Source organism: Alistipes putredinis DSM 17216, assembly GCF_000154465.1.
GTDB lineage: Bacteria > Bacteroidota > Bacteroidia > Bacteroidales > Rikenellaceae > Alistipes > Alistipes putredinis.
The window spans coordinates 57,466-115,136 of record NZ_DS499580.1; the positions used below are offsets into that span (position 1 = coordinate 57,466).

The window sequence follows — 57,671 nt, forward strand, 5'->3', positions numbered from 1 at the left end:
GGTTCGTCACGGAATTCGGCGATATATCCTTCAACAGTGATGTCTGAAGTAAAATTTTCTACAGTGTATATACTCATTGTTTCAAAATCATTGTACCGCATAAGGAGTCGAAACGGATGTTTTCATTTTGGAAAAGTCTGTCAATGTATCCGCTTTTCTGCATTTCAGACGCGGTCAAGCAACTTAAATTCGGGGTATCTAACAATGCTATCGAATCGCACATGGACAACGCGATGTCAAGTTCATGTGTCGAGAACATGATACATTTTTTCTCGTCGTGGACAAGCCTACGAAGCAACGCCACAAGTTCGTAGCGATTAGGCATGTCAAGAAAGGAAGTCGGTTCATCAAGGAGAATGATAGGAGTATCCTGTGCCAATGCACGAGCAATCATCACACGCTGGCATTCGCCATCCGACATTTTATCCATCGTGCGGTTTGCATAAGCCTCCATTCCCACCGAAATGAGCGATTGCATGACTATCTCCTTATCTGTTTCTTGCATCCTACCTATCCAGTTGGTATAAGGAGCACGGCCTATGGCTACGACATCCTTGCACCGCAGGTTGGCGATGCGCGTGCGCTCGGTCGTGACGACAGCCAGCGTTTTTGCCATATCTTCGGTTTTCATGCAGGCGATGTCGTGCCCGTCGAGAATGATTTTTCCGGAATAACACCGGTTCAGACCGGCTATGGCGCGGAGCAACGTCGATTTTCCTGTCCCGTTTCTTCCGATAAGGGCTGTCAGTTGACCTTTTTTTATCGTGGCATTTACCTCGTGGAGCAACGAGTTTTCTTTGTAACCTATGGAAAAATGCTGTAATTCTATCATGCGGTGATGGATTTGTTGCGTAAAACCACCCATACGACGATTGGGATTCCCAATAGAGCTGTAATGGCGTTGATCGGCAAGGTGAATATTTTAGAAATGATGTCGCAAAGAAGCAATATCGATGCTCCCGAAAGAATTGTTCCGGGCAGAAGGACATGATGATCGCTATTTTGGAAAAGCATTCTTGTGACATGAGGCATAGCGAGACCTATGAAACCTATCGGACCGCAAAAAGCGGTTATCGTTCCGGCGAGCAGCGTTGTCGAGAGAAACAACAGGCTGCGTGAACGCCGAATATTCAGTCCCATTGTTACGGCATATTCCTCTCCGAACAGCAGGAGGTTAAGCGGTTTGATGGTCAGTACCGCCAACAGCAGTCCGGCAAACACCGATGGAACAAGAATCAGAAGTTGTCCGGAGGTGACGTCACCCAAAGCCCCCATCGTCCAAATGACAAAGGCTTTCAGCGATTCCTCTTTGCTGAGGTACTGCAATATCTACACGACAGCACCTACGCCCGATGAGAACATCATGCCCAGAATCAGGATTACCATGATGTCTTTTATTCGCTGTCCGACGGCAGTTATCACGAGCAACACGACAGCCGCACCCACCCACGCTGCTCCGGCAATGCCTATTGATGAACCGATCCCGGCAAGTACCACAAGTGCCACACCGAGACTTGCACCGGAACTGATGCCAAGGACATAGGGACCGGCAAGAGGATTACGGAAGAGGGTCTGCATCTGAAGACCGCTGACCGATAAGGCAGCCCCGGCCAACAGTGCCACTATAGCTTTTATGAGGCGTATGTTGAGTACGATTTTTTCCGTGGCACGGGAACAATTTCCCCCGGTCAGTGCTGCCCATACATCGCGGATCGGAATGTTGACAGCTCCCACGGCCAAGTCCAGTAAAAAAAGACCGACCGTGAGCGTAATCAATATGGAGAATAATATAGTCGAACGGGAACGCATCTATTTCAGTTGCTTGTAATACACACACTCTTCCTGCACCAGTTCAGGATGGAATATCTTCACGAGGTCGCGGAGCACGATGTCAGGATTCACGACGGCAGACTCGTAATAGTCGTTACCCCCGGCTGTGTTGGTACGGGCGTTGTTGTTATACACCTCTCCATTTTTGAAACATCGGGTATCGGTGAATTTCGGACATGATGCCTTCAAGTCGTCAAGGGAGTTCGCCATTCCCACGTTCAGCCACATGTCCGCATCCGACGCGAGCAGATATGCTTCTTCTAAGTCAATGGGGATAGAAGCGTTTCCCGTGTTCTTCTGGTAGATATAGCGGCCTCCCGCATCAGTAATCAAGCGGGCTACATAACTTTGGGTTGAAGGCATGAACCACGAGTCGCCATAGGGAACATTAAGCATAACCGAAGGAGTGCCGAGGGTACTGTCGGCCACTTTCTTTTTCAAGGCGTTGTATCTGACCGGGATTGCGGCAAAGGCTTTTTCACCCTTCTCACGTTTTCCTGTGACTTCTGAAAGCACTACCATCCATTCGGCCTTGCCGAGAGGCGACTCTTCAAGATAATCGCCGACATACATGAACGGTATGTCGAGTTCTTCGAGTTTGCTTTCCATTGCGCTTGCGCCGTTCACCCCATAGAGCAGAACGAGGTCGGGATCGAGCGAGAGCAGCAACTCGTAGTTGATGTTCCCTTCATAGCCGACATCGCCAATACTGTCGCGGCGGGCTTGGATGTCTGGGTTGGAAATGTAGTCGATTCCCGAAACGCCGGTTATACACCGGACTTCACCGATTGCGTCAAGCATGGCGATATGAGTGGAAGACATCGCCACGATGCGTTTGGCGTCTCCTTTGAGTACCTGTCCTGCAAACCCTTCGGGAACCTCTTCACCGTTGCGGACGATAAACAGCCATGTGGTTACACTGTCCGCTCCCTGCCAGGGATTCCTGACGGTTATCAGTACGCTTTCCTTCCCGCCCGCCCCTTTGATGTCGAAGCCGGAGGCATATTCGGGAGCATAAAGCAGCAGGTTGAAATCATTGATTTTTGAGCTTTTGTTGTGGGCAGCCTGTAAATGCCAGAGAAAGCAACAAAATCAGGCTTAAATTCTTTAATGCGTTCATATTGATGCAGATTATCGTTTACTATTTTTGTTTTTTCCGAACTTGGGTGTTATGCCGATGAATATCTCGAAATTGATGCCCGGCATGGGACGGGACAATACGGAAAGGTATTCTTCATCGAACAGGTTGTTGATGCTGCCCTTTAGCGACAGATCGGCCCATCGGAAAGAGAGCTGTTTTTCCAGTGTCACGTTATTCATGAAGTAAGGGGGCAGATAGCCCGTCAGGGTATAGTCATTACTCGACATGGTATAACGCTGGCTGTAATAACACCATTTGTAAAGCAGGCTCCATGTCCGCCATGACAGACGTCCGGTCACCGTTGCGGAAAACTCCGGCACGTATGGCAACTGTTTGCCGACGGATTGGTCTGCCGGACTCATCGGTTCGCTCTCGTTGATCGAGGGAGTCCACGAGAAAGTTCCGTTCATATCCAGTTTCCAGTCCTTTCCGAGCATTATATCAAGGTGGGCGTTGGTCTCTGCCCCGTAAGCATGTACCTTTTTGAGGTTTCTGGGGGAGAAGAATCCCTTGGTTGTGGGTAGCCAGATGATCCAGTCGTCGATGTGCGAATCGAACCAGTTGATACCACCGCTCAAAGCATATACATTTTCTTTCCCCACCGAGAACGACAACCCCACGTCGTATGTGAAGCCGTGCTCGCTTTTCAGGTCGGGATTACCGCCCGGCAGAAAATAGAGGTCGTTCAGCGTGGGAAAACGGTAGTTCCGGGAGATGGATGCTTTCGCCACGATATTGCCTTTTTTCGACAGTACCCCGTCGATGAAGAAAGCCGGGATAACCGGGGCCCATTCCGTACCGAACATATCCTCGCGAAGGACAAGCGAGGCGGCAAAACGATCGACAGGCCGCCATTTCGCAGAAACGGAACCGGAAAACTCGACACGTCCCTTGTCATACCCGACAACAGCCTTGTTACCTTCCTGCGAGATGATATTTTTGTCCGCGCTTTCCACCAAATGCTGGTGTACGGAAACACCGGCCGTGAACAGCCATTTCTCTGAAGGAGCATAATCCCCGTCCGCACTTCCGTAGAACGTGTTAATCTTACTGCGTGAGCGGGTCATCGAAGCCATTTCGCCGTTTCCCTTGTCCCGCTTGTAATCATAGGCCATCCATGTGTGTATATAGCCGCCTTTTACACCGACCTTCCATTTCTCCCGCACGCGATCCCACGAGAGGACGCCGCGAAACGTCTGCTCCCTTTGGCGGTTCTCGAAGTCCATGTCGTTCCCGTAATCCGTGCTGAGCATCGCCAGTTCCCGGTTGGAATTGATATACCAGGCGTTTAGCCCGAACTTGTCGCCTTCGCCCGTGTTATAATAAATTTCCTGCAAGACGTGCAGATCCTTATAAGCCCCGCTGCGGTTGCGTTCCGTCGGGTAATAGGAACCGATGATGTTCTTGTCCTCGTCATAGATGTTTTCCTTCTTGTCCCGGTTTCGGTATTTGTAGTCGTTGGGGGAAGAGGAATACACCACACGGGTGGAGGACTGCCAGTGTTTGTCACCGTAGGTCAGGCGGAGAAACTCGTCGAACGTGCTGAACGACCCCACTCCCTGCACGTACTGCAACCCGAACCCTTCATGGTTGGCCGGAGAAGTGGAGAGCCTGACCAGACCACCCAAGCCGCCGCCCGTTTCGTTTACCGATGACGTTCCGTGCAGCAGCGAGGCATCATCGATAAAGTAAGAAGGGATGGTGGAAAAATCCGTCATGCCCAGCATCGGGTTGTTAATGCGCATACCATTCCACGTCACTTGGGTATGCGAGGGAGAGGTACCCCGGAAAGCCACGGTGGATAACGTGGCGCGTCCGTAGTTCTTGACAAAAACGGATGAGTTGAATGTCAGCACATCGGCCATAGACAAGGCGATGTTCTCTTTCATGGCGATGGAATCGAAACGGGTTCGTTGCACGCCTATATCCTTCATAGGTCGTTTGCCCACCACCGTAACCTCCGGAATACGTAGTACCCTTTTGGTAATGCTGACGGAATTTTTCTGCTGGGCGGCAAGCAGAAAGGGCAGGCTTACCCCCACGAACAATAGAATAAGATGTCTTTTCATTTTTGTCCTCCTTCCTCGTTATTTCCAGCAGAAAGCTCCCGGAATGATTCCCACGTAAAATTCATCGATCAGCTTGCCTTGCGGCGAATAGCGATACACGATACCTTGTTGCTGGTAATCAATAGCGTCGGCCACATATACCTCCCCGTTGTTGGGATTGACCGTAAGGCCGTAGTATTTGGTGTCCCGAAACTCCAGAAAAGGCCGGACGGGAACACGGTCGGCTTCCACCGGCATTCGCCAAATATCGTTGTTGATCCAGTAAAGTATATCCCGTGTACCGTTGAGCTGGACTTCCGAAGGCCAGTCGCCCAGCTTAAACTTGAACTGTTTCTCTACGGTGAAAGTCTCGGCGTCTATACGATAGAGAGACGGTGCCTCGTAACCGTATGGGCTGCCCTCGTAACCGCCATCCGTGATGGTCCACATCTTGTTGTATTTGTCCATGACCAGCGAAGTAGGTTGTATGCCGATGGTCAGTTCGTCCACGACCTTGTCCGTCTCCGTGTCGATTTTCAGGATGCGGTTCTGGTACGACCAGCAGTTCACATAGACGTACTTGCCGTATTGTACCATTTGTTCGGTGGAACCCGATTCCATGTCCATGTCTGGACATTCGATATAGCCGGTAATCTCGTATGTCTTGGGGTTGATGATGAAGATACGGTAGTCCCATATCTGCGTCACATAGGCTTTCTCATCCGACAGAAAATGGATATACCGGGGTGAGGTGAAACCTGTGATACGGCCCACTTCCTTGAAAGTATTGATGTCGATGGCGAAAATCACATGCGAGTTGTTCACCACGATCCAGCCTATACCGTCCCGGATAACCATAGACTGGGCCACATCGCCCAACTTGAACCCGTTGGCACGGTAAAACACTTCATTCTCCACTTCGCACGTGGCGGGATCGTAGTAGGAAAGCGTGGCATTGCTGTACTGGAAATTCCCCTCGTTGGTAATGAAAAGACCAGAGGCCGATACAGAGAAATCTTCCATCTCTCCGTAATCCCATTTCATGCAACTGCCGAAAACTGGCAGGCAGAAAAGAAAAAGGCAAATCCGTTGTATTGTTCTGCTCATTGTCATTCGGATAAAAAAGAGTACCCGAATCATTACGGGTACTCTGGTTAAGGTATAAGGTTTAATCCTGCTGCGTATATTGTTTGTCCTTCATATTTTGGAAGGTTGGGTTATACCCACATTTCGTCACGCTCCAACTTTCCCCCGTAATCATTCCGTTTTCTATAAACTTGCCGAAGAAAGTGTAGTCGGTAAATTTCGTCAAGCCGTCAAAAACAACCCCATGCAAGGTCTCCAACTTCTCCATGGAAAGTGTTTCCTGAGAAAGAGAAGTCGCACTTTTTATCTGTAGCGTACCATCTATAGTCTGTAATTTATCACAAGTAATGCCTGTTGCTTTATTAACGAACAACCCTTCACCTCCTACGTGAAGCAATTCCGGAATATCCAGCGATTTACTTTGTAAAGATATTGCTAACGAACCCTCTCCCTCTTTATAATATACAGGAGAAGCTGAACAACAAACTTTGGATAGTAAGGGCAAGTTACAACTGGTAAAATTTCCAGATAAATAGAACTGTCCTCCCACTTCTTTCAAGACTGGCATTGTGATTGAAGCAAACATGGGTATTTGGATATATCCATATCCATCTATGATTTCCAAGTCGGGAAATTTGGCATTGCTTCGCATTTGGCCTGTCACATTTAGATTTCCATATACATGTTGAATTGTCGATATGGTATAATCGATATTGTTGGTGGTTGGCTTACAAGTGAAGTCTTTGATATTCTTGAACGTGATTTCAGGGAACTTATTATTCGTGAGACTGGTGATGACAAAATTTACATTTGACAAATCTTCGGCTGTTTCAATTTTGGAGAGCTGCACCTTGTTTATAATTTCAATCTGGGGCGCTGTTTCTCCGAAGGTTTCAAATCGGGCGTTCGGCAACAGCAGTGTTCCGCTCACATCTTCAAGATAATCCAGCGTGATGCTTCCAAGTGTGGTGATCTTGCTCCAGTCGGGAAGTTGTTTGAGTGCCGTGAAATTCTTTATCTTTATCTGTCCCTTTATCGTTGTCAGTTTGTCCATTCCACCGAAAGCCTGAAGCACGTCATTTCGTTGGGGAACAAAACTACCGGTAGGAGGAGCTTCCATATTGGCTTCCATAATAATACTTCCGTTTACTGTTTCGATTTCCGGAAGGTTGATGGTTTCCAACATCACGGGGACGGTATGGAAATCAAGGCCACCGGTCTCTTTCAGCTTAAGGAAGCTCATGGAAGTCAGCTTGGCAAGATTGTTTACGGACAAGCCCCCTCCGACACTTGTCAGTTCCGGTATTTCCAAAGACGCAATCGAACCGGCTGCTGTGTTCTCTTCATTGAGTCCTTGAAGATTCAGATCCTGACCTACAGTAGTCAGAACCGGAAACTCAAAACTCTGTAACGACGACGCATTGAACATCACGCTTCCTTCAATAGTTGCCAGTTTCTCGAATAGGACATACGTCACTTGGTCGTTATATACCGATATGTCTCCGGAGAGTGTTTCCAATGCTTTCATGGAAATCATGTGAAGTTCCGTAGCTTTCGAGGCGACATCGGCCGAACCTACCTGCAAACCTCCGGCCGAAACGATATTTTCCAACCCTGTCAAGTCTGCACCGTTGTAACTGTTACGAATGACAATGTTGCCAGTAACCTCTTTCAAAGATGCCAATGCTGATATGTCAGTGATTTTTTCTGCCTCTTCCGCATCAGAGCCGATAATCAGGTTCCCTTTGACAACGGTTGTTTTGGTTGCGGCAAAAGAAGCTACCTCCTCGGTGGTCTTCAACTCCACATCTCCGTCAGATTCTATTTCGCTTTTCACCACTTTATAGGCATATTCGCGGGCATCTCCGTTATAGGATGTCACCCGGAAGGTTCGTTCGTTATCCCAGTCCGTTACCGTTTCAGGATCAGGTATGATTGTTGCAGAAGTTGTGTACTTGAATTCCACTTCGGCATTGTTCAGCGATACCGTATAGGGAACGGTTATTGTTACTGTATTGTCCGCAATGTCGGCCGTGTACGATTTCCCGTCCACGGTCATTACAACTGACGTGATGAAATTCTCATCTGCATCTTCAGGTATAATTTCATCGTTTTTGTCACACGCACCCAAAAAGAACAAGGATAGGAGCATGGGAAGAAAATAATTTTTCATACTTGCAATTTTTATTATTTGGTTAAATCCTCAAAAGAAAATACTTCCGTTGAAACTTCGCCCAGCCAGCCGCTTTTGGCCAAGACACCGCATTGTACTTTGATAAAGTCAATATATTGCAGATTGGCTTCCGTTCCATCGGCATGGATGGCATTGGAAATTTTGAAACCGTTCCTTTGACCGCTTCCATCCACCGTACTGCCGCCTTCTATCTGGTCGTTTCCGAAATTATCCACGTACCCCCAGTCATAACTCTGATTATCCCAATAACCGGTTTGTGAATCTTGGGTGTTGCGGGCGGCCAGACAAGTGCCTGTCAGGGTGTAACTGTTTTCCGAAATCCAAGCCGGATAATAATAGTCCTGCGTATGATAAGCGGACAGATAGTCTACCCAACCGTTTCTACCATCGGAACTGATCCATTGGACATCCATTTTTTTGCCTTCCGGACGGTAATAAGTCACTTCAAAGTTCTGTATTGTTTCTTCCTTGCCTGCTTCAGATCCTTTCAGTTCGTACCACTCGTCATCCGGCAATCCGTTTCCGTTTATATCTTGCATGACCCATACGATACCCGGTTCGGAACTGCCGTCAAAGGCGTTCCCCTGAACACAGAAATCATATTGGTTACCCGAATTGGGAATACTGTGGTCGAAGCCGACGATGATATAACCCCCGAAAGAACCTAAAGAGACGTGCAGTTTGTCTTTCAAACGCTGTGTTGCCCATGCGACAGCCGCTTCAGGGGATGTTTCGTTGCCGGTCATACCACCTATCGTGCTCGTCTCGTTGATAAATTGGCCGGGAGCTGGGGTATATTCATAGACTTTATTCCAGAGCTTGGAACTTCCCGAAGCCCGGAAGCCGTCTTGTTCCTTTTTGTCCACACAAACGACTTTTACGGTGGCAGTGACAGCCGTTTTCCCTTTGTCGATATTCCTGCTTATTTTTTCCGTCGGTGTGTCTTCCGACACAGTACAGGAGACGGTGTATTCTCCGGGTGCGGACGGCGTGAACTTGAACATGCGTTTCACTTCTCCTTCCATGACCTGACCGTCTACACTCCACTCAAAACGGGGATTGTCGAAATACTCCAACAACGGACGCAGGAAAACAGGGCGGTCGGCAAAAGTGTACCTGTCCGTGGATGTTTGCTGGTAAGACGGGGTCGGGAATTTGACAACGTAGGGCATCGTTTCCACGACCTCTACGCTTACGTCTTTCGTTGTTGTCCCATCTATATTGGAAGCGTTGATTGTCACCGTATAAACACCGAGTTCTTTTTCATTGAAAGTATAAGTATTCTCGGTGGAAACGATTTTTCCTTCCCGTACCCATTCGATTTTGAACCCTTCGACATCCGAATGCTGAATATCGGGAGTAAATGTGTAATCGGTATTCCGGACGACTTTTAGCCCCTGCGAAGGTAGTGCCAGTGAGATGACCGGAGGGGTGAGTTCTTTCACTTCTACTTTCAGTTCCTCTTCGGCATAGCCTTCCGCATTGTCTACTCTTAGTTTGACATAAAAATCCCCGCATTCATTCCATGTACGTTGAAGAGACGGACCCGAAGAAACCAGCGTACCGTCTATCGTCCAAGCAAAAAGAGCATCTTCAACATTCTGGTATGTCGGGGCGATAGTCAATTCGTGATCGACCTTGACCGTGTAAATACCGGTCTCGCTGTCAAGTTCTATTATAGGTTGTCCTCCTACTTCTTCGGTAATGACTTCATCCTTGTTGCAGGAGGTGAACAGCATACAGGCAGAAATAATAAAATAGTAAAAACGATGCATGATGTGTGGATTTTAGAAAAATAACAGTGATACCCCCGACAGAAGGGATATCCCTGTATTCTTTTTATTGTATGGTGATATCATCGATACAGATATAAGCCGGAGTATTCAAACCGTATGCTCCCGAATCCGAACCCTCGAAGTTGAATTTCACACTTTGCACCCCTTCGGCATTGATTTCCCAATAATCCCATGTCGTGATAGGATCAACCTGTTGTTGGCCGTTACGATAATCGGCTAAAAGACGTTTGTAAGTGCGGATCAGACCGCCATTCGCATCATAACATTCCAGATTCACTTGGAAATACCCTTTCATCTCTTTCAGAGGAGTCGCTACCCCCGTAGAACCGAACTGATTACCATAAGTAATGACACCATAAGTGTATGAGGTGTTGCAGATCCACAGGCCGACCAATTTCCGGGGAACATTGAAATAAAATTCCGGTTTAGCCATCCATGCCTGATTGTAAGCATCCACATATCCGTAAACGACACCGAAATTGGAACCGCTGTGCCCGGCTTCCTTATTCTGTCCTTCCGCTTCCACCGCAGTGTTATAGACAGAACATTGGTTTAGATAAGAATACCACCAGTCTCCGGTATTTCCCGACTGATTGGAGCGGATGTTCCAGTTGGAAAGTGCGATGCCGCCGCTGGAATACTCTGTGCTTCCACCTACAGTATTAAACATTGAAAGGAAGAGATATTCTTCCGGAGTATTGTCGTAAATGGTGGTTACTTGAGGATACCCTTGGTACGAATAAAGATTTTCTCCGGCCGAGGTAGGTCCTGCTAACATGCCGGAATCGAAATCGTCGAAAGTGATAGTCAAGGTACCGTCCGGATTTGTCACAGCACGGGTTTGCGGAGTTCCGGAATAAACCGGTTCCATCAAAAAGTCATCGTCCGAGCTACAGCCGGAGAACAAGGCGGTTGCGGTAAATAGACAGGCACCTGCCAGAAAGCGTAATTTTCTTTTCAAAGGTCACTCGTTTTAATGTAAAACATATTATTAACAAACACAAAAAAATCCCGTTCGTGCGGACTTACACGAACGGGAATATGTCTGTCTTCAAATATTGAATGGCCGATGAGCTATTCCTTATTTGATTACGACCTGTATATCCCGCAGGTGTAAATCTCATTCCGGTCATGGCAGGTCTTCTGACTCGTCCCGGTCATCGTGCCTTCCCGGTATTACACCAGTGGCAAAAGTTCGATGTCCGTTTTTGTGGACTCACAGCAGCGGGTACTGTCCCGGATTTTTACCGGGTTCCCTTTTCATTCGGAAGGCGTAAACCTCCCGAAACCATTTCCCGACTGCAAAATTATCTATATTACATATCAATTCCAAATAATTCATAATATTTATAATAAAACACACAAAGCATGACAACCGTACTGTTTTAATTAGAGCATTCAAGTTTACGACAAACGAAGACGGTAATTATCATACACAATATCCATAAACCAACAAAACAGCTTGCCATTTTCCATAACAATGCGTTCTGGAATAGATAACTGTTAGCTGCAATTATGCAAGCAAAAAAAGCAGACAGAATAATGACTATTAATATCATGCACCAGAAATTAATCCTATAAATTTATGGAAAACAAGTAAGGGAATGGAAGTTCCGTTGCCGCATGGATGCAGGTGAAGGACCTTCTCTTTTAACGTTGGATACGCCAATGCACGCCAACGGAAGACTCTGATATTATCTGTTTGGAAAGGATATAGGATGTGCGTTACTTTGTCGCATATTCAGAATCTTAAAAAGAATTTTAGTATGGAACTGACAATTATTGAAACAAGCGCGTATTAGGAGTTGAGAAAGCTGGTCAGCACGCTGGTCGTACAGATGGGCGACTTCCAGAAAAAGATTGCCCCGCCTGCGCCGGACAAGTGAATGGATGCGCAGGACGTATGTGATGGACTTATGCCCAAACACTTTCTGAAGAGTTTCCAGCAGCATCCCCTTGAGTATGGCCAGAACGGCAAATGCGTGGCGTCCGATGTGCGGGGTGACCTCGCCCCGGAGTTGCATTTCCTGCCTATGATTCCAAGACTGAGCCGCATGGCATTGTATTCACCTACCGGAAAGACACATTCGGGGAGTCTTTCTTTTCATCCGTACCCCTATATTTTTCAATCAGTTCGATAGCAATGGGCAATAATTTTACGACATACGCCACTCCCGTTTTTATACGGTTGCCCATCAGCCATGTACCGCCGTCGGAGTCGGTATGGATATTATCGTATGTTATGGCTTTCAAGTCCACATAGGAAAGACCGGTGAAGCACATGAACAGGAACATGTCGCGCATGGCACGCTGGCGTTTGTATCTCGGTTCTATATGGATTATCCTTTGCAGTTCCTCTTCGGAAAGGAAAGAACGCCTCTTGTATTCGGGCATACACTCGAATGATGCGAACGGATGAACCCGTATCCAGCCTTTTTCCTGCGCGATATACATCAGCCACTTCAAGGTATTGACACGCCCGAAGACAGTGGAGTTTGCCAAAGCGCATGTACCGAGCATCCAGTTGTAGTAATCCTCGATGAATGATTTCTCAAGTTCTTCGATGACAATATCCTCTGCATTCTTCTTGCTTTTCATGAAAAGCAGGAGACTCTTGTAATCGGCAACCAGACCGCAGTAGGTGCTTTCGGCTTTCTCTATGCCGATTTTCTTTTTATACGGTTCCAGCTGTTCCCTGAAAAGGTTCATAAGGGTGTGGCATTCCTCTGAGAAGCCGACATAGCGGTTATAGACTTTCTTGGCTGTAACAAAACTGTCGTGGTCGCAGATGTACTGGTAGTGCCTGGTGATTTGCGCCTTGATATTGTCAAGCTCCTGATTGAGTGTACGGGCCTCCTCGGACTTGCCTTTGGCCCGGTTGGTTTTGACGTCCCACAAAGCGAGGGACACTTCTTTCTTACAACTGAAACCGGCTTGGGTTCCATTGATGGTGATACGGCCCATAATCGGTGTCTTTCCGTTTTTTACAGACTGTTTATTCTCAAAACACTTAGCTATACATGGTCTGCGATAAGCTAAGAGAGATTCCCCTTACACAAAAGCATGGCATCTCCTTGTCGTATCTCGCCTTTATACTTTTATGTATAGTAGTCTACCGGATCGAATGAACAAGACCTATCCCATACATAAACCAATTTAGACTGCTATGTTATTTTTGAGGAAGAAGATGGAATGAGACCAGATACCCTCTTTAAGGCTGACTGTAAGTCGATTAAATGTAGAAAAAGATTGCTTTTGTCACAAGTAAAGTGTATATTTGCATTGAAAGAATCGTTCTTTGACAGAGGCAAAAGAAAACAGAATATTGTAATTCGCTCGTTTCTAAATCGTTACCTGATATTAGTTAAACAGAAATAACTGTTTAATTTTCAATTAGATAGAGATTGTATGATGTTTCGATTTGTTGCACGGGTTCGACTATACGGCCTTTTTCGGCAAATCCGATCTGGAACGGGCCAAAGCGATCAGCGGAGGAGTCGATTTTCTGCAAGCTCCCGAACGCGAGGAGCCGAAGAAGCTGTTTATCAAGGAGGCGCTGCTGTTGCGGCAGGCGTTGTCGCTCTGTCAGAGTTTGTTGAACTACGAGCAGCGTCTCGAAGCGGCCTATTTCGAAGCTGTGCGCACGCTGTTGACGCGCATCGAAGGCAAGGGCAAAATGTCGCTGCGCGAAATCAACGCACGGATCAACGAGCTGCTCAAACAGAGCATCAAGAGCGACGGTGTAATCAACCTCTTCTCCGACGTCGAGGAGGAGTTTTCGCTGTTCGATCCGAAATTTCTCGAAGAGATCTCCCGGATGAAGGAGAGAAACTTCGCCGTCGAACTGTTGCGCAAGCTGATTGCCGAATAGGTGCGAATTTATCAACGGACCAATACGGTGCGGGCCGAAAAATTCTCCGAGATTCTGTCCCGTGCCATGAGCAATTACCTCAAAGGGTTGCTGACCAACGAGGAGGTAATTCAGGAGTTGCTGAAAATCGCCCACGAGATCGCCCACGGCAAAGAATCCGACAAAGCGCTCGATCTGAACGACGAAGAGCTGGCATTTTACGATGCGCTGACCAAACCCGAGGCCGTACGCGATTTCTATACGAACGAACAGTTGGTTGCCATTACACGGGAACTGACCGATGCGCTGCGCTGCAACAAGACGATCGACTGGAACCTCAAGGAGAGCGCCCGTGCCGGTATGCGTCGGATCGTGAAACGACTGCTCAGGAAGTATGATTATCCGCCCGAGGGACAGGAAGATGCGTTGAGTACGATCATGAAGCAGTGCGACATGTGGAGTGAAAACAGCTGACGGATTGGCCGTCGGAAAAGCGTGATAACTCCGGTCTGCCGGGGAATCGTTATGTCTTGGATATTCCTCCTTCGGCCTTGCGGCTTCGTTCCGTGAATTTTCTGCTCATCGCTGTTTGCGAACCGTATCCTGTCGGTCTCGGATCGCCTTGCGGATTTGTCGCTGCTCGGCACTCACCCCTGCTGCATGGCCTGTTCGAGCGCGCCTACGATCCGCTCCTTTTCGCTGCTGCCGTCCGTGGAGAGACGCAGAAGCGGCAGGCCGATCTTGACGAGAATACCGTTTTTGCGCCGGTCGCGGGCGACCTGCACCTCGTCGAAGCGGTGGTGGAGCACGCCGTCCACCTCGATCCCCAGAATCGGCGTGTTGTCCATCCGGTTGTAGAGCAGAAAGTCGAGATGCGAGCGGCGGCGGACGAAGAGGCGCTCCTCGTCGGACAGCTCGACGTTCCGTCCGACCAGATCGTACAGCCGGTAGTGTCGGTGGACGCCGATGGCGGAAAACCGATCCTCCTCGGCGAGAATTCCTCCGATGAGCCGTTCGGCGATCCGTTCGGCCGGCGATTCGCGTTTCGCATCGGAGGCGAACCGCATGGCGGCGTACTCCGTATGCTGCCGCTCGATCCAGTCGCAGGTGGCGTCGATCTGGCGCTGATTGTAGATCCGGCCGTTATGGGAGTAGGTTTTCGAGGCGGTTGTCGTCAGGACCGTAAAGGGATAGTCGCCCTTCGGTTCGGTCATGATGAGCAGCTCGTTCCGGTAATATTTCCGGTTGCAGAAGTCGATGATGAGCGGATGGCAGCGGTAATGTTCGCGCAGCAGCGTGACGGGCAGCCGTTCCCCGAAGACCCGTTTGAAGGAGGAGAGGATGTTCTGCCGCACGTAATCGTAAGCGTCGGGCACCCGATGTTTGTCGCGCAGCTCCTCGGCCTTCGCCCTGAGCTGCTCCTCCACGATATGCGGCAGCTGCCGGCTGTCGCCGATGATGATGATATTCCGGCAACAGGCGCAGCAGACGGCCGCCGTGAGGATATCGACCTGCGACGACTCGTCGATGATGACATAGTCGAGCAGGTGCCCCGCGCCGATCGAAGCGCACAGCGAATGGGTCGTACTCAGCACGACCGGATAGCGTTCGACGAAGGTGCGGAAATGCGTCCGGTAGTTCTGCATCGTGAACGGGGGCCGCTCCTCTTGCCGCGCTTCGTTCAGGCGTTCGTATTTGCGGTAGAGCATATCGCGGAACAGCGCTTCCGACACCTTCCCGTATGCTTCGATCAGGCTCTTCGCACGCTGCTCGTCGGACGGTGCCCCGAGCCGGGCGATGCGGGCCGAGAGCTCGGCGATATAGGTTTCGTAGAACTTGCGATCGGCATAGGCGGGCAGCAGCTCCGCATCCGCGAACAGCCGCTTCCCGGGCCACGCGCCGCACCGGAACAGCAGTCCGGCCCGCAAAGCGAGCGACGGCCTTCCGCCCTGCCACCTCTCGGTAACGAGATGCCGGAACGACAGCGCACGCCGGCTGTCGATCGGACGGAAGAAACAGCGGTCGACCCGCCGCATCCGCGCTTCGTCCAGCGGTTGTTCCCACAGCAGATGACGGTACTCGCATTGGGCATAGGAGCGTTTCGTCCGCAGGTCGGCCAGCTCCGCGTTGACGCGGAAAAGCTCGTCTATGGCCGCCGACAGCTCGCCCAGCCGCGTTCGCAGGGCCGTGCGTTCCTCCGCCGGCAACCGCCACGTAGGGTCGGGCATGAAATCCTGCTGTTTGTCCGCGAAAAAGGCCTGCCGTCTGGTCCGGTTTCCCAGTTCGGCCATCAACGCCCCGTACTCGTATTTCGACAGTTTGTCGCGCACGTTGTCCACCGCCGCATTGTTGTTGGACACGACACCGACGGTTTTTCCCTGCATCAGCAGATTGGCGACGATGTTCAGAATCGTCTGCGTTTTTCCCGTGCCGGGAGGTCCCTCTACCACGCTCACCCGATTGCCCAGCGCCCGCTGCACGGCGAGTTTCTGGCTGGCGTTGCAGCCGAAGGGATAGACGAGGGCCACGTTGTCGACATCGCACGCCGCCGTCCGCCCGTTCAGATAGGCATACAGCGCCGTACGGGGATCCTGCGGATCGATGCGCTGCATCGTCTCGGCGAGCAGGGCGGCGATCGAACTTTTCTTCTCCCCTTCGGGAACCTCCTCTGCGGCTTCCGTATCGGTCTCCGACTCCAGAGAGGCTTTGGCTGCGAGAACCTCCGCGAAATAGGAAAGTAGCCGCTCTTTGTCTGCGGGGAGCGGCTGCGCATCGACCGCTTCGATCCGCGACTTCTCGATCGCCGGCGAACGCAAGCCCTCTCCGGCGCCCAGCCGGACATATTTCCCGTAGTCGAACAGCGTATCGTACGGCTCCTGCAACGTTCCGTCCTTGTAGATGCGTACCTGCCGGCGTGTGGCGAGCAGGGGATAACAGACTACATGCTCTTTGCGATAGCGGAATACCCGCGCCGCGCCGTAATCGACATACACATACGCTCCGGCCGGTCGCAGCCCGACGATCTCCGACGTCTTGTCAACGTAGGCGTCGCGCCGCTTGTCGTGTACGAAAATCAGTTGGTCGGTCATCGTTCGGGTCGTTTATCGGGAATTAAAAACCGCTTTACCCTCACAAAGATAGTCATTTTGCCGCGATGGGTAAGAAGATGATAATTGGTCCGGTATTATTCGCATTCGCGCGACCATAGCTCGTAAAGTTCGCGGCTGAGCGCGATGACCTGCTCGGAGAGGGCTTTCAGCTCGCGCGTGCGGCGCTCCAGAAGAAGCACTTGTCGCGGAATCGCCGTATGCGAAAAATGCGTGTTGACGGCCCGTACGATCTGGTTATAGTTGTTGCCCACGCGCTGTATCTGCTCGTAAAACTGATTCAGACGGGTCACATATCGGCCCAAGGTCGGGTCGATACGCACCACGCGAAACTCTTCGGCGAAGATTCTTTTGACGATAAACCGGCTGCGGTTGTGTTCCAGTCCAGCCTCCGCAAGCATCCGGCAGAAACGGATATTTTGCTGCTCATCGAGCCGGAACGAGTACTTGTAACTGGCTTTTCTCTCTTTGTGCTGTTCTTCCATATGTCAAGGTTTAAGGGGGCGCGACTCGGGAGCGGCACCCGGCCTCGCAGAGAAGGACCTTTGTCGGACAAACACCGGTTTGTCGGACAAAGGTACACCTTGCTACCGTCCGGCGACGGTAAATGCGTCGAGACGACGCAGGGTACGACCGATGGTTCGAACCCCTCGGCCCGCGGTGCTTCCCGGGCTGCAATATTACAACGCTTTTCGCTTGATAACAAGTCGTTTGATCGGCCTGGAACGGCCTCCATGCGACATACGTCGAAAGCATCCGAAGGGATACTATCTTCGCTCCGCGAGATGAATGACAGCCCTCCTGCTATCATGCGATGACAGCTGTCTGTCACGGATGTACTGCTATCGATGAAGTACTGCTATCATGGACGTATATCCATCATAGCTCCGATTCATTGCACGAAGTAATTCATTCACTGACTTCATTCCGTCACGGACGCAAGTCATTCACGATACGCATCAAACTTCGTTTTGCCGATTATCTCCGTAACGACCAAAGCGAGCGGCCCGATAAGGGCCGCTCGCTCCGTTACCGTGCCGTCGGAGTCGGTATGCAGCCGGCTTCGTGCTCAACGGCGGGGTAATCTTCTTTTCCTCGTGTCGATCCGTCCGAGACCTCGACGACCTGTTATTCGGCCGAAGCCGCCGACGCCAGCCGCTCGCCGAAAGCCTCCATCGCGCGGCCGATGACCGTCTCGGAGAATTTGGCGTAGTGGCGCGTCATGTTGGTGTTCGAGTGCCCGAGAATCTTGGCCAGCACGTCGATCGGCATTCCGTATTCGACGGCCATGCAGGCGAAGGTGTGGCGGGAACAATGGAACAGAATACAGGAAGCAAGCAGATGAAGGGATGAGAAAGGAAAACGTAATCAGTTGAATATGAGTAGTAGTTCCGTTTTTTGCTGAGATAAAGTAAAGCAAAAATGGACAGGATATTGCAGGTGTTCAGTTACCAGAGTGTTAGTTGTCCAGTTACCTGAACGGAATAGGTAACTAGCCGAACAATGAATAAACTGTCACAGAGGCTATTATTCACTGTATGTCAGCATTTTGCATATCAAAGGACGCTTATGAAATAGGTAATTTTGCCATTAAAAAAATAAGCGTATGAAAGTAGAAAAATTCAAGGTGTTGCTCTACCTGAAAAAGAGCGGTCTTGACAAATTCGGAAAGGCTCCGATAATGGGGAGAATAACGGTAAACAATACGATGGCGCAATTCAGTTGTAAGCTATCATGTACTCCGGAGTTATGGAATCCAAGAGAAAGCCGACTGAATGGAAAAAGTAAAGAAGCCGTTGATATTAATGCGAAAATTGACTGGCTCTTGCTTTCGGTCAATTCTGCATTTGATTCACTTGTTGAACGTAAGATTGATTTTGACGCAACTGCTGTCAAAGAGCTTTTGCAGGGAAGTGTAGAAACCCAGATGACTCTGTTGAAACGGCTTGATATGCATATAGAGGATATGCGCTCAAGAATCGGTATTGATGTGGCGAAAAGCTCCATGTCAACATACATTTACACCCGGAGGTATCTTGGCGAATTTATTCAAAAACGATTCAAGACAAATGATGTTGCTTTTGGACAGTTGAATGAACACATCCCATGGGAGTTTCAGGATTATATACTGAAGGACAAAGGACTTGCGGTAGATACGGTAAGACATTATCTGGCAATCCTGAAGAAAATCTGCCGGATTGCATTCAAGGAAGGACATGCGGAGAAGCGTTATTTTGTGAATTTCAAACTACCCCAAGAGAACAGGAAACCACCACGGGCTTTGAGTCGTGAGGATTTTGAAAAGATTCGTGATGTTGTAATACCACCGGAAAGAATCACTCATAATATAGCCAGGGATTTGTTTCTCTTTGCCTGTTATACAGGAGTTCCGTATGCGGATGCAGTTTCAATCACTGGAGATAATATATACAAGGACGATAAAGGCGACTTATGGTTAAAGTATCTGAGAAAGAAGAATGAATATCTGGCCCGCGTCAAATTGCTGCCGGAGGCTATCGCTCTTATAGAAAAATATCGTTCGAATGACAGGGAAGAACTTTTCCCGATGATACACCACCCCAATATGAGGCGACACATGAAAGGTTTGCGGGATCTGGCTGGCATAAGCTGTGACCTGGTCTATCACATGGGAAGACATACCTTCGGAAGTCTGATAACCCTTGAGGCTGGTGTTCCTATTGAAACAATCAGCAAAATGCTGGGTCATACCAATCTGACAACTACTCAGCTTTATGCAAGGGTAACTCCTAAAAAACTTTTCGAGGATATGGATAAATTCATCGAAGCAACGAGTGATATGAAACTGGTATTATAAATCAAGAAAGAATCATGAGAAGTACATATAAGCAATTGTATTATATAAACCGCAGTAAAGTCAAATCTGACGGGACTACATCAATCATGTGCCGTATTACAATAGACGGAAAGGCTGTTGTATTATCAACCGGGTTGTATTGCCAGCCGGAAGAGTGGAACAGCAAGAAAGGGGAAATCAAGAACAACAGACTGAACGGAATGCTTGGTGAATATAAGAAACGTGTAGATGAAACTTATGCTGAACTGTTGAAAGTAAACGGTGTCATCAGTGCAGAGTTGCTGAAAACAGCCATGACAGGAGCAGTTGACATCCCGAAGTACATATTACAGGCAGGGGAGGTGGAACGGGAAAATCTGAAAATCCGTTCCATTCAGATAGATTCAACCTCCAGTTACAGACAATCAAAAATGTATCATTACTATCTGGGGGAATACATCCGTTCTCTAGGCAAGGAGGACATGCTTTTTACAGATATTACCGAAGAGTTTGGCACCAATTTCATTTTGTATCTGAAAACAAATTATCCTCATAAGCCATCATACCGTAACCATTGTCTTTGCTGGCTGAAACGTCTGGTCTATCTTGCCGTGGATAACGGAATCTTGAGATATAATCCTTTGGATGATATAAAATATGAAAAGAAGGCACCTACAAAACTTATGTATATAAGCAAGAGCCAGCTTCAGGAGATAATGAGTAACCCAAAACAGAATCCATTACAGGAACTTGCAAGAAGAACCTTTATATTTTCATGTTTTTGCGGTTTGGCTTATGTTGATGTACGCAATCTCTATCCGCATCATATAGGTACAACTGCAGAAGGACGGAAATATATCAGAACATACCGCAAGAAAACAAGCGTTGAGTCATTTATACCATTGCACCCGGTAGCGGAGCAGATAATTTCCTTGTATAATATGACAGATGATAGTCAGCCCATTTTCCCGTTACCCATACGGAGTATGATTTGGTTTGAGATACAAGAATTGGGATTTTCGCTTCAGTTCAAGCATAACTTGTCATACCATCAAAGCCGTCATACTTTCGGTACCTTGATGGTTTCTGCCGGAGTTCCCATGGAAAGCATCTCAAAGATGATGGGACATACAAATATCAGAACTACACAAGGATACGCAAAAGTTACAGATGACAAGATTTCAGTGGATATGGATAAATTAATGGAGAAAAGAAATTTAATAAATGAAATAAAAACGTTTACTTAATTTTTATTGATGGAGTATACGGATAAAATAATATTGGAACTATATAAAGATTAGAAGCTGCCTTAAAAGATTAACGAATCGTTTTGCTAATAACGACTTATTCCTTTTAAGACAGCTTCTAGTGCTTTCTAATTACTTCCTTGCACACATGTCTGCCATCAACCAATCACTGTCTGGTCTAGTAATCAATCGTGCATTATTATATGCCATTTCCATTGTGAATATGGTCCTTCCTTCGTAATTGTTTACTTCTTTTTCTTTATCGTATTTATGGTTACATACAAGAGCTACGTCTATTGTTCCCTTATGCTCAAGTGCTAATGGAAGCAAAAGTTGCATTTTATGATCCTTGACATAATATACTGGAATAGCTGTTTTGTAGTTCCATGCTACACGACTTAGAGCTATATCTAGAGCATTACTGAAGCGTGTTGTAAGAAATTGTTTCCAATCATCATCTTCAAAAATCGCATCAGCTAGTTTTTTATAATAGGCTTCTCGTTGGGGTTTGGGCAATGCTGCTGGGTCTTCAATAAATTGGAAACCATCTGTTGCTCCTTTCTTTATAAATCCAACAGGAAGTCGTTCTATATTTTCTTTTATAAAATGATTCCAGTCTAAAGTTGGTCTTTGGGCAGTAATATCATAGAATAATTCACGGGGATCATCAAAATATTGAGCTCGTTTAGGTTTATATGGGAAATCTGTTATAATTTTTTGATAGTAACTATTTGCGGTCCCAAATCCTAAGAACACCCATGGTTGAATGACTGCCGGATTCTTACCATTATTTTTCTGAAAAAAGGCATAAATCGGGTCATAAATGTTATCTACCAATCCTGTATTCCAAACAGCATTGTCTTCATTAGTAAGAATTTTTAAAATTGGCTTTCTGACTTCTTTTTTAGATCTTTCTATCTCCTCTTCATCTTCGTATTGGAGTCGTTCAAAAGTGTAAGAAAGATAATTCTTTAGAATGGGTTTTGCCAACTTGTCTTTTTCATCATAATACCAACGTTCGTCTAATGCCAAATTGACAGCCAAGTCATTAATAGCAGCATCCCACCCTAAGATATCGGGTTTATCTTTGGGTTTGGGGAAATAGGCGAAATTACTAATAGATTCTCCTATGTAAGATCCTTGTTTTAGACTGAGAGTCTGGGATGACACCCTTATGGCTACCGTAGAAGTTGGTGATTTAATCCCTAATTTCTTTAAATCACGTGCTTTTACCGGAGCTTCATGTTTTGATGGATCTCCAATACGGAATTCGATACGCTTACGAAACAAACATTCCACAGCTTGTCGGATACCAATGAATCCCATTTTTAAATATTCATCTTTTGCTACTTTGGAGCCAATCGCAGCAAAAGGAATCCATCCATCATCATCAGAAACAACACTTGCGAAAGCTGCTTCTATCTTCTCTTTCAGTGCGTTTGTAATTTTCAAATAGTTAGGGGCGATACGAAAAGCCTTAAATACCTCACCCGTACCCTGGGGTTGATAACAAGGCTCATACTTTGCTTTTGGATAATAACTCTCCAATAATTTTTCTACGTCCAGAGGAACATTGTTGCGTTTCTCAACAAGTTTGTTAAAACAAGTTCTGAACTCATCATACCTTAAATAGTTTCCCGGTAATGTCGGGGTCAGCGCATAAGCGCCCTCAAGCAGAGCTCTAATTTCTAATTCTTCCATAAAAAATTAATTTTTATTTTGTTATGGCTATCATTATTGATAGCTTTTTCACTATGCAAACAAACAAATAGCGTGCCGTTATATTAATTGGGATATTTAATTAGCAATTGTTAACATTGCATTCAGGAAAACTGAAATCAGTCGCCCATTTCCTCGCCGTCCATAGAAGTTAGTACAGACTCTATTGAAAGCGAAAAGGTCTGGCGGCTTTGCCGTTTCGGGCTGAATCTTCCTCTTTCAGAGCGTATTCAGCCCGAAAACCTTTTCCCTTTCACGTCTGTACAATGGACGCCGACGGCAGCGGAAACAAGCGACTGACGGAAAAGTCAAAAAAAGATAAAACAGCATATAGATTGGTTCAAATAGGGCCTAATTCTATATGCTGTTATTTTATCATTTGGAAAGGCTGTTTTTTAGAAACACACATAAAATGGGCAGGCGGTCAACTGCACTCCCTCCAGAAAAATCAAAATCCCTACGTGTCCTTTGTGGAGCGTTTTGCGTGTCAGCTTCTTTTGTATCTGTACGCTTCCTTGTACCCTTTCATCAGTGCCTTTTCTATGTCGGAAGCCCGGTAGAGAATCTTGCCGCCTACCTGCGTGTAAGGCAGAATGCCGTTGTTGCGGTAGTCCTGCAAGGTTCTCCGGCTCACTTTCAGCAGGTATGCCACTTCCTTGTCCGTCAGCAGTTCATCGCCATAGGCGGACGGTTGCCGTTTTTCTAATAACTTTTCGAGCAGGGCCAGCAGCCTGTCGAAATTCGAGTGGAACGTTTTTACCCACTCATGGTCCTTTTCTCTGATTTCATTACTCATACGCGTTTGATATAGGGTTATACATTATTCTTGAAACTCGTTCAAATGGTCTTGCCTTTCCAGCGGGCTTCCTTACGCTTTTCCTCTACATTCCCGACCACTCGCTCTACATCGTCAGGACGGTAGTAAGTCCGGTTCCCGATTTTTGTAAAGGCAAGTGTCCCGTTATCCCTCAGGGTCTGCAAGGTTCTCGGACTGATACGCAACCTGCGGCAGACCTCGTGGTTGTCCATCCATTCACTTGTTTCCTTTCCGCCGTGTTCACGGCACAGACTTTCCACTCGCTGCACGAAGCGATCCAGTTTGGCGGCAATCTCCTCGAAAGTCCTTTTTTCAAAGCTGATGATTTCCATTGTCTTCATTATTTTCAGTTAAACATATATTCATATCTCCGGAACAGAACAGGTCTTTTACAGCCGATATGCCATCATGTCTCATAGTCCTATTCTCGGCAGGAAATGTGACCGTTTTATCTTGTTTCCACTGCAAATAAAAGCAGTAGAAATCACACTGCAATGGATTTTCAGACCGGTGACGATGCGTTGCCCGAAATGACATCATGTTACATATCAACTGTATACAATGAGCCTTCTTTATAAACAGAATCTTCTTGAACAATCCGGTATGTAGAAATCACTCCGGCAAATCACGGCAGTCAGCACCGACCGCCCAATCGGTATAGTGCACGAGATTACATAATTGTCACGGTATCTCCATTTGCTTGATTCTGTTCACTATACACACTTCCTTTGCTCACAACAATGAGTCAAGGTGCGCACCGAGACCAGTGAGTAAACCGATTAAAATCAAAAATGTATGGCAACAAAAAAGAAATTGACCAAAGAAGAATGGGAGGCCATGACAGGTACGGACATGTCACTCATACTCCCGTCAGATGGCAACATTGAAACTGTCCTGGAATCATCCTTGAATGATACCGGGAAAGAGAAGTCAGAAGGAACGGTAGAACAGACCGACTTCATATCCGAGAACCTGCAACCGTCAACAGGAAAAGAGGAAGCCGTTCCAACGTCTCAACGTCGTATAAGCACTAGGCAGAGGAAACTTTCTCTGGACGAATACAGGAAAACCTTTCTTCAGGTTCCGAGAATCGAAGACCGCAAGCCCGTATTTGTTAGCGGCGAGGTACGTGACAGGCTGGACGAGTTTGTCCGCAGGTTGGGAGGACGTAAAATGAGCGTTTCAGGACTGCTTGAGAACATCGCCCGGCAACATCTTGAAATCTATTCGGAGGACTTCGAGCAGTGGCGAAAGCTGTAACATTTTCCTGAATGACAGACTTGCTTACTGACTTCAGTCATTACAGTATTCAGACTGTCAGCAGCCGACCTGGGGGGGTAACGGACAAAACTTCAGTTTTGGGAGTTAGCGAGGTTATCTTTCGGGCATCCCGAAAAACCTCGCTCCACTCCCGAAGAGTGGAGGCAATCCGCTCCCGGTGGTCGCAGATTGTGAGAAAAAGAATAATCAGAAATCAAACGAAGAAAATATGAATGACAGAAAGAAAAACAGACCGAGGGGACGCCCCAAAATAAGCGGAGTGTGCAAACTCAGCAAAGCCGTTACAGTGAAATTCTCCAAGATAGACTACGAGCGGCTATGCCGACGCAGCAGACAGGCTAACCTCACGCTGGCGGAATTTCTCCGCGTATCAGCCTTTGAGACGACGATAACGGCCAGACACTCTGCCGAGGAGACGGCCGTCATACGCAGTCTTACGGGTATGGCGAACAACCTGAACCAGCTGACCCGGCTGTCCCATCAGACCGGATTCCACCGTACCCAAAGGACGGTAACAGAACTTCTGCAGAAACTCAAGGAGATTATTATCCGGTATAGGCACGGAGAAAGGAGGCCGTCATGATTGGAAAGATCAAGAAAGGGAAATCCTTCGGCGGCTGTATCCGCTACGTGATGGGCAAGGACAACGCGGAAATCATTGACTCAGATGGTGTATTGCTGGGAAATATCCGGGAAATAACGGACAGTTTCGACTACCAGCGGGAGCTTAATCCGAAGATAAAACAGCCTGTCGGGCACATCGCATTGAGTTTCAAGCCGGAAGACAAGGCATTGCTGACAGATGAATTTATGGCTAAAATAGCCCAGGAATATATGGAACTGATGGAAATAAAGAACACTCAGTTCATCCTGGTAAGGCATCATAACACAGACAATCCGCACTGCCACCTGGTCTATAACCGCATCGGATATGATGGCAAGGTAATCTCTTCCCAAAGCGATTACAAGCGTAATGAAATCGCCACAAAATTGCTTAAGGACAAGTACGGGCTGACATATGCGGAGGGCAAGGGCAAGACTAATGTGGAGAAACTCCATGCTTCGGAGCGTGTGAAATACGAAATCTTCAATGCCGTCAAGGCAGCTTTGAAGCATTCCAAAACATGGAAAGAGTTCAACGATTACCTGCTTCGCCGGGGTATCAGGCTGGAATTTGTAAAACGTACCAGGGAGATAAAAAAGCTGGAGGACATACAAGGAATCCGGTTCACCAAGGACGGACAAACCTTCAAGGCTTCGCAAATCAGCCGGGAGTTCAGCTTTGCCAGGCTGAATGCCCAATTGAGTTGGAAGACTTCGGAATCCCAACAGGCATCCGAACGCAAAGTGCAGCAAAGAATACCGGACGGAGGCCATCTTCTGGAAAGTACGGGACCTGGACTGTTCAGTCCAAAAAGCGACACCGCTCCCGAAGAGCCGTTACCTCAGGAAGAACTCTTGCGCAGACGCAGGAAAAAGAAAAGGAGGAAAGGATTCGGGCTGTAGCCTGTCCTTTCTTCATTCAAATTATTTATGAACATTAAAATTGTAGGAATATGAAATTGGAAGAATATATCGAGAGCATCTTTGGATGCCTGGAAAGAATCGAAAACAAAATCAACGGGCTGTCCGTTCCCTTACCGGAAGGTAACAGCCCGACAGTTAACAATGAAAAGGATGACTCCGTGCTGAATGAAGTCCTGAAAAGTCATGAGACATTTCGCAACTTGTTGGCTCGCTTGTACGAGGGACTTGCTGCCATTAAGAACGATATGGTTTCCATGGACAGGAAAAACTCGTCACAGGAAAGACTTGGACAGGTCTTGTCTGAAATGCGTAATGAACAGCGTCAGCACCAGGAGAAAGTGGAAGCCTTGTTTTGTGAGACCAATGACACAATCAGAAAGAATGCCGTCAAGACAAGCAACATCAACCATCATTTCAGCCTGAGTATAGAATCCCCTTACACTCTTTGGAGTTTTTTCGTGATGTTTGCAACAATCGTGGTCTTGTCCGTGGCTCTCTATTTTTCGGTGAGAACTGACAATGTACAGGCCGATAATGATCTGAAGTACCGTTATGTCAAGATGAAAGGAGATGCTACCCCCGAGCAACTTGTGAAACTAGAGAATCTCTTTGGACCGAATCGGGATAACGGACTGATCAAGCAGATGCGTGAGGACGTGGAGGCCTACGAGGAAGCGGTACGGAGACAGGCCACCCTGATCGAACAGGTACGGCTGAAAGAACAGGCTGCAAGAGAACTGGACAGCAAGGCGAAGTCCATCAAGGACAAGTCAATTAAAAAGTAAGCTTACGGCCAGTGTTAAGATAAAAATTAGACTTTATACAGCCATATAGCTCTTTCATTTATACTAATACTTCCCTGAAAGATGGGGCTTATATTTAAATAAAAGAGCCATAATACTGCCGTAGATAAAAAGTGTATATGTAATCAATCTTCTATACAAAATGGAAAAATCGGAGTATGCTGTTACAGTACCGAAGTTGAAAGAAACGCCAAATATCATGTAAATATCACATTTTACAGGTATTGGTTATCAGGCAATTACGAGCAGCGATTAGGCCGTTTTTCTTTTAAGATCGGAGCATGCTGTTACACTCCGCTCAAAACAGCCCAATAATGCTAGCTGAATCGGAGTATGCTGTTACAGTTTTGATGAATTTATTATCTTGAAGGAAAATCCTTCAAGACTATGGCTACTCAACCTAAAAAAATGAATATCATCAAGCAGGTCCTTACGGGTCACAAAAACGGATTGTCGGTCAGGAGAATGGCCGAAATGTACTCAATGAGTCCTACAACTGTGCAGCGCTATCTCAAGATGGCCAATGAAGACTCATTAGGTGTCGATGGTCTCTTGAAGTTGGAGGACCCCGAGTTGAACCATCGGTTCAATGGCGGAAATCCAGCCTATTGCGATGAGCGCTTTGAGGACTTCAAGAAACGACTTCCTCATTTTGAGCAGGAGCTTAAAAAGCCGCACATGACAACACATCTTCTTTGGGAAGAATACCGCAAAGACCTTCCTGAAGGTTACGGGTTGACCTAATTCCGTTTCCATCTGAGACAGAATGTGGTAGCAGTGAAACCTTCCACAGTGCTCAAGATGTTGCACCAGCCTGCCGGGAAGATGTATATTGACTTTGCCGGCGACAGGATGAGCTACGTCGATATGGAAACCGGCGAGGTTGTTCCTGTAGAGACGTTTGCTGCGGTTCTGCCATGCTCCGGTTACACCTTTATTACCTGTATTCCGTCGCAAGGCATAGAACATTTTCTTGGAGCTGTGGATGCCGCCATACGATTCTTCGGAGGCGCACCGCGCATCCTGGTACCAGACAACCTGCGTTCGGCCGTAAAATCCTTCGACAGGTGGTCTCCCGGTCTGACGGACGGACTGAATGACCTTGCCACGCATTACGGATGCTGCGCGCAGCCTGCCAGAGTAAGGCGCCCCAAGGACAAGGCCTTGGTCGAAGATGCCGTGCACAAGAGTTACAAGCGCATATACGCTCCGTTGCGGAACCGTCTCTTCCATTCCTTGCAGGAACTTAATACAGCAGTGGGAGAACTGCTTGAGAAATACAACAGCCGACGCATGCAGGGATGCGACTACTCGCGGGTAGAACGCTTCCTGGCTGTTGAGAAACCCGAGTTGCTCCCGTTACCCGGAGAACGTTACCAGATGAAACGGCATGCCTTGCTTACAGTCGCTCCGAACTGTTTTGTGCAGCTAGGAAGGGAACGGCACCACTACTCTGTCCCCAGCCGTCTTATAGGCAACAAGGTGGAAGTCATCTTTACGGATACACAGGTCAGGATCTATCATGACGGCAACTGCATTGCGACCCACATGCGTTCATTCAAACACGGTGGTTACACCTGGGTAAAGGAGCATCTGCCTTCACAGACACAGGCTTATTACGGGTACTCCCCGCAGTACTTCATAGACAAAGGATCCAAGTATGGGCCTATGGCTAAGCATGTCCTGCGTGAGCTCTTCTCTGCCACTGACAGACCCGCAGAAGTGTATTACCGCTCCGCGCAGGGCATCCTGGCTCTCGCCCGTGAGACAGAGCCTGAGCTTTTTCTTCTTGCGTGCAAGATATCCGTCCAGTACGGAAAATGCAACTATCCATTCATCAGCAATCTGGTGAAGTCCAAATGCCAGGGATACCTGATGCGGCAGGAAAAGGATGCAGAGTATCAAACATCCACCTTGCCATTGCATGAGAATATCAGGGGAGCGCAAGCTTACAAGTAATATATTATTATATCACCATAAAACGGCACAACAATGGAAAAAATCTTATCAGACCTCAAGGCTATGCGGTTGCCAGGAATGGCCCAGACATGGCAAAACCTCATGGAGGCTCACAAAATCAACTCAATCTCAATGGCTGACGGAATACGCATGCTCATCCAGGGGGAAAACGACATGCGTATGTCCAACCGTACGCACCGGCTCATCAAGAATGCCCACTTCCGTTATACAGTAGCGCTGGGTGAAATAGCCGCCGATTCGGCACGCGGCATAGATCAGTCACTGCTTAATGAGGTTGCCACATGCGATTACATCAGACATGGCTATCCCATCATCATTACAGGTCCTACAGGTACAGGCAAGAGCTGGCTGGCTTCAGCTCTTGGCCACCATGCCTGCCTATGTGGATACAAGGTTCGCTACTACAATGTGATGAAACTTTTCGAGGAGCTTACAATGGCCCGCATAGAAAGCAGGCTTCCTAAACTCTTCGAACGGCTTTCTCAGTATGACCTGCTGATACTCGATGACTTTGCCATAAAGAAGCTAACCGCAGAACAGGTACTCGACCTGATGGAAATCATAGAAGACAGACACGGAAACAAATCTACCATCTTTGCAAGCCAGTTGCCCGTAGCAAACTGGTATGAAACGCTCGATAGTAATGTCTCCGCAGCGGATGCTATCTTGGATAGAGTTGTAAATACCGCATCGAGATTTGCATTGAAAGGAGATAGTTTAAGAAAAAAACAATAACTTTGCCTCGTCAGAACTGTAACAGCATGGCCGTTTTTGCTGTAACAGTCTGCTCCGTTTTTACCATACAAAATTCGTAATCAGATAAAAATATATCAGATTTTATATACTTTCGCTTTTTGAAGAGTAGATTTAAAGGACTTTTAAAGAGGCGTATCATTACTCAATACAAAGCTTGATACGCCTTTTCTTTTAGAATGTTCAATTTTAATATTTTGCACACTATCATGTTCCATATAATGTTGGTTAATATCTGCTCTGTTATATATGTGATCATTAAAAGTATAATTTTATATGCAATCGCAATGCACAGAGCGATATTTATTGAGACATTTCTCAATTTTAGTCTTAATGCTCATTCTGTATCTATCTGGAGCTAGGACTTCAACATCAGGTCCAAAAGCTAGAATTAATTGGTCGAGTTCTCGTGTTGGTATTACTTTAATAGTAACTATGCACTTGTATTCATCAATAATTTTCTGTGAGGTGTGCAGTGGCTTTGAAACAATGTATTTAAATCGTTCTGAACTAAATTGCAAAATAATTGTTTCGGCTTCCTGTACTTCATAAGGCACCGATACCCCTACAATATCATCAAAGTAAGAGTTGAAATCCACAAGATCATTTTTACAGAATGGAACATCACTTCTAGTTATCCCTTCAATTCGGTCAAGGGCTCGGTTGACAATATAATCTTTCCCATTAATACGTCCGAATATGAACCATCTGTTATTATATTGTTTCATATAATATGGATGAAGCACATTCGTTGAACTAATGCCTGCGTGTGTTGTGTAGCTTACTTCGAGGGGCTGGTGATTGATTGTTGCGTCTATGAGAGTTGAAAGGTATTCAAGCCCTTTTAAACATGAGTTACACTGAAATGAAATAAGATTTTCTCTATCCGATTTTACTCCAAAACGAAGTTCTAGATTGGAGATAACATCTTCAAGCCAAGCATTACCAGTAACTCCACGATATTTACTAAGCATTTCAATTATCGAGCGTAAAGAGTTAACCTCGGTAACCGATAGACCATTCTGGAAGATTGAATAGTTTGGCTCAGAATATCTGTAGTAGCATTTCTTTCCTCCAAATGGTTTGGCATCAAGATAGATGTTATCGGGTAGCATCTTTCTTATGGCATTTAAGTCACCTCGTAACTGACGCAATTTGATGGTGGAGTCTGAACCTTCCAATTCATAAAGATGATTGTTGACTATTTCAAGGAGATCTTCGATAGTATATTTCTTATTCCAATCACTGAAGCATCTGTCCAGCACTTGATAACGATACTGAGCGTTTCTATTTTCTGACATTGTTAGAGTTGCTTATATGAGATGGTGTAAAGTATTCCGTTTCCTATCTGCTGTTTGTTGAACAGTTCGAGATCTATATTCCAATCTTCTCTGAAATCGCGGTCGGTACATTCAGCGTTATCTCTTCCAAATGGTGCCCATCCTTTTGCTATACCTGCGTCTGGACGTATACAGATTTCTGCATTATCCGCTTTAACCGTCAGACACCGTTCATGCTCAACATAACCTGTATCTTGAATTTCCGGTTCTATCCCGGTCAGTTCAAATATAGCATCCTTCAGGAAATGATTTCTCTTCTTACCGTTGGTAAAATCTTTTATAGCATTTACTGCCATATCTGGGTCATTAATTGAGACGATATTTGTGACAATAACTTTAATTGATACCAGAACTAAATCTGCTTCATTCTTCAGACTGGAAATCATTTTTGCCAAAAGCATACAGCCTAAGGGCGTTTTTAGGTATCTATCAGAATATTCAATAGAAACAGCCTTGCCTCGTAGGTTAGATATTATTCTATTCCAATTACCAGTTTCCGGAGCTTTCAGAGAATCAAAAAAACGACCCAACGAGCTGTGTTCTCTTATTCTATATTCGAACATAAAGGAAGAATCGTCCGATGAAAAGGCGCTCAACAGTTGCATTCTATTTATGTCGGCATAGGACAATGAATTTGGCTGTGTGGTTATGAATACATCTCCACTTCCCCAATTCTTAGAATAGGATGTATCAATATTTTTTCCAAAGTATGTTTTGACGATTCCGTCATTCATAATCACGACCATCAACGGAAATAATCCTGTCGGCAGTGTGTTTTCAAGACATTTAAAGTTGGTTTTAAATACCTCCGCAATTAAAGTTGCACTGTCTGCTGACGAGAGCGATTTTACATCTGGTACGCTTGGCAGTATAAAGGCAACGTCAACTCCTTCTAGAGATAGTTCTGTGAGAATTTTTTTAAATGGGAATGTTTCCGCATCCCATTGAGAAATGTTGTCGTTGACAAATATTCTGATACCAGAGATGTCCTTGTTCCGTGTGAGCTGATAAAACTCGGTCGTGATGTCTGATGTCACAACATGAGAATCAGGCATTAAATAAATAATTTCCTTTGGGGCAACACGGGCCTTGACTTCCTGTCTTAACCATTCTAGAGCCTTAGGCCGGTTAAGATAGTTCGTATACCATTGCGATCTGCGATCTATAAGGCACTTCGTGCAAGACCGTTCACAGTCGCATCTTTCAAGAGTCTCCAAAGCCATTTTTAGGACTTCATCTTTATATTCTCGGAAGAGCAATGAATAACCTGCACCACCGAGAGCAGTATCATATATGAAAATAGAATGATTTATGCCATCATAGCCGAATTCAATTTCTCCATCGTTGACACCGAGCAGCTCCGTGAGTTTACGGCTAAGAATCACGCCGAGAGAATAGAGTGTCTCAGTGTCTTCTACCAGATTGTTGTCTTTGTCATAAAACTTGATCTCAACAAAGTCAGTCTGGTATCTTCCGACCAACAACACATGACGTCTTACTGCAGCACCGTCATTTTCGCCACCGGGACAAGAGGTCGAAGCTAGAAGATGTTTATGGTGCGACAGCATCCGCTCTGTGGTGTCTGGTGATTTTTCTGATTTCATTCTACCGCAATAAGGACAGAAAGCATATCCATACCCATTCGTTCCTTTATTATAAAAGAGAATCTCAGACCTTGGCGTTGAACAGCGGATAGACATTTTTGCAGAATTTGTCTTCAGAAGCCAGGCATCCATTTCAAGCAAAATAGGCTGAATGAAATTCATACTGCCGAGAGAGTCCATTTTTCGAGTCGGGGTCGAATCCCATGCTACGGAGAACGCAGCAGGTTCAACGACCTCTGTAAAACGCTGATCTGTCGATAGTGAGATGTCCTTTATGCCATGCATAGTTCCATGCCGACCGCACTTGGGACAATCCGTCTTAGCACTTCCATAGATAATAGTTGTATAACCACAATGAGTGCAATTCTGTATGATATACCTTGAAGTGCTGTCATCGTATTTTGTCTTCAGACGAATACCATTGGTCTCATAGACCCATTCGTTTTTCACTACTGGATTACCGGGAGCATAAGAGGAGATGGCCTGACTTATATGCAATGTCGGTGAGTTACCGTCAACCTTTTCCTTACCGCCTAGCAGACACTCAACTAGTCCTAAGGGTAAACCTGCACTTGGCAGAAAAGAATTTTCAGCAAGATATGACAACATCGAGGTCTTAAAAAAATTTTCCTCTTGTTTCTCTATAGCTTTAATAGCATTGGTCGTTCCTGATTCATTCTTCAGAGATTCAATCGCCTTTGCAAGAGCTCCTTTATGAGCATCAAAGACATTGTAAACAGCAACTATGTCTTTTTTGACTACTTGTGCGACATCCGCCAATGTTATCTGAGCGAGACTTGTTCCCTTGATTAATTTTAAATATGGTTCTTGAAGACGTTCAACCTTTCCGCTGATTACACTATCAATATAATTTAGAAACTTATCAAAGAAAGACATCCCTTCTGCCGTGACAAAAAAATCCCTAAGAGTTGCCGTAACCCTGATTCCCCCTTGATCTGCTACAAAGGATGCGAATACCATCGCATTAACATGACGTTGAATCAACTGACGGCTTTCCAATTTTAACAATGGAGTTTCTGTTACATGTGTAATCGGATAATCTGGATTGTTCCATGTATGAGTTCCAATAGGATTGGGAGCACAAACAGTTAAAGCCAAGGCTTTAGTTTCACTTCTTCGTCCTGCACGTCCCGTACGCTGAAGGTAATTTGACGATTTTGGCGGCACATTATTCATGACGACTTCTGTAATACCACCAATATCGACCCCCATCTCCATTGTTGTTGAGCAAGAAAGAATATTGATTTTCCCCTCATTAAACTCTCTTTCGTATCGGTCAAGATCTTCTGACGATTGCTGAGCTGAATGTTCAGCCGATATAAAAATCGGTTTTGAAGCAAATACTCTGGAGTTCATAACCCCGAACACACCAGCAGCCTTTTGTTCAGAGAAGTTCTTCTCAATCCATTCCATGACATTCTTTTCTGTCTGATCCGCAGACTTGAATGGGAAAAGCGGATTTACAAACTCCGTCTTGATTTTGAATCTATCGAAATTTTCACGACTGATGTAACCGTTCATTCTTGGGCTATAGCCACAGAACGGCGCATCTATAATAACATTGTCAACAGGACAGAGATAACCTTTTTCGATAAGTTGCAGCTTAACTTTATCCCCCATGAGATCGAGCATATATCCTTGATTTTCTACATCTGTTGCTTCAAGAACATTTTGTTTCAGGAAATCCCATGCGGCATCAAGTATTGAGTTGATGTCAGCAATCTTTATTTGATTGATTTGAGAAATATCATCATAATCTAGAACTGCACACAGAAGAAGAACGAGTCTATTCTGATTCTCATTAATACCTTTTGAACTTACATTGACTTTAAACCATTTCGATACAGGGCTCCCATTCTTCCTCAGTTCTGAATTTGAAGGATATATAGGAGAACAGTACTTATTTTGTGTAAGGTAATCTTTATAAGCTCCAGAAAGCATATAATGACGACCTCCACGAATGACATAATCCATACAGATCTTGAGAAAATTCTGCCAGTCGGTGTCTGTACATCTTTTCTGAAGGAGTGCTGGGCATTTCGCATTTTTAAGTGCTGGATAGACAAGACGTACGAATCCCATCGTTTCCAATGAGTTCGCCCGTTTAGGAATCCATCCGAATTGGTCGACAAGAAGTGCTTTCAGATAGTCCGTTGCATTCTCGAAATTTTTTCTGCCACGTGCTTTATCAACATGTTCATACAACTTCTTGAAATTTGAGTCATTTTCAAGAGACTGGCTTATTTGCCCCCATGATACCTCCTCTGGATTGGGGATTACTGGTATGCCATTCTTTTTTTTTTCAAGTTGTTTAAATTTTTCAAAAAGTAAGGTCGGAAGATGTTCCCGAATACTCAGATATGCATTGTATTCTGCTTCCTCATCAGGAGTCAGACCACCAGGTTTCACATCATTCAAACGCATATCGGCAAGTTTATGAAAAATGGAAGCTCGAATCCATGAACGTTCTACATCCTGATTAAGTCCCATTGCAGAACGTGCAGACCCTTGACGGCTATCGGTAAATGTTATATACTTTCGGCCTTCATATACAACGTCTGCGTCATTACTGTCAATGGGTTCGGCATTATCAAGAAGCAATGTTGCTAAAGTACGTCCAATTTGAGTAGCACTTATTCTGAGATAATCAAGGTTTTTAAACTCGCTGAGATTATTGCCACAATGAGGACAAAGAACATGATTATCTCCTGAGTGTCGAAGAGATTGATATATTACAGGAATACTTTCTTCACTTTTTAAAGAAGTAAAACACTTGTTGCTTCTATTGTCTTCAGGGACAAGTTCTATTTTACCATTCTGATGATTGAAGATGTGATATGTTCTATTCGCATTTTTCCTTAAACATGCTTTCTTCGGAATGGCGAAAAAGAAGCGAGAAAAGCCATCCGCCTCATTTTGCTCAACATCTTCTATATTTCCCATATCTTCCAAATCAATGAGATCTTCCTTTTGCTCATAGAAAAGACTCTTGTCAAGATCAATTACATTGGTGTGCATCCTAAATCCCTTAGTTGTGTTTGTTTCACCCACTATAATGGGAGAGCCGCAAGACGAACATGTAGCAAGTTCCAGCATCTTTGATTTACAAACTGGACAATTCATATTTTGATATGTTGTCAGACTTCCTATCGATAATCTATATCCCTTATGACGTTGACAATCAGGATTGGTGCAAACATACACTCCACTTATCGATCTAACAAATAAATGAGCACGTGTTGGCAATAAAGCTCCAAGGCCGCCTCCTTTGTTTAGACCTTTCACTTTTTCTCCGAGAGCATCTATTATTTCCAATGAGGCATCCACATTTTTCCCGATTCCTTTATCAAGCATACGACCGATTTCCTTTGCTTTCAATACCGGCGAAGAGTTAAGCTTTTTTCTCAACTTCTCAATGTCAGAATAACTCAATTCGATACTAAACTTTTTGTTTATTTTGGACAATTGATCTTCTGCAATTCCCTTGTTTAGTTCTGGAATAATGCGCTTACCACTAATTATTTTTATATCTTCAAATGGTTTTCCAGTGAGTTGAGACACAAAAGTTTTTAGCTTTATCGTCGTTTTGGGGTCACTTTCATCACCGATAGTCGCTGATGTTACAGCAAAATTTACTTGATCAATAGTTACGCCAAAAGCATCTAGTACACGACGGATTTGCAATGATAATTCAGCGGCTGAAGAGCCAGTATAAGTATGTGCTTCATCTAAAAGAATCCATTTGAGCTTACCTTTGGATTTTTCCAAGATTTCACGGTCTTCTGCTCGTACCAACATATAGTTGAGCATAGTTGGATTAGTAAAGAGAATCTGAGGCGGAGTTTTCCTTATTTGAGGCCTTGTTACGAGCTGTGGATAATGAGATGTAGTATATCTGTCAGACCGATTTTCTTTGTCGGTTTCTCCATTATATATCGCATAGGTAACCTTTTCGGGAAGAGCTTTGCACCAAGCATGAATACGTTTCTGTTGGCTTTTCATCAGTGCATTCAAAGGATAAAGGAATATGGCCTGAACACAATTTTTTTCATTGGTTTTAGCCAAATCTTGCAAAACTGGTATCATAAAACATTCTGTTTTACCTGATCCTGTTCCGGTAGTCACAACAATGGTTTGTGGTCGAGAAGAAAGCATAGTTCTCCAGCTTTCTGTTTGATGCTTATAAGGATGCCTGTCTAATGGAAATCTCAAATCCTTGTCAATTCCTTCGCTACTCAGTGCATTAACAAATGAAGGAGTTAACAATCTGAGTTTAGAAGAATGTTCCTCAAAACTGTCGGCACTCTCCTCCCAAGGGAATATTGATTGGAATACAGGTTCTGCAAAAAGAGGCTCATCCTTAGTCAAAATCCTCTTGATATATTCTTGTTCTTGGGCTTGACCCTTGAACCAAAGAGAGGCAAGAGAATCTATTAATAATTCCTTGGCCTTATTGTAGAATGAAAAATAATTCATATTCATTTGTTTACAATTTGTTTTACAGTTCCGATAAATATCTTACTGTAGGTTTCTTTAAAGTATTTTCGGTAAAAATTAGTGATACGAGCATAGTCTCGACTTTCTAATAAAAAAAGATTTGTGTGATTTTTTACTTGTGCGAAATTTTCCGCAGCACACATTGCGGACTCTATCATTACACGATAAGACTTGTGCATCTCTTGGTCTACATAATATTTATTTTGAAGTACAAATCGGGTTATAGGTAGGTCTATATTGTTATCTGTATATCCATGTATTTTTGATTTAAATTGATTAATGTCAGCTCTTGAGAAAATCCGGGCATCTCCGATATTCCCTCCCGCAACATATTGGGTAAGTTCAGACGCAACTTCTGCAGATAGTGTAGCGTTGAAAAGTGCATTTATCAATTCTGTAATCTCACCTAATTTTGTATTCATTATATTAATAAGTGTTGGGGGAAGCAAACGTATGAAACTCTCAATACATTCTCCCCATACAGTGTGCGGAATCCAATGTACTGCAATGTTTAATTCATCTTCAAAACGGTCAATTTCTTGAATGAGAACATCGGAAGCGCCATTAAGCCAACAGGCTAATATTAGGTTTACCAATAATTTAGGGTCACGACCTATAGATTTGAAAGCATTATATGTAGTAAACGGAAGATTAAACTCTGAAATAATACGGAATGCTTTTACAGTTTTTGCCCAATACTCGCCGACAAAAACATCATCCTTGCTAAGCCTTTCACTCCAAAGTATTATGTTAGCAGCAGACATCTCTCCACGTACTTCCGAACTGTAATCTTCTTGTTCAAAATTGTAATACTTAGGAACAAGCCTGCGCGAACTTTCGGGACCAGAGAAAAGGATTGCTTCCGAATTCAAAAGCTCATGAGGAATTGTAAACAAGTTCATTTGTCGGTTATACGGCTCAAGCTTTATTTGTACTAATTCAGCTGGTTTTATATTTTCTGAAACCGGCAGTGCATATACATCACCGTCATATATGAAATCGGAAGTGTCTTCACTGGTATAATCTGTGATTCGAATTTTATCTGAACTCAACTCACTATCAAGAACAAATTTTCTTATATAGATGCGTTTGTCACATATTTTTAGTTCTATGGAACTACTACGGTCAAAAGTATTTGCACCATATAATTGAAACATTCTTGCAAACAAATCACGATAATCGGATAATGGAACTATACCTTCAATTACTGGACTCTTAAGATGCTTGATTGTATCGTCATCCTCTATTTTATCAGATTTGTAAGTCACATCTATCATACCAGACTGTCCATGACTGATTATATTAAAATATCTCAGGTTATCATAAGATATGATTTTTCCTGATGGCACAATTTTCCCTTCCAAATCAGATATTACTATACCCTCAAACGGTACTACAACAGATACTTTCAAAGGAGGATTATTCTCGGCAATTATTTTTAAATTACACGTAGGAGAATATTTAGAAGCACAGGCATCTCTGGAAATCCTCCAGGTATTTTTATCCGTCATTTCAACAGATAAGTTTTCGCACTCATCAACTTTTGCAGAGATAACATGGCGAGAATCTAGGTGTAGTTCTGTGGAAAACATCGTTTCGTTGCGAGAGGCAAATGTCATATCGTCTATGAAATAAAATGTTTCCATCACGTATTTATTGTCAGGAAATTCAACCTTGATATCAACAAGCCCAAATGGCAAAAGGCATGAATTGGACAAGTTCCGCCACTCAGCTTTACTATTATGAATACGATATTTAGGCTTGATATTCCCGACTCTGGTGCCAGTTTGGTCAAAAACGCTTATTACTGGAATGCGAGTCAATAACTTAAAATTAGATTGCTCTACCCATTGTATATATGTACCTCTGAATTCAGCACTATAAGGCGTGAATTCATTGGTTATGGTTATATCCTCATTCGACATGCAATTGTGTAAATCTACTTTATCAGTAAACTTAATCGCCGAATAAAGTTCTCCATTTAGTAATAGTTTATGACTACCATCACACTTCCAATTAGTGGAGAAAACTGCTATATTATTTTCAGCATTCACTGTCGATTTCAAAGAATATACATTATCATCAAGCATTTGGAAAACCTGAGGGCATTCAAAATTCGGAGGATAACTACCACATAAAGTTGGAAACAATCTGTCATCGTTGTCACACCTGATCTTAACTTCAACTACAGGTTCTCCACTCCACTTTATATCATTTGCTACGCCAACAGTTATACGAGAATATATCGCACCGATAACCTCTCCTACGTCATCTTTAACTAGGGATTTTCTTACATACTTTCCAACAAGTATACCAGAGACAAACACATCGAAGGTGTAGCACGATTGATAGTTTAGACCTTCAATAGATTTTGATGAAATCTCTTTTACTATATTTAAATTGACAAAAAGATTTGCAGTTTCACTTGAGGTCAAACGTAGTTTCCAACTTAGAGAAAGTGGTTTAGTTCTATGTTCACTCTTAACTCGCCGGTATTCTCTTTTTAATGATTTAGTCAGTTCCGACAAAGAGGAATCCGTATCATCATATGGTAGCCAGCGGTCTTCTTCGGATATGATTGCATGAGCGATCTGTAATGAAACATCGTAAATATTGTCATTTTTGAATGCTTTCCCAAGATAAGCTATACAATTAAAATTCTTGATTAAATCTATATTATTATCATCCCAATCAATATTTATTGAAGACAATTCTTCAACCAATCCAATGAGAAAACGTGAAAACCCGCTAAGATTAGTTCCGTTCTTTATGTAATTTACAGGAAGACCTCCTTGATTTAATAAAGTTCTAAAATATTCATTCCCCTTGAGAGAGTGAATAAATGCAAATCCATGACTTTTAAGCCCATGACGTGCAGCTTTATATAGTTGCTCCCAACAATAATGAGGCAGTCCTAATCCGACTGCAACATCTTCTCTGGAAGGAATTCCTCCATTATAGTCTCTTCTCCACCATTCAGCGTAACACAAGGCCGCCTCAATTCCAAAATCTTCTAATCGATACGCATTTTGGGCAAGAGTCTCCTTTAAGTTTGTATATTCTTCCTCGGTTAATTTAAGTTTCCAAAGGGGCATATCTGGGGTTATGGACGGTCTGTTACGAGCATCCAAAATCCTCATCAAAACAACATGCTGTTCACTATTGCATATATTAACCATGTTCTAAAAATCAATTGGTTTATAATCTTTTGTAAAGATAGCGCAATTCTGTGCAATCACAATGCACAGTAAACAAAAAATTCAAGATAGATACATTTCTTTCAATATATTGATAAATGACTTAATTACTAGACTCACTTAAATTTGTTGGTATTGCAATAGATTTGGAGCGATAATCGAAAATAAGAAGTCAAAGCAATAAACGATTTTACCAAAATTCTGCAATGAAGATATAGAGAAAGTAGACACTGGACATTATCCATATTTTGCAGTCCATCTAGCTTTTCTCCATAAGCAAGGGATGATATAAAAACTAATATGCACAGTATTGTTCTTCGTTTGAAAAGCTTGTTTACTATTCCTTTTTCCCTAATAATTGTTTTGGCAATTATCGAAATACTCCGTATTTTTGCATTTAATAGAGCGTTCTTTGGGTTAATGCAAAACAAGAAAAAATATAGAAATCTGCTGGTTTCTATATCGTTACCTATCAATCTGAAAGCTTTTGTAATTCCCTTGTTCCCAATGAGTAATAAGATTTGATATGACTAGCGCAGTGGGTGGTCAGCACCTTGTCGATGCCGCACACGGCCGCGATCTCCTTCATGTAGGCATTCATCTTCTGGTTGCTCGGCGTGGGAAGCACGCGCCCGCGAGCGAGGCACGCCTCGTCCCGCTCGTAGCGGCGCAGGATTTCGAGCGAGGCCGGAAGCAGCGGGATGCGGCTCATGACGGAGGTCTTTTCGCGCGGCTTGTGGATCCACCACCGCCCCTCGTCGTCCTGCGAGAGGTGCTCGCGCCGCAGGTGGTCGGCGTCGGCGAAGGCCAGCCCCGTCAGGCAGCAGAAGACGAAGACGTCGCGGATGCGGGCCAGCCGGTGGTCGAGCTCCTTGCGGGTCAGCAGTTCCAGTTCATGCGCCGTAAGGTGCTCTTTGGCCTGCACCTCGTCCTCTTTGAGTTTATAGTAGCGGAACGGATTTTTCGTGATCCACTCGTTGCGCAGGCAGTAGAGGACGAAGTTGCGCAGACAGTCCATGACGGCGACCGCCCCGTTGTGGCGGCAGCGGTGGGCGGTTTGCAGGAAGAGGTTGAAGCCGTCCAGAAACTCGTAGTTCATCCGCTCGACGGGAATGTCCTCGGCCTTGCCGCGCTGGGCGAGGTACTGTTTCAGGTAGCGCAGCAGCCGTTCGTACTTGTCGGCCGTGCGCTGCGTGATGCGCACGCCCACCTCGCCCTGCCGCCGCTTCGCGTAGTCGGCGAGGCCTGCGATGAGCATCATCGTGTTGCAGGTCGGGTTGAGGTAGCGCTGCTTGATCTGCGCCGCATTGGCCGCATAGCCCTCGGCCAGCAGCTTGGTGCGGATGTCGATGATTTTGACGCGGAAATCGTTCAGTCGCTCGTTGACCTGAATGGCCAGCTTGTTCGTTCCCATCGCGCGCTCCTTGTGCTGGTTCCACGTTTCGGGATTGCTGTCGCACTGAGTGTAGACCTCTTGCCGGAGCCCTCCGGTCGTAATGCGTGCGAAGATGGGCGCCAATCCGTTTTTCTTCGGTCGTCCTTTCCGCATCAAGAAAAGAATGGCAAATGTCTCTTGTCTCATGACGTTGAAATTTTTTGGTTAACAAAACGTCCGCAAGAGAGAATTATTACGACGTAAAACGCAGCGAAACAGTGCATTGCAAACGTACTCGGGAGCAAATTCCGTCGCGCAGCCCGTTTTTCGCCTCCGCTCCCTTTCGTGCTCCCGCGAGTTTGCTGCGAAATGCTTTCGGCTTCCGGTTCAGAGAATTTGCCGACACCTTTGCAAAACGATGATATACAATCAATTTGCACTTGTTTGCACCGAACGGGCAACGAAAAAGGAGCCCTTCGAAAAGGCTCCTTTGTGCGGATAAAGGGACTCGAACCCCCACGCCCTAAGGCATCAGATCCTAAGTCTGACGTGGCTACCAATTACACCATATCCGCAAATATCCGAACAGGAACTGCAAAAGCCGGGTGTAAAACCGGATTTAGGCGGTGCGTGAAACGCGTCCTGTCCTTTGCAAAGCTACCGGAAAACGAGCGCAATCGTGCGGGATTGTCCGCAAAGATTACCGGATCGGTTCCTGTCCTTTGCAAGGATAAGGAAAGCAAGCGACAAGCCAAACAAATTCGAGCTTGCCCGAGCCGCCTCTTATCTGTTGGCAAAGATAACGAAAAAACCTTTTTCTCGAATGGATGCCGGGCGATTTTGCCGATTTTTGGTTACTTTTGCAAACTATTTCAATCGATTATGCCGTATAAACTGACACTGGTTCTTACTCCGAAGCAGGCTGCCGACGTAAAATACTATACTGAACAGGCGGCTCGCCGTGCGGGTGTCGCGGAGCAGGATGTGGCTTTGGTGCGGGTCGTCGGACGGTCGATCGATGCCCGGCAGCGGCAGCCCAAAGTGAATCTTACGCTCGAAGTTTATGCCGATTGCGAACCGCAGCCCGCACCTGTGCATTTCGACTATCCGTCGGTTGCGGGGCGTACGGAGGTCGTGATCGTCGGTTCGGGCCCTGCGGGGTTGTTTACGGCTCTGCGGCTGATCGAACGGGGGTATCGCCCGGTGATTCTGGAACGGGGACGCGATGTGTCGGCCCGCAAGCGGGACATCGCGCAGATCAACCGCAACGGTGCGGTCGATCCCGATTCGAACTATGCTTTCGGCGAGGGCGGAGCCGGAACATTCTCCGACGGCAAACTTTTCACCCGCAGCAAGAAGCGGGGCGACTACAACAAGGCGCTGCAAACGCTGGTTTTTCACGGCGCCACGCCCGAAATTCTTTACGAATCCCATCCCCATATCGGAACGGATAAACTGCCGAGGGTGATCTCCAATATCCGGCGGACGATTCTCGAAGCCGGCGGATCGTTCGTTTTCGATGCGCGGGTTACCGATGTCGAATTGCACGACGATCGCGTAAAAGGGGTGTGGGTCGGAGATACCCTTTATGAAGGAGCGGCTGTGGTTCTTGCTACGGGACATTCGGCCCGGGATATTTACGAGTTGCTGCACCGGCGGGGCGTGCGTCTGGAAGCCAAGCCTTTTGCGATGGGCGTGCGGATCGAACATCCGCAGGCGCTTATCGACTCGATACAGTACCACTGCGAGTCGCGGGGAGAGTATCTGCCTGCGGCCTCCTATTCGTTGGTCAGCCAGGAGGGTGGGCGTGGCGTCTATTCGTTCTGTATGTGCCCCGGGGGATTCATCGTTCCGGCGATGACCGATGCGGCCGAATCGGTGGTGAACGGTATGTCGCCCAGCGGCCGGAACTCCGTTTTCGCCAATTCCGGTTTGGTGACCGAGGTGCGGCTTGCGGATTTCGAGCATCTGCGGGCAGAGTGGGGCGAGCTGGCCGGGCTGAAATTCCAGCAGCAGTTCGAGCGGCTGGCCCGGCAATACGGCGGCGAGCATCAGATCGCTCCGGCCCAGCGTGTCGCCGATTTCGTGGCGGGACGTGCGAGCGGTTCGCTGCCCCGGACCTCGTATATACCGGGCGTTGTGCCTTCCCGGCTGGATAAGTGGATGCCCGGATTTATCGCCTCTTCCCTGCGGGCGGGTATCGCCACTTTCGGGCGGCGGATGCGGGGATTCCTGACCAATGAAGCGTTGGTCGTGGGCGTCGAGTCCCGCACCTCGACCCCCGTGCGCATTCCGCGTGATGCGCAGACGCTGATGCACCCCGAGGTCGCCGGGCTTTTCCCTGCGGGCGAAGGGGCCGGGTATGCCGGCGGAATCATTTCTGCGGCGCTCGACGGCGAGCGTATCGCCGATGCCGTTGTAAATTACTTGAAAAAATAGCGTATGGATAAGAAGGAAGTGGTGGTCGTCGTTCCTGTTTACCGGCCGGAATTGACCGTCTGGGAACGGGCGTCGTTGAGGCAGACTGTTGGGGTGTTACAGGAAAATTATCCGGTCGAACTCTTGGTTCCCTGCGGTATGGATTGCTCGGCGATCCGGCGTGAGTTCTCCGGACTGCCGGTTCGGGAGGTGTCGGACGAATGGCTGGGCCGCAAGAACGGGATTGCGGGATACAACCGGATGATGCTTTCGGCCGGATTCTACGAGTTGTTCCGCGATTACGAATATCTCCTGATCTGCCATACCGACGCCTGGATTTTCCGGGACGAACTCGCCGACTGGTGCCGTAGGGGATACGACTGTGTGGCCGCTCCCTGGGTCCGCCGCAAAGTGTATGATCTGCCGATTCTGAAGCAATACCTGCGGTGGAGGCTTCGCCGTGCAGAGCGGGCGGGCCGGATGATCCGGCAGTCGCTCTACGGGAAGATCGGAAACGGAGGTCTTTCGCTTCGCCGCGTGGAGAGTTTTCGGGCCGCGTGCGAAAAATACGGCGACGAGATCGAGCGGTTTTGTTCGATGGGCAACCACCTGGGCAACGAGGATGTTTTCTGGGCCGTCGTTCCCGAAGGGTTTCGTTATCCTTCGCAGGAGGAGGCGCTGCGGTTCGCGTTCGACACCAATCCCCGCTATTGCTACCGTTTGTGCGGCAGTCGCCTGCCGATGGGGTGCCATAGCTGGTCGAAGCCCCGGATGTGGCGCTTCTGGCAGCAGATTATTCCGCTGCCCGACGCGGCGAGCGGCGCCGCAGCGGATAAGTGATCCAGTACGCCAGAGTATTGACCGTCGTATGGAAAAGGTGCTTGCCCAGCCCTTTTCGCTTCTGGTCATTGACCATCAGAACGGTTTTGTAGCAAATCTTCAGCCGGTTGTGCCGGACCCATACCGAGAGCAACCGTTCGCTCAAATACCCCATCACGCGTCCCTGCACGGGGTCGTCCTGAATCTCGATCCGCCGCTCCACCTCGAACAGAATATCGAACAGCCATGCCGAGTAAGCCTCGAACCGCTCGCGCGGCAGGACGAACATGTTGAAATGCGAGAGGCGGTTGTTGCGGAAGAACACCCGGTCGAAATCCGGCAGGTAGGCCGGATATTTTTCTGCGATCACCTGCCGTGCGGTCAGCAGGTCGCTTTCGATGTGGCACTTGCAATAATCCGTGTAGAGGTTGTAGGGATAGATCTTCGGCCGGGCCATGACGATATCGCAGCGGCTGAAAAGGCGGTCGAAGTCGGGGACCGGATGCGATGCCGAGAAGAAGGCTTCCGAGCGAACCGTCCGCAGCGAGCAGGCCGAACCGCCCTCGAAGTCGAAATAGCGGCGATAGTGGTTCAACCCGATGTAGTCTGCGTCGTGCAGGTTTTTCCAGGCCCAGTAGTGGGCCGTGAGTTCGCAGTAGTGGCGGTTGCGGTCGCTGATGTTGTCGCCCGTGTCGTCGCCGACGGCGAACGGAAGTTCCGTTTGCGAAATGGCCCGTCCGACCTGAACGGGCTGGTAGGGCGGGGTTTTGAGGCATGCGTCCTGCTTGTGGGCGCAGACCAGGATGACGGTTTTGCTCATTTTTCTAAAGGGTAAGTTTGAGAGCGCTTTCGATCACTTTGTCCATGTCGTAGTAGCGGTATTCTCCGAGTCGGCCGCCGAAGATGACTTTCCGGTCCCGGTCGGCCAACGCCTTGTAGCTTTCGTAAAGTTTCGTGTTGCGCTGGTCATTGACGGGGTAGTAGGGCTCGGCTCCATGTTCGTACGGGGCCGGGTATTCCCGGGTAATGATCGTGCGGGGCTGATCGCCGCCCGGTTCGAAATGCTTGTGTTCGATGATCCGGGTGTAGGGAATTTCGCGCTCGGTGAAATTCATTACGGCGACGCCCTGATAGTTGGGGGTGTCGAGCGTTTCGTGTTCGAAGCGCAGCGAGCGGTACTCCAGCTCTCCGAGTCTAAAATCGTAGTATTCGTCGATGCGGCCCGTGAAAACGATGCGGTCGCAGAGGCTTTCCCAGTGCGTGCGGTCGGCGAAGAAATCGGTGTCGCAGCGCACCTCGACGCCTGCGAGCAATCCGTCCACGAGTTTGTTGTAGCCGCCGATGGGGATACCCTGCCAGCGGTCGTTGAAGTAGTTGTTGTCGAAGGTGAAGCGCACCGGCAGGCGTTTGATGATGAATGCCGGCAGTTGGGTGGCGTCGCGTCCCCACTGTTTTTCGGTGTAACCTTTCACGAGCCGTTCGTAGATGTCGATGCCGACCAGCGAGATGGCCTGTTCTTCGAGGTTCCGGGGCTCCGAAATGCCTGCTTCGTGACGCTGACGGTCGATCATCTCCGCTGCCTGGGCGGGCGTGGTAACGCCCCACATGGCGTAAAAAGTGTTCATGTTGAAAGGCAGGTTGTAGAGCTTGCCCTTGTAGTTGGCCACCGGGGAGTTGATGTAGTTGTTGAATTCGACGAAGCGGTTCACGAACTCCCACACTTCGCGGTTGGAGGTGTGGAAGATGTGGGCGCCGTATTTGTGGACGCGGATGCCTTCGCGCTCCTCGCAGTAAGCGTTTCCGCCCGTGTGGGGCCGTCGGTCGATGACCAGCGCTTTCTTACCGGACCGTGCGGCCCGGTAAGCTGCGACTGCGCCGAAAAGTCCGGCTCCGACGATCAGGTAATCGTATTTCGACATGATGCAGCGGGTTTATATGTGAATCAATTGGGTAAGGCGTCGAAGCAGCCTGCCGGAGAGAGTTCCGAGGGCGAAGACCCACCGGCTGCGGGCTGCGACTTTCCGATCCCGGCGATCGGTGAGAAACGCGGGGTCGAAGGTCGAAAGATACTCTTTGCGGGCATTGCGGGCCGCTTTCGCGGCAATATGCAGCTCCTCGTTCGTTTTCGACGCCGCGACCGCCTCGCAGCATTGTTGCAACCGGATGCGGGCTGCGACATAACGCCCTTCCGGGGAAGGTGCGGCCTGTAGGAAAAGGTCGTGTAGCTGGCGGGAAACGCGGAGAATCAGCTCTGTCGGCTTGCGTTTTTTGGAGAGGCTGCTACCGAGGGCTCGGTAGTGGTAGGGCGTTTTTTCGTTGATGACGATGCGCGAAACGTGGGGAATGTATTGCAGCAGGAAGATTTCGTCTTCCCGGTGCGAGAGCCCCTCGATGAAGCGGAGCCCGTTCTCGTCGATGATCCGTTTGACCAGCAATTTATTGACGGTGAATCCCAGCATGTCGTGCCGCCGCAGGACGACGATGGCTTCCGTGCAGGCTTGGCCCTGTACGTCCATGGCAGGCGCTGTCAGCCGCCGGTCCGATTTGCCTTCCCGGTGTTGCAGGATGCCTGTCACGGGCAGCGTATGTTCGTCCATGCCTGCTTCGACGAATTGTTGCAGGTAGTCTGCATCGACCCAGTCGTCGGGATCGCAGAAGGTCAGGTATTCGCCCCGGGCGTGTTCGATACCCGCGTTGCGGGCCGTGCTCAATCCTCCGTTGGGTTTGTGGACGACCCGGATCCGGGAGTGTTCCCTGGCATAGCGGTCGCAGATTTCGCCCGAGGAGTCCTTGCTGCCGTCGTCGATGAGCAGGATTTCGTAATCCTGGAAACTTTGCTGCAACAGGCGGTCCAGGCTGGTGCACAAGTAGGCTTCCATGTTGTAAATCGGAACGATGACGGTGATGAGCATTTGTGTCGGGGTAAAGGTTAAACCTTACAAAAATAACTCTTTTTTCCCATTTCCGGTGCAATTTGCATCCGGAAATGGGAGGTATCGGTCCGATGCGGTATTTTTAGAGGTCTGTCCGGTCGTTGCCGGATCGATTCCCGGCGAATTTAGCGGGTGAAACTGCGGGGAAGATCTTTGAATACCTTGTGCCAGAACATTATCATCCGGGGATGACGGTAGCGCTCCCGCCAGGCGAGGCGGACCGAGAGATAGGGCTCCTCGTTCCAGTGGCTGCCGGCGGCTTTGCGGATCCGCAGCAGGTGTTTGCCCGCGATCGAGAGGCGGCAGATCAGGGGCGGGTCTATGAGCCGGAAGGTTTCTTCGAGGATGCGGAGCGTTTCGATGTGCTTGCGTCCTGTGGCTATCGACTCTGCGGTGGTGTTGCTGTCATGTACCCGGTAGTAGTTGAGGGGTTCGGCAAGATAGACGACATTTCCCCCCCCCCGATACGATCTGTATCCAGAACAGCCAGTCGCCGCAATAACGGTATTGGGTGTAATTGTCGCCTGCGGGGAGCGCACTGCGCCGTACCAGTGCCATTCCTGCGTTGTAGATGGTGTTCCTCGGGCAGAGAAAACGGTAGAGGAAGAAACGGCTGCCGAATCGGATCTGTTTGTGTTTGGGATATTTGACGGGCGCCTCCTCCCGTATGGTCCGGGAGTGGGAATCGACGATATAGCTGCTGGTGAAAACTATGCTGCAATCCGGACGGGTGTCGAGAATCCGGACGCACCGTTCCAGAAAACAGGGAGAGGAAAAGTCGTCGCTTTCGGCGATCCACACGTAATCGCCCGTGGCTTTCGACAACCCCTTTTTCCACTGTTTGAAAGGTGATCCGCTGTTCCGTTCATTATAGAAAATGCCGGAAACTTTGGGGTGATTGCGGTATCGTTCGAGAATTTCACGGCTGCCGTCTGTCGAACAATCGTCGAGCAGAATCAGTTCGAAGTCCTGAAACGTTTGTTGCAGAATACTTTCGATACGCTGCTCGAGATAGGGAGCATGACAGTAGTTGGGAACAATGACCGAAACGGTGGGCATGCGAAAAATATATTATGTATTTAATCCGCTTGCAAAGATAGCGGTTTGAACTGAAATATTGCTTGTGCAGGTCATTAATCTTAAATTTATGATTTTTGCCGATCGGATTTCGGAATGTTTTTAATTTCGGCGACTTTTGGGCAGGAGTTGTGGGCGAAGGACGGCAAGGTGTGCTTCTTCTATATCGGGAGTCGCTGCCTTGCGTCGAGATAAACGGTCTTTGCATTGCTCCGTTGCGCATCCGGTTCGAATCGGGATTCCCGGTCTTTGTACCGGAGCCGTGGAGTGCAAAATAAAAAGTGACCTGTTACAGTTGTTTTCGGTAGTGGATAGGGAATTGATTTCGCTTCGCCTGTCTTCAAACGTCACGACTCGGCGGCTCGAACGGAGTTCGTCCGGGTCTCGCTGCTCCGTTTGTTCGAATGGGGTTCTCCTCCCCTTGTCCCGTTGCTCCGGAGAGTCAGTAATAAAAAAAGCGACTATTACAGTCGCTCTTGGTAGTGGATAGGGGATTCGAACCCCTATGTCGTGCGTGAGAGGCACGTATCCTAACCCTTAGATGAATCCACCGTTGAAATTTGGTGTTGCAAAGGTAATACGATGTTTTGAATTTACAAATTTTTTTTCGTGAAAACTGTTGTTTTTTTCTCGGGCCGTTTGTTCGTCCGTCTTTTTATGTACATTTGTAGAAGATAGGATGTACTTGGGCATAACCCGATTATATGCGGTTCTGCATGGGACATTCGTTATATCTTGTTTAGAAAAAATTTCGGATTCGTATGAAACGTGTGATTCTCCTTTTTCTTGTTTTTGCCGGATTGACTTTCGGATCGTGCCGCCGGCAGACCGTGATGCCGCAATTCGATATCGTGGTGACGGATACCGTAGCGGTACGCGGCGGAATACCCTGTCGCTTCCAGTATGCCTTTACCTCGATCGCCAATGCCGACGAAGCTCCGGCATTGCAGGCGATCCAGGAATCCAATATGCTCTATTTCTTCGGACTGGAGCATTTCCAGGGCGGGGTGCAGGAGGCTGTCGATTGGTCTATCGGGCAGTTCATGGACGAGTATATCGGTACCCTGGATGAGTCGGTACCCCAGTGGGAAACCGAAATGGAGATGGCGGTCGAGTCCGAGGCCCGTGTGGTGGATACGTTGCTGGTCTATACGATTTCGAGTTCGAACTATACGGGCGGTGCGCACGGTATGTACAGCATCAATTGCCATAATTATTCCATTGCGGGCGGTTATGAGCTGGCTTTGTCCGACTTGTTCGATGCGGCACGACAGGAGGCTTTGATCGGGTTGATCCGCAACAAGCTTTACGAACAGTTCGGTGTCACGGGGGACGAAGGTCTGGTGGCGCAGGGATTTTTTCCCGAATACATTTCCACGACCGAGAATTTCGAAGTGACCGAGGACGGCATTACGTTTTACTATAATCCTTACGACATCGGATGCTATGCCCTGGGCGGTGTCGAGGTGCATATCACGCGCGAGGAGATGCAGGGGTTGTGACAGGATGTGGGCGTGCGGCTCTCCGGCGGTAGTCGTCGGATGAAACCGGTATAAAAAATGGAGGCGACAAGATATCTTGTCGCCTCCTCCCATCAAAAATTAACCCTAAAATTATCCCTTTCCAAGAATGTCCGAAAGATAGCAATCGAGATAATACAGATCTGCATCGTCGCCGATCACTTCGTTCTTCATCAGTTCTTCGTCGGAGATAGACCTTGATGTATCCGTTTTGTCGTTTTCAGTCATAGGAGGCCTTTTAGTATTTCTTTTTTAGTTCATTACATTAAAGAAACGGATGGCCTCCGGGCTTTATTGCATACGGATTAAGATAAAATAAGTTCTTTTTCCCTAATCATGCGCCGCAGGTTGATAAGTGCATAGCGCATGCGTCCCAGCGCTGTGTTGATGCTTACGCCGGTTTGCTCGGCGATCTCCTTGAAACTCATACCGGAGTAGTAGCGCATCATCACCACCTCGCGCTGCTCCTCCGGAAGCAGTTCGATCAGGTTGCGCACGTCGCTTTCGATTTGCGAGGAGATCAATTCATCTTCGATCGTCTTTTCCGCGAAACGCAGCGATCCCAGTACGTTGTAGCCGCTTTCGCTTTCATTGACCTGCTTGTTCTGCTTGCAGGCGCGGAAGTGGTCGATCACCTGGTTGTGCGCGATACGCAGAACCCACGAAAGGAACTTGCCGTTGTCGGTGTAGCGGCCTTCGTCGATGACGCGTATGACTTTGATGAATGTTTCCTGGAAGATGTCGTCCGCTACGTCGTTGTCCTTGACCATCATGTAAATATAGTCCCGAACCCGACGCTTGTGGCGCTCGATCAATTTGGAAATGGCACTCTGATCACCCGAACGATAATTATTAAGCAAGTGCTGGTCGCTTAATACTTGAATGTTCATACTCTTTTCTCCTGAATTAGTTATTAAGAGTAGAATGTTTCGATAGGCAATCCTTTAAGTTGTTAAATTACTGTTTTTTGATATACCGAATACTTGTTTCGGCATCTTTTGTGTCGGAAAGGTAGAAATAATTATCCAAAAAAACAAACTTTTTAGATTTCTATTTTTCCGGCAGGGTGTCGATGAATTAACAATAACTATGCCAAAAATAAAATCTATCAGATATTTTTATCTTTCTCCGAGTCCGAAGATGAAAGTTTTTCAGTTTCGATCGGTTCTACATGAATGGAAATGAGCGTATTGGGGCCGAATCGCTCTTTGAGCTGGCGTTCGATATCGACGGTCAGTTGATGGGAGCGGAGCACGCTCATCCGAGGATCGACGCGGATATGGGCTTCGATGGCGACGGTGGCTCCGATACGGCGTGTGCGCAGATGGTGCGGTTCGGTCACCTCCTTCGAGTGAGTCAGGATGTTCAGTATCTCCTGCTCGGTTGCGGCGGGAAGGGCATGTTCGAGCAGTTCTCCGAGGCCGCTTCGCAGCAGGTCGAACGCGATCTTGAAGATGAAGACCGAAACGACGAGGGCCGCCAGCGGATCGGCGATGCGCCACTTGTCGCCCAGAAAATAGGCGAGCCCGATACCTGTCAGGGTGCCGATCGACGAAAGTGCGTCGCTGCGGTGGTGCCAGGCGTTGGCTACGACGCTCGGACTGTCCGTCTGACGTCCCACACGAACGGTATAGCGATACAGGACCTCTTTGGCGACGATCGAAATTGCGGCGGCGATCAGGGCGATCGCGCCCGGTCGTCCGATTATTTCTCCGGTCAATACCAGACGGATGTTGCGGATGCTGTCGGCCAGGATGCCTCCGCCGACGGCGATCAGGGTCAGGCTGATGAGGATGGAGGCGAGGGTTTCGTACTTGCCGTGTCCGTAGTTGTGGCCGGCGTCTTCGGGTTTGGAGGAGATCCGGGCGAAGATCAGCACGATGACATCGGTCGCCAGATCCGATATCGAGTGCACGGCATCGGCGATCATGGCTCCGCTTCGGCCGAGGATGCCGGCCGCGAGTTTCAGGAGGGAGAGGGCGATATTGACGACCATTCCGATCCAGGTTGCCCGGTAAATTTTTCGGGTGCGTTCCGTGGGTTGATTCATGTCCGGTTGCTGTTTGCTCCGGGTGGTGTCGTACCCGGATGTAGGTTATCCTTGCATTTTCCGCTCCACGACAGGATGTCGAGCCGGATAATCTCTGTCCGGTGGAAAGACTTTTCGACATATTGCCTGCCGATTGTCTTGTACTCCGGGGAATATTTGCCGATCAAATGGTTCAGGGCCCTCCGACGCTCCTCCGCTGTGAGCCCCGTGCGGGCCCGGCAGTCGAGCAGGATGCTTTCGTAGAAGGTCGTAAACCGTGCGGGCAGCACCTGCGTTTTGCCGACGATGCAGAAAGTGACGCGGTCGCATTCCCGGAGGCAGTGCAACTTGCGTCCTTCCGGGGCACAGTGGATGTAGATCGCGTCGGCTTCGTCCCAGACATAGTTGAGGGGCACTCCGTAGCCGCCGCCTTCAGGACGCTGCATGCAGAGTATGCCGTATTCGCCCCGCCGCAACAGCTCCGTCGCCTCCGGTTGGTCGAGCAAGCGGTCCTGCCGACGGACTGAATCGTTTTGATAGTTCATGACCTGTTTCCTGCAAAAACGAAGACGGACACTTCTCTGAATGGCATCCGTCTTCGTTGTGATAATTCGGTATCGACAGCGTTTAGTAGCTGCGGGCGAAAAGTACGCGGCGATGCGACGGTTTGCCGCTGAATACGCATTTGCCCTCCTCCTCGACCGCATCCATCGGGATGCAGCGGATCGTGGCTTTCGTAGCGTCCTTGATCGCCACTTCGGTTTCGACCGTCCCGTCCCAGTGGGCCGAGATGAAGCCGCCCTTGTTTTCCAGCACATCGACGAATTCGTCCCACGTGTCCACTTTGGTAATCATCGAATTGCGGTAGTCGAGCGCCTTGCGGAAGATATTCTGCTGGATTTCGTCCATCAGGGCCGCCACCCGGTCGGTGAGTCCCTCCTGGGGAACGGTTTCCTTTTCGAGCGTATCGCGCCGGACCAGTTCGATCGTGCCGTTCTCCAAGTCGCGGGGGCCGAGAGCCAGACGTACGGGGACGCCCTTGAGCTCGTATTCGGCGAACTTGAAGCCCGAGCGGACGTTGTCGCGGTCGTCGATCTTCACGGAGAGTCCCTTCGACTTGAGCTCTTCGGCGATGGTGCGAAGACGTTCTACGATCTGCCGCATCTGCTCCTCTCCTTTATAAATAGGTATCAGGACGACCTGAATCGGGGCGAGTTTCGGAGGCAGCACCAGGCCGTTGTTATCCGAGTGAGCCATGATGAGCGCTCCCATCAGACGGGTCGAAACACCCCAGGAAGTGGCCCATACGTATTCGAGTTTGCCCTCCTTGTTGATGTATTGTACGTCGAATGCCTTGGCGAAGTTTTGGCCCAGGAAGTGCGACGTGCCGCTCTGGAGGGCCTTGCCGTCCTGCATCAGCGCTTCGATCGTGAGGGTATCGACCGCACCGGCGAACCGTTCGTTCGGCGATTTGTGACCGACGATTACCGGTACGCCCATCCACTCCTCGACGAATTTTTGGTAAACGTGGATCATCCGGGTAGCCTCCTCGATGGCCTCCTCCTTCGTGGCATGGGCCGTGTGGCCCTCCTGCCAGAGAAATTCCGCCGTGCGCAGGAACAGGCGGGTACGCATCTCCCAGCGTACGACGTTCGCCCACTGGTTGCAGAGGATCGGCAGGTCGCGGTAGGACTGGATCCAGCCCTTGTAAGTGTTCCAGATGATCGTTTCCGAGGTGGGACGGACGATCAGCTCCTCTTCGAGTTTGGCATCGGGATCGACCACGACGCCCTTGCCCTCGGGATCGTTTTTCAGGCGGTAGTGGGTGACCACGGCGCACTCCTTGGCAAAGCCTTCCACGTGGTCGGCCTCTTTCGAGAAGAACGACTTGGGGATGAAGAGCGGGAAATAGGCGTTCTGGTGCCCCGTGTCCTTAAACATCTTGTCCAGGGCCGCCTGCATTTTCTCCCAGATGGCATAGCCGTAAGGCTTGATTACCATGCAGCCGCGTACGGCCGAATTTTCGGCTAGACCAGCCTTGACCACCAGGTCGTTGTACCATTGCGAGTAGTTGTCCTCGGCTTTGGTTACGTCTTTAAGTTCCTTTGCCATATCTTATTTATTTTTTAACTTCCGGGAATCGTGTCACCGGCTTCGGAGCCGGCGTATGTCGGTTAGTCGGCAAAATTAACGATTTATGCAGAAATTCGCAACTGCGCTCCGATAAATCTTGAATTTGCCCGCTGCGAGGGGCCGCTTTGCCCCGTCGGTCGAAGGTGCCGATGGCTCGTTTTGCGTTTTTGAAGTCGGTGCGTTTTCTTCTCTGGCCCGAAATCCGGTCTGTCCCGGATAAAAAACGACAGGACTTCCGGTACGGGAGGTTCTGCCGTTGCGATATGTCGTGCGAAACTAAAAGCGGAAGCTGAGGCTCAGGGCCGCGAAGTGGCGCTTGAGTTTGGTATTGTAGATGCCGCTGCCGTTTATGCCGCTCGGAGATTCGAAGTAGTAGAGGTTGTAGTCCGTCTGCTCGGTCGAGGAATAGTTGTAGGCCAGGTCCAGTGCAACGCCCGGAGAGAGTAAAAATCCCAAGCCGGCCGAATAGTAGAGCATCTGCTTGGTCATGGGGGCCGCTGAAACTTGCTCTTCGTCCTGCAGCATGGACCCCATGTAGCCGAAACCGCCCCGGATCGCCAGGAACGGCAGCGGTTTGAACTCCGCGCCTATGCGGACGATATTGGCGCCTTTGTACCAGGAGCGGAACGTGTCGTTATAGATTTCGTTATCGCCGCCCGCGGGATTGTTTTTCATCCGCATCCCGTTGTACCAGTCGCGCTCGTAATCCACGGAGATCAGACCCCGGTTGCCGAAGGCGTAGGAGATGCCGAACATCAGGCGGGCCGGCGTGGTGAACTCCCAGTTGTAACCGCCCGTATCTTCCAGTACGGGAGAGAGGGCGTCCGTATATTGGTTGCCGTCCGGACCTGGTTTGAGACCGTCGGGGTCGTTCGGGTTATTGACATGCACCCCGGAATCGGTGTAGGCCTGATAGGTACGGTCGATCCAGTAATAGGTCGGGGTGTGGAAAGCGAAGCCGATTCGCAGATTCTGAATGGGCCGGTAGATCATGCCGAGCTTGAAATTGACCCCTGCGCCGTCCAGGATGACTTCCTGGTTGAAGTTCGAATAGAGCAGTTGGTAGTCCAGGTTCGGATCGGTGCCGTTGCCGGGATAGACGTAATCTTCTCCGTAATAGTAGGTTTTGCGTTGATACAGGGACTGAATGCCGAACGTGGCCCCGATATAGAACTTGTTGTTCAGGTTGAATCCTGCCGAAATGTCGTATTCGCCTATCGAGCCATTGCTTACGACGGTCGTGTAGTTGCCGATATCGACGTTGTTGCCGATCCAGGTCGGCTGCCACCTGCTGCCGATTTGATCCGTGAATCCGGCCTTGTAGCCGAGGATCGAACCCCAGAGCCGGGGGTTGAAGTTGCTCCAGTTGAAGCCGCCGGTGATCTGATCCCTGTTGATACCGCTGTATTGCAGCATGTCGGAGAAAACGTCGGCGATCGAGCTGACATTGCCCTGTGTATAATAGGAGTATTGGTAGTTGAGGTCCTGCAGGCGGTTGTAGCCGAACCCGATATTGACGCTCACGAGCGGTCCCGATCCTTCGTAAACATTGGCCGTAAAGCCGAAGTTGCCGATCGAAAACCGGTTTTTACTGTTGGAGTTGAATGCCGGAGCGTTGTTTTCCGCCCGTGCGAAACTCATCAGAGACGTGATCGAAATTTCGTTGTGCCGGTACATGCCCAGGCCCGCCGGGTTGATCGCCATGGACGTAAGATCCGCTCCGAGGGAGGTGAAGGCGCCTGCCATGGCCATCGACCGCGCCGTTCCGAGGCTGAAGGTCGTTTGCGAGAGTTCGAAGAGGTCGGACGGGGTGACGATGTCACGGTCCATCAATAAACCTCCGGAGCTTTGAGCCGACGCCGGGGCGGTTGCGAACAAGGCCGCTGAAAGCAGCGCCAAAATTCCGAGATGTTTCATAACAAAAATCGTTGAGTTGTTTTTTCGTTTCCGGCGTTCGGGACAGCAGGGGCGGAAACGATCGCCGCTGCCGGTCGAAACCGGTCGTTGCGTTCATATTCGTTTGCCGCCTGCGTGTGCATCCTGTGCGCCGTCCGTCGAAATTTGCCGGGGTGATCGTTTAACGGCCGTAAGAGTTACGTCCGCTGCTGTTTCCGCCGCGGACCCCTCCGCCTCCGCCCACGAAGCTGCCGCTCGAACCTCTGTTCGGTTGCGAGGGGGCCGGGGTGTAAGTCCCTCTGTTCGTTGTCGAACTGCTTCCCCGGTAGGAGCTGCTGCTGCCTCCGAACGAAGGATTGCGGTAGGTCGAGCTGCCTCGATTGACTGACGATGAGCCGCCTCGGAAGCTGGAGCTGGAATTGCTGTTGGTCCTGCCGCCCCGGAAGCTGCCGCTGCCGACCGTAGTGCCGTTTCTGTAGCCGTTGTTCAAACTACCCTGGCCGCGCCCTCCGAAACTGGTCGATCCGATGTTCGATCCCGCTCCCGATCCGTACCGGTAGGTAGAGCGGTGTACGACGTTGGGCCGATGGTGCGGCGGGTACGGGTGGTGGTGATGGCCGCCTCCCCAGCCGGGATAATAACCCCAGTAAGGGTAATAGCCTCCCCAGTAAGGATAACCCCAATAGGGGTTGTAGCTGTAATAAGGCCAGCCGAAACCGGGGTATGCCCAGGGATAGGGATTGTAACCCCAACTGAAATACCAGTCGTTATAAAGACCTGCGCTCCATCCGAAGCTCACTATGCTGGGAGAACCCCAT

At 48.1% G+C, this 57,671-nt stretch carries 41 protein-coding genes, 2 tRNA genes, 4 pseudogenes and 1 riboswitch (2 of these 48 only partly in view); of the genes and pseudogenes, 13 read left to right on the forward strand and 34 right to left on the reverse strand.

Features of this window, described 5'->3' with window-relative positions; all coding sequences use genetic code 11:
* The 11 genes and pseudogenes from ALIPUT_RS09040 to ALIPUT_RS09090 all read right to left on the reverse strand — a co-directional run.
* Window positions 1-77, reverse strand: partial view of a DUF2284 domain-containing protein gene (locus tag ALIPUT_RS09040; protein ID WP_004289236.1) — the 5' end (the start) only. It extends 490 nt beyond the left edge of the window; 77 of the gene's 567 nt are visible here — the first part of the coding sequence; its start codon is at window positions 75-77; its stop codon lies off the left edge, out of view.
* Window positions 74-832: an ABC transporter ATP-binding protein gene (locus ALIPUT_RS09045; RefSeq protein WP_004289235.1), complete on the reverse strand. Its 759-nt coding sequence runs from the start codon at window positions 830-832 to the stop codon at window positions 74-76. The genes ALIPUT_RS09040 and ALIPUT_RS09045 overlap by 4 nt, the downstream gene beginning before the upstream one ends.
* A pseudogene (locus tag ALIPUT_RS09050) lies at window positions 829-1,809 on the reverse strand (iron chelate uptake ABC transporter family permease subunit). Before ALIPUT_RS09050 ends, ALIPUT_RS09045 begins: the two are co-directional and overlap by 4 nt.
* Window positions 1,810-2,950, reverse strand: a pseudogene (locus ALIPUT_RS09055) (ABC transporter substrate-binding protein).
* 11 nt (window positions 2,951-2,961) lie between these two features.
* Window positions 2,962-5,040: a TonB-dependent receptor plug domain-containing protein gene (locus tag ALIPUT_RS09060; RefSeq protein ID WP_004311295.1), complete on the reverse strand. Its 2,079-nt coding sequence runs from the start codon at window positions 5,038-5,040 to the stop codon at window positions 2,962-2,964.
* An 18-nt stretch (window positions 5,041-5,058) separates the two neighbouring features.
* Entirely contained in the window at window positions 5,059-6,159 is a 1,101-nt protein-coding gene (locus tag ALIPUT_RS09065; protein WP_117508587.1) for a YncE family protein, read from the reverse strand.
* 28 nt (window positions 6,160-6,187) lie between these two features.
* The gene (locus ALIPUT_RS09070; RefSeq protein WP_004329602.1) at window positions 6,188-8,278 is read right to left on the reverse strand and encodes a receptor L domain-containing protein; all 2,091 of its coding nucleotides are present in this window, start codon (window positions 8,276-8,278) and stop codon (window positions 6,188-6,190) included.
* A gap of 14 nt (window positions 8,279-8,292) precedes the next feature.
* Entirely contained in the window at window positions 8,293-10,074 is a 1,782-nt protein-coding gene (locus ALIPUT_RS09075) for a PKD-like domain-containing protein (protein ID WP_040293764.1), read from the reverse strand.
* Window positions 10,075-10,138: 64 nt separating this feature from the next.
* Window positions 10,139-11,056, reverse strand: a complete 918-nt coding sequence (locus ALIPUT_RS09080; protein WP_040293765.1) for a DUF4465 domain-containing protein — start codon at window positions 11,054-11,056, stop codon at window positions 10,139-10,141.
* Between the two features lie 155 nt (window positions 11,057-11,211).
* Window positions 11,212-11,403, reverse strand: a riboswitch (cobalamin riboswitch).
* 386 nt (window positions 11,404-11,789) lie between these two features.
* Window positions 11,790-12,119, reverse strand: coding sequence for a site-specific integrase (locus tag ALIPUT_RS13290; RefSeq protein ID WP_004289226.1), 330 nt, complete (start codon window positions 12,117-12,119; stop codon window positions 11,790-11,792).
* Between the two features lie 46 nt (window positions 12,120-12,165).
* Window positions 12,166-13,059 carry a phage integrase SAM-like domain-containing protein gene (locus tag ALIPUT_RS09090; RefSeq protein WP_004289225.1) on the reverse strand — a complete coding sequence of 298 codons (894 nt, stop codon included), beginning with the start codon at window positions 13,057-13,059 and terminating at the stop codon, window positions 12,166-12,168.
* Window positions 13,060-13,507: 448 nt separating this feature from the next.
* On the opposite strand from ALIPUT_RS09090, the pseudogene ALIPUT_RS12515 reads away from it, so the two are divergent.
* Window positions 13,508-14,419: pseudogene (locus ALIPUT_RS12515) on the forward strand (DUF3387 domain-containing protein); the annotation flags it as partial.
* Window positions 14,420-14,592: 173 nt separating this feature from the next.
* On the opposite strand, the gene ALIPUT_RS09105 reads toward ALIPUT_RS12515, so the two are convergent.
* The 3 genes and pseudogenes from ALIPUT_RS09105 to ALIPUT_RS12520 form a co-directional block, all read right to left on the reverse strand.
* Window positions 14,593-17,034, reverse strand: coding sequence for an AAA domain-containing protein (locus ALIPUT_RS09105; RefSeq protein WP_004329608.1), 2,442 nt, complete (start codon window positions 17,032-17,034; stop codon window positions 14,593-14,595).
* A 95-nt stretch (window positions 17,035-17,129) separates the two neighbouring features.
* Window positions 17,130-17,537 (reverse strand): plasmid mobilization protein, encoded by a 408-nt coding sequence (locus ALIPUT_RS09110; RefSeq protein WP_004329609.1) that lies wholly within the window; start codon window positions 17,535-17,537, stop codon window positions 17,130-17,132.
* Window positions 17,538-18,180: 643 nt separating this feature from the next.
* Window positions 18,181-18,369 (reverse strand): annotated as a pseudogene (locus tag ALIPUT_RS12520) (tyrosine-type recombinase/integrase); the annotation flags it as partial.
* Window positions 18,370-18,658: 289 nt separating this feature from the next.
* Between ALIPUT_RS12520 and ALIPUT_RS09120 the strand changes: the two are divergent.
* Entirely contained in the window at window positions 18,659-19,888 is a 1,230-nt protein-coding gene (locus ALIPUT_RS09120) for a site-specific integrase (RefSeq protein WP_004329612.1), read from the forward strand.
* A gap of 14 nt (window positions 19,889-19,902) precedes the next feature.
* Complete coding sequence (locus ALIPUT_RS09125; RefSeq protein ID WP_005652132.1) at window positions 19,903-21,114, forward strand: site-specific integrase; 1,212 nt, start codon at window positions 19,903-19,905, stop codon at window positions 21,112-21,114.
* 132 nt (window positions 21,115-21,246) lie between these two features.
* On the opposite strand, the gene ALIPUT_RS09130 is transcribed toward ALIPUT_RS09125, so the two are convergent.
* From ALIPUT_RS09130 to ALIPUT_RS09140, 3 genes are all read right to left on the reverse strand, one after another.
* Window positions 21,247-22,815 (reverse strand): DUF3825 domain-containing protein, encoded by a 1,569-nt coding sequence (locus ALIPUT_RS09130; RefSeq protein WP_004329614.1) that lies wholly within the window; start codon window positions 22,813-22,815, stop codon window positions 21,247-21,249.
* Between the two features lie 505 nt (window positions 22,816-23,320).
* Complete coding sequence (locus ALIPUT_RS09135) at window positions 23,321-23,629, reverse strand: helix-turn-helix domain-containing protein (protein ID WP_004329615.1); 309 nt, start codon at window positions 23,627-23,629, stop codon at window positions 23,321-23,323.
* A 41-nt stretch (window positions 23,630-23,670) separates the two neighbouring features.
* The gene (locus ALIPUT_RS09140) at window positions 23,671-23,991 is read right to left on the reverse strand and encodes a helix-turn-helix domain-containing protein (RefSeq protein WP_004329616.1); all 321 of its coding nucleotides are present in this window, start codon (window positions 23,989-23,991) and stop codon (window positions 23,671-23,673) included.
* Between the two features lie 454 nt (window positions 23,992-24,445).
* Here ALIPUT_RS09140 and ALIPUT_RS09145 point away from each other — a divergent pair, with 454 nt between their 5' ends.
* The 7 genes from ALIPUT_RS09145 (at window position 24,446) to istB (ending at window position 29,976) form a co-directional block, all read left to right on the forward strand.
* A complete protein-coding gene (locus tag ALIPUT_RS09145; protein ID WP_004329617.1) occupies window positions 24,446-24,910 on the forward strand; it encodes a DUF3408 domain-containing protein in 465 nt (154 codons plus the stop codon).
* A gap of 229 nt (window positions 24,911-25,139) precedes the next feature.
* Entirely contained in the window at window positions 25,140-25,514 is a 375-nt protein-coding gene (locus ALIPUT_RS09150; protein ID WP_050751518.1) for a plasmid mobilization protein, read from the forward strand.
* Window positions 25,511-26,437 (forward strand): relaxase/mobilization nuclease domain-containing protein, encoded by a 927-nt coding sequence (locus tag ALIPUT_RS09155; protein WP_004329619.1) that lies wholly within the window; start codon window positions 25,511-25,513, stop codon window positions 26,435-26,437. Before ALIPUT_RS09150 ends, ALIPUT_RS09155 begins: the two co-directional genes overlap by 4 nt.
* Window positions 26,438-26,487: 50 nt before the next feature.
* Complete coding sequence (locus ALIPUT_RS09160; protein ID WP_004329620.1) at window positions 26,488-27,243, forward strand: hypothetical protein; 756 nt, start codon at window positions 26,488-26,490, stop codon at window positions 27,241-27,243.
* A gap of 405 nt (window positions 27,244-27,648) precedes the next feature.
* Window positions 27,649-28,005, forward strand: coding sequence for a helix-turn-helix domain-containing protein (locus tag ALIPUT_RS09165; RefSeq protein ID WP_004329622.1), 357 nt, complete (start codon window positions 27,649-27,651; stop codon window positions 28,003-28,005).
* 57 nt (window positions 28,006-28,062) lie between these two features.
* The gene (locus tag ALIPUT_RS09170; protein ID WP_004329623.1) at window positions 28,063-29,220 is read left to right on the forward strand and encodes a Mu transposase domain-containing protein; all 1,158 of its coding nucleotides are present in this window, start codon (window positions 28,063-28,065) and stop codon (window positions 29,218-29,220) included.
* Window positions 29,221-29,253: 33 nt separating this feature from the next.
* Complete coding sequence (gene istB, locus ALIPUT_RS09175; RefSeq protein ID WP_004329624.1) at window positions 29,254-29,976, forward strand: IS21-like element helper ATPase IstB; 723 nt, start codon at window positions 29,254-29,256, stop codon at window positions 29,974-29,976.
* A 290-nt stretch (window positions 29,977-30,266) separates the two neighbouring features.
* Here istB and ALIPUT_RS09180 read toward each other — a convergent pair whose 3' ends face one another.
* The 5 genes from ALIPUT_RS09180 to ALIPUT_RS09200 all read right to left on the reverse strand — a co-directional run bounded on the left by ALIPUT_RS09180 (window position 30,267) and on the right by ALIPUT_RS09200 (window position 42,603).
* Window positions 30,267-31,295, reverse strand: coding sequence for a helix-turn-helix transcriptional regulator (locus ALIPUT_RS09180; protein ID WP_004329626.1), 1,029 nt, complete (start codon window positions 31,293-31,295; stop codon window positions 30,267-30,269).
* 2 nt (window positions 31,296-31,297) lie between these two features.
* Window positions 31,298-37,435, reverse strand: a complete 6,138-nt coding sequence (locus ALIPUT_RS09185) for a DEAD/DEAH box helicase (RefSeq protein WP_231290543.1) — start codon at window positions 37,433-37,435, stop codon at window positions 31,298-31,300.
* Between the two features lie 2 nt (window positions 37,436-37,437).
* Complete coding sequence (locus ALIPUT_RS09190; RefSeq protein ID WP_231290544.1) at window positions 37,438-40,551, reverse strand: hypothetical protein; 3,114 nt, start codon at window positions 40,549-40,551, stop codon at window positions 37,438-37,440.
* 574 nt (window positions 40,552-41,125) lie between these two features.
* On the reverse strand, window positions 41,126-42,235 hold the full coding sequence (locus ALIPUT_RS09195) for a site-specific integrase (RefSeq protein WP_004329629.1): 1,110 nt from the start codon (window positions 42,233-42,235) through the stop codon (window positions 41,126-41,128).
* Between the two features lie 286 nt (window positions 42,236-42,521).
* A tRNA-Leu gene (locus ALIPUT_RS09200) sits at window positions 42,522-42,603 on the reverse strand.
* Between the two features lie 307 nt (window positions 42,604-42,910).
* Between ALIPUT_RS09200 and ALIPUT_RS09205 the strand changes: the two genes are divergently transcribed.
* Together ALIPUT_RS09205 and ALIPUT_RS09210 are read left to right on the forward strand one after the other, a co-directional pair.
* A complete protein-coding gene (locus ALIPUT_RS09205; protein WP_022460414.1) occupies window positions 42,911-44,467 on the forward strand; it encodes an NAD(P)/FAD-dependent oxidoreductase in 1,557 nt (518 codons plus the stop codon).
* Window positions 44,468-44,470: 3 nt separating this feature from the next.
* Entirely contained in the window at window positions 44,471-45,286 is an 816-nt protein-coding gene (locus ALIPUT_RS09210; RefSeq protein ID WP_004329632.1) for a DUF5672 family protein, read from the forward strand.
* Here ALIPUT_RS09210 and ALIPUT_RS09215 read toward each other — a convergent pair.
* The 5 genes from ALIPUT_RS09215 to ALIPUT_RS09235 all read right to left on the reverse strand — a co-directional run bounded on the left by ALIPUT_RS09215 (window position 45,240) and on the right by ALIPUT_RS09235 (window position 49,827).
* Window positions 45,240-46,085, reverse strand: a complete 846-nt coding sequence (locus tag ALIPUT_RS09215; protein WP_004329633.1) for a DUF4422 domain-containing protein — start codon at window positions 46,083-46,085, stop codon at window positions 45,240-45,242. The genes ALIPUT_RS09210 and ALIPUT_RS09215 overlap by 47 nt on opposite strands.
* Window positions 46,086-46,089: 4 nt before the next feature.
* Window positions 46,090-47,184 carry a UDP-galactopyranose mutase gene (gene glf / locus ALIPUT_RS09220; RefSeq protein WP_004329634.1) on the reverse strand — a complete coding sequence of 365 codons (1,095 nt, stop codon included), beginning with the start codon at window positions 47,182-47,184 and terminating at the stop codon, window positions 46,090-46,092.
* 12 nt (window positions 47,185-47,196) lie between these two features.
* Entirely contained in the window at window positions 47,197-48,177 is a 981-nt protein-coding gene (locus ALIPUT_RS12150) for a glycosyltransferase family 2 protein (protein ID WP_004329635.1), read from the reverse strand.
* A 426-nt stretch (window positions 48,178-48,603) separates the two neighbouring features.
* Window positions 48,604-49,257 (reverse strand): glycosyltransferase family 2 protein, encoded by a 654-nt coding sequence (locus ALIPUT_RS09230; RefSeq protein ID WP_004329637.1) that lies wholly within the window; start codon window positions 49,255-49,257, stop codon window positions 48,604-48,606.
* 495 nt (window positions 49,258-49,752) lie between these two features.
* Window positions 49,753-49,827 (reverse strand) — tRNA-Glu (locus tag ALIPUT_RS09235).
* Between the two features lie 209 nt (window positions 49,828-50,036).
* On the opposite strand from ALIPUT_RS09235, the gene ALIPUT_RS09240 reads away from it, so the two are divergent.
* Window positions 50,037-50,777, forward strand: a complete 741-nt coding sequence (locus ALIPUT_RS09240) for an RsiV family protein (RefSeq protein ID WP_004329639.1) — start codon at window positions 50,037-50,039, stop codon at window positions 50,775-50,777.
* Window positions 50,778-50,888: 111 nt separating this feature from the next.
* Here the strand turns inward: ALIPUT_RS09240 and ALIPUT_RS13230 are convergent, their stop codons facing one another.
* From ALIPUT_RS13230 to ALIPUT_RS09270, 7 genes are all read right to left on the reverse strand, one after another.
* Window positions 50,889-51,023: a hypothetical protein gene (locus ALIPUT_RS13230; RefSeq protein ID WP_004329640.1), complete on the reverse strand. Its 135-nt coding sequence runs from the start codon at window positions 51,021-51,023 to the stop codon at window positions 50,889-50,891.
* Between the two features lie 77 nt (window positions 51,024-51,100).
* Window positions 51,101-51,685: an RNA polymerase sigma factor gene (locus tag ALIPUT_RS09245; protein WP_004329641.1), complete on the reverse strand. Its 585-nt coding sequence runs from the start codon at window positions 51,683-51,685 to the stop codon at window positions 51,101-51,103.
* Window positions 51,686-51,903: 218 nt separating this feature from the next.
* Window positions 51,904-52,845, reverse strand: coding sequence for a cation diffusion facilitator family transporter (locus tag ALIPUT_RS09250; RefSeq protein ID WP_004329642.1), 942 nt, complete (start codon window positions 52,843-52,845; stop codon window positions 51,904-51,906).
* The gene (locus ALIPUT_RS09255) at window positions 52,842-53,369 is read right to left on the reverse strand and encodes a pyridoxamine 5'-phosphate oxidase family protein (RefSeq protein ID WP_004329643.1); all 528 of its coding nucleotides are present in this window, start codon (window positions 53,367-53,369) and stop codon (window positions 52,842-52,844) included. Before ALIPUT_RS09255 ends, ALIPUT_RS09250 begins: the two co-directional genes overlap by 4 nt.
* An 82-nt stretch (window positions 53,370-53,451) precedes the next feature.
* Complete coding sequence (proS, locus tag ALIPUT_RS09260) at window positions 53,452-54,936, reverse strand: proline--tRNA ligase (protein ID WP_004329644.1); 1,485 nt, start codon at window positions 54,934-54,936, stop codon at window positions 53,452-53,454.
* 297 nt (window positions 54,937-55,233) lie between these two features.
* Entirely contained in the window at window positions 55,234-56,874 is a 1,641-nt protein-coding gene (locus ALIPUT_RS09265) for an OmpP1/FadL family transporter (RefSeq protein WP_004329645.1), read from the reverse strand.
* A 160-nt stretch (window positions 56,875-57,034) separates the two neighbouring features.
* On the reverse strand, window positions 57,035-57,671 hold the 3' portion of the coding sequence (locus tag ALIPUT_RS09270) for a hypothetical protein (RefSeq protein ID WP_004329647.1). 461 nt of this gene lie beyond the right edge of the window; only the last 637 of its 1,098 coding nucleotides appear in the window; the start codon falls outside the window, past its right edge — the gene reads right to left on this strand; the stop codon is at window positions 57,035-57,037.

Excerpts from the sequence above, each read along its gene's own strand:
- ALIPUT_RS09045 (WP_004289235.1), bottom strand. The coding sequence starts at position 832 with ATGATAGAATTACAGCATTTTTCCATAGGTTACAAAGAAAACTCGTTG.
- ALIPUT_RS09060 (WP_004311295.1), bottom strand. The coding sequence starts at position 5,040 with ATGAAAAGACATCTTATTCTATTGTTCGTGGGGGTAAGCCTGCCCTTT.
- ALIPUT_RS09065 (WP_117508587.1), bottom strand. The coding sequence starts at position 6,159 with ATGATTCGGGTACTCTTTTTTATCCGAATGACAATGAGCAGAACAATA.
- ALIPUT_RS09070 (WP_004329602.1), bottom strand. The coding sequence starts at position 8,278 with ATGAAAAATTATTTTCTTCCCATGCTCCTATCCTTGTTCTTTTTGGGT.
- ALIPUT_RS09075 (WP_040293764.1), bottom strand. The coding sequence starts at position 10,074 with ATGCATCGTTTTTACTATTTTATTATTTCTGCCTGTATGCTGTTCACC.
- ALIPUT_RS13290 (WP_004289226.1), bottom strand. The coding sequence starts at position 12,119 with ATGCAACTCCGGGGCGAGGTCACCCCGCACATCGGACGCCACGCATTT.
- ALIPUT_RS09090 (WP_004289225.1), bottom strand. The coding sequence starts at position 13,059 with ATGGGCCGTATCACCATCAATGGAACCCAAGCCGGTTTCAGTTGTAAG.
- ALIPUT_RS09105 (WP_004329608.1), bottom strand. The coding sequence starts at position 17,034 with ATGACCGACCAACTGATTTTCGTACACGACAAGCGGCGCGACGCCTAC.
- ALIPUT_RS09110 (WP_004329609.1), bottom strand. The coding sequence starts at position 17,537 with ATGGAAGAACAGCACAAAGAGAGAAAAGCCAGTTACAAGTACTCGTTC.
- ALIPUT_RS09120 (WP_004329612.1), top strand. The coding sequence starts at position 18,659 with ATGAAAGTAGAAAAATTCAAGGTGTTGCTCTACCTGAAAAAGAGCGGT.
- ALIPUT_RS09125 (WP_005652132.1), top strand. The coding sequence starts at position 19,903 with ATGAGAAGTACATATAAGCAATTGTATTATATAAACCGCAGTAAAGTC.
- ALIPUT_RS09130 (WP_004329614.1), bottom strand. The coding sequence starts at position 22,815 with ATGGAAGAATTAGAAATTAGAGCTCTGCTTGAGGGCGCTTATGCGCTG.
- ALIPUT_RS09135 (WP_004329615.1), bottom strand. The coding sequence starts at position 23,629 with ATGAGTAATGAAATCAGAGAAAAGGACCATGAGTGGGTAAAAACGTTC.
- ALIPUT_RS09140 (WP_004329616.1), bottom strand. The coding sequence starts at position 23,991 with ATGAAGACAATGGAAATCATCAGCTTTGAAAAAAGGACTTTCGAGGAG.
- ALIPUT_RS09145 (WP_004329617.1), top strand. The coding sequence starts at position 24,446 with ATGGCAACAAAAAAGAAATTGACCAAAGAAGAATGGGAGGCCATGACA.
- ALIPUT_RS09150 (WP_050751518.1), top strand. The coding sequence starts at position 25,140 with ATGAATGACAGAAAGAAAAACAGACCGAGGGGACGCCCCAAAATAAGC.
- ALIPUT_RS09155 (WP_004329619.1), top strand. The coding sequence starts at position 25,511 with ATGATTGGAAAGATCAAGAAAGGGAAATCCTTCGGCGGCTGTATCCGC.
- ALIPUT_RS09160 (WP_004329620.1), top strand. The coding sequence starts at position 26,488 with ATGAAATTGGAAGAATATATCGAGAGCATCTTTGGATGCCTGGAAAGA.
- ALIPUT_RS09165 (WP_004329622.1), top strand. The coding sequence starts at position 27,649 with ATGGCTACTCAACCTAAAAAAATGAATATCATCAAGCAGGTCCTTACG.
- ALIPUT_RS09170 (WP_004329623.1), top strand. The coding sequence starts at position 28,063 with ATGTTGCACCAGCCTGCCGGGAAGATGTATATTGACTTTGCCGGCGAC.
- istB (WP_004329624.1), top strand. The coding sequence starts at position 29,254 with ATGGAAAAAATCTTATCAGACCTCAAGGCTATGCGGTTGCCAGGAATG.
- ALIPUT_RS09180 (WP_004329626.1), bottom strand. The coding sequence starts at position 31,295 with ATGTCAGAAAATAGAAACGCTCAGTATCGTTATCAAGTGCTGGACAGA.
- ALIPUT_RS09185 (WP_231290543.1), bottom strand. The coding sequence starts at position 37,435 with ATGAATTATTTTTCATTCTACAATAAGGCCAAGGAATTATTAATAGAT.
- ALIPUT_RS09190 (WP_231290544.1), bottom strand. The coding sequence starts at position 40,551 with ATGCCCCTTTGGAAACTTAAATTAACCGAGGAAGAATATACAAACTTA.
- ALIPUT_RS09195 (WP_004329629.1), bottom strand. The coding sequence starts at position 42,235 with ATGAGACAAGAGACATTTGCCATTCTTTTCTTGATGCGGAAAGGACGA.
- ALIPUT_RS09205 (WP_022460414.1), top strand. The coding sequence starts at position 42,911 with ATGCCGTATAAACTGACACTGGTTCTTACTCCGAAGCAGGCTGCCGAC.
- ALIPUT_RS09210 (WP_004329632.1), top strand. The coding sequence starts at position 44,471 with ATGGATAAGAAGGAAGTGGTGGTCGTCGTTCCTGTTTACCGGCCGGAA.
- ALIPUT_RS09215 (WP_004329633.1), bottom strand. The coding sequence starts at position 46,085 with ATGAGCAAAACCGTCATCCTGGTCTGCGCCCACAAGCAGGACGCATGC.
- glf (WP_004329634.1), bottom strand. The coding sequence starts at position 47,184 with ATGTCGAAATACGATTACCTGATCGTCGGAGCCGGACTTTTCGGCGCA.
- ALIPUT_RS12150 (WP_004329635.1), bottom strand. The coding sequence starts at position 48,177 with ATGCTCATCACCGTCATCGTTCCGATTTACAACATGGAAGCCTACTTG.
- ALIPUT_RS09230 (WP_004329637.1), bottom strand. The coding sequence starts at position 49,257 with ATGCCCACCGTTTCGGTCATTGTTCCCAACTACTGTCATGCTCCCTAT.
- ALIPUT_RS09240 (WP_004329639.1), top strand. The coding sequence starts at position 50,037 with ATGAAACGTGTGATTCTCCTTTTTCTTGTTTTTGCCGGATTGACTTTC.
- ALIPUT_RS13230 (WP_004329640.1), bottom strand. The coding sequence starts at position 51,023 with ATGACTGAAAACGACAAAACGGATACATCAAGGTCTATCTCCGACGAA.
- ALIPUT_RS09245 (WP_004329641.1), bottom strand. The coding sequence starts at position 51,685 with ATGAACATTCAAGTATTAAGCGACCAGCACTTGCTTAATAATTATCGT.
- ALIPUT_RS09250 (WP_004329642.1), bottom strand. The coding sequence starts at position 52,845 with ATGAATCAACCCACGGAACGCACCCGAAAAATTTACCGGGCAACCTGG.
- ALIPUT_RS09255 (WP_004329643.1), bottom strand. The coding sequence starts at position 53,369 with ATGAACTATCAAAACGATTCAGTCCGTCGGCAGGACCGCTTGCTCGAC.
- proS (WP_004329644.1), bottom strand. The coding sequence starts at position 54,936 with ATGGCAAAGGAACTTAAAGACGTAACCAAAGCCGAGGACAACTACTCG.
- ALIPUT_RS09265 (WP_004329645.1), bottom strand. The coding sequence starts at position 56,874 with ATGAAACATCTCGGAATTTTGGCGCTGCTTTCAGCGGCCTTGTTCGCA.